The organism is Clostridium sp. CS001, assembly GCF_020443565.1.
In the GTDB taxonomy this organism is placed as follows: domain Bacteria; phylum Bacillota; class Clostridia; order Clostridiales; family Clostridiaceae; genus Clostridium_AD.
On sequence record NZ_JAIZZN010000034.1, the window covers coordinates 1 to 41294 of the forward strand.

The 41294-nt window shown below is 30.9% G+C and carries 36 protein-coding genes, 1 tRNA gene, 1 rRNA gene and 3 pseudogenes; 16 read left to right on the forward strand and 25 right to left on the reverse strand.

Annotated elements, in window-relative coordinates; all coding sequences use genetic code 11:
* Window positions 1-168 precede the first annotated feature (168 nt).
* Window positions 169-813: pseudogene (gene istB / locus LGK97_RS17100) on the forward strand (IS21-like element helper ATPase IstB); the annotation flags it as partial.
* Between the two features lie 284 nt (window positions 814-1097).
* On the opposite strand, the gene LGK97_RS17105 reads toward istB, so the two are convergent.
* A complete protein-coding gene (locus LGK97_RS17105; protein ID WP_226261001.1) occupies window positions 1098-3632 on the reverse strand; it encodes an HlyD family efflux transporter periplasmic adaptor subunit in 2535 nt (844 codons plus the stop codon).
* Complete coding sequence (locus tag LGK97_RS17110; RefSeq protein WP_226261003.1) at window positions 3613-5862, reverse strand: peptidase domain-containing ABC transporter; 2250 nt, start codon at window positions 5860-5862, stop codon at window positions 3613-3615. The genes LGK97_RS17105 and LGK97_RS17110 overlap by 20 nt, the downstream gene beginning before the upstream one ends.
* A gap of 257 nt (window positions 5863-6119) precedes the next feature.
* Between LGK97_RS17110 and LGK97_RS17115 the strand changes: the two genes are divergently transcribed.
* From LGK97_RS17115 to LGK97_RS17125, 3 genes are all read left to right on the forward strand, one after another.
* The gene (locus tag LGK97_RS17115; protein WP_226261005.1) at window positions 6120-6305 is read left to right on the forward strand and encodes a hypothetical protein; all 186 of its coding nucleotides are present in this window, start codon (window positions 6120-6122) and stop codon (window positions 6303-6305) included.
* A 99-nt stretch (window positions 6306-6404) separates the two neighbouring features.
* Window positions 6405-6566, forward strand: a complete 162-nt coding sequence (locus LGK97_RS17120; RefSeq protein WP_226261007.1) for a hypothetical protein — start codon at window positions 6405-6407, stop codon at window positions 6564-6566.
* A 721-nt stretch (window positions 6567-7287) separates the two neighbouring features.
* Entirely contained in the window at window positions 7288-7578 is a 291-nt protein-coding gene (locus LGK97_RS17125) for a hypothetical protein (protein WP_226261009.1), read from the forward strand.
* Between the two features lie 183 nt (window positions 7579-7761).
* Here the strand turns inward: LGK97_RS17125 and tnpA are convergent.
* Window positions 7762-8220: pseudogene (tnpA, locus tag LGK97_RS17130) on the reverse strand (IS200/IS605 family transposase).
* A gap of 179 nt (window positions 8221-8399) precedes the next feature.
* On the reverse strand, window positions 8400-9269 hold the full coding sequence (locus LGK97_RS17135; RefSeq protein ID WP_226261011.1) for a CPBP family intramembrane glutamic endopeptidase: 870 nt from the start codon (window positions 9267-9269) through the stop codon (window positions 8400-8402).
* Window positions 9270-9536: 267 nt separating this feature from the next.
* Between LGK97_RS17135 and LGK97_RS17140 the strand changes: the two genes are divergently transcribed.
* The 9 genes from LGK97_RS17140 (at window position 9537) to LGK97_RS17180 (ending at window position 16901) form a co-directional block, all read left to right on the forward strand.
* Entirely contained in the window at window positions 9537-10028 is a 492-nt protein-coding gene (locus tag LGK97_RS17140; protein WP_226261013.1) for a CPBP family intramembrane glutamic endopeptidase, read from the forward strand.
* 57 nt (window positions 10029-10085) lie between these two features.
* Window positions 10086-10586 (forward strand): CPBP family intramembrane glutamic endopeptidase, encoded by a 501-nt coding sequence (locus LGK97_RS17145; protein WP_226261015.1) that lies wholly within the window; start codon window positions 10086-10088, stop codon window positions 10584-10586.
* Window positions 10587-10601: 15 nt separating this feature from the next.
* On the forward strand, window positions 10602-10799 hold the full coding sequence (locus tag LGK97_RS20050; RefSeq protein WP_413228448.1) for a type II CAAX prenyl endopeptidase Rce1 family protein: 198 nt from the start codon (window positions 10602-10604) through the stop codon (window positions 10797-10799).
* A gap of 90 nt (window positions 10800-10889) precedes the next feature.
* Entirely contained in the window at window positions 10890-11084 is a 195-nt protein-coding gene (locus LGK97_RS17155) for a hypothetical protein (RefSeq protein WP_226261017.1), read from the forward strand.
* Between the two features lie 261 nt (window positions 11085-11345).
* The gene (locus LGK97_RS17160) at window positions 11346-12164 is read left to right on the forward strand and encodes a CPBP family intramembrane glutamic endopeptidase (RefSeq protein WP_226261019.1); all 819 of its coding nucleotides are present in this window, start codon (window positions 11346-11348) and stop codon (window positions 12162-12164) included.
* Between the two features lie 252 nt (window positions 12165-12416).
* On the forward strand, window positions 12417-13508 hold the full coding sequence (locus LGK97_RS17165; protein WP_226261021.1) for an HpcH/HpaI aldolase/citrate lyase family protein: 1092 nt from the start codon (window positions 12417-12419) through the stop codon (window positions 13506-13508).
* Window positions 13453-14829 carry a phosphoribosyltransferase family protein gene (locus tag LGK97_RS17170; protein ID WP_226261023.1) on the forward strand — a complete coding sequence of 459 codons (1377 nt, stop codon included), beginning with the start codon at window positions 13453-13455 and terminating at the stop codon, window positions 14827-14829. The genes LGK97_RS17165 and LGK97_RS17170 overlap by 56 nt, the downstream gene beginning before the upstream one ends.
* Before the next feature lie 66 nt (window positions 14830-14895).
* The gene (locus LGK97_RS17175; RefSeq protein ID WP_226261025.1) at window positions 14896-16035 is read left to right on the forward strand and encodes a cysteine protease StiP family protein; all 1140 of its coding nucleotides are present in this window, start codon (window positions 14896-14898) and stop codon (window positions 16033-16035) included.
* 17 nt (window positions 16036-16052) lie between these two features.
* Entirely contained in the window at window positions 16053-16901 is an 849-nt protein-coding gene (locus LGK97_RS17180) for an HAD family hydrolase (RefSeq protein WP_226261027.1), read from the forward strand.
* Window positions 16902-16998: 97 nt separating this feature from the next.
* On the opposite strand, the gene LGK97_RS17185 is transcribed toward LGK97_RS17180, so the two are convergent.
* The 4 genes from LGK97_RS17185 to LGK97_RS17200 form a co-directional block, all read right to left on the reverse strand.
* Window positions 16999-19776 (reverse strand): calcium-translocating P-type ATPase, PMCA-type, encoded by a 2778-nt coding sequence (locus tag LGK97_RS17185; RefSeq protein WP_226261029.1) that lies wholly within the window; start codon window positions 19774-19776, stop codon window positions 16999-17001.
* A 136-nt stretch (window positions 19777-19912) separates the two neighbouring features.
* Window positions 19913-20518, reverse strand: a complete 606-nt coding sequence (locus LGK97_RS17190) for a TerD family protein (RefSeq protein WP_226261032.1) — start codon at window positions 20516-20518, stop codon at window positions 19913-19915.
* A gap of 51 nt (window positions 20519-20569) precedes the next feature.
* Entirely contained in the window at window positions 20570-21148 is a 579-nt protein-coding gene (locus LGK97_RS17195; protein WP_226261034.1) for a TerD family protein, read from the reverse strand.
* Window positions 21149-21188: 40 nt separating this feature from the next.
* A complete protein-coding gene (locus LGK97_RS17200) occupies window positions 21189-21773 on the reverse strand; it encodes a TerD family protein (protein ID WP_413228449.1) in 585 nt (194 codons plus the stop codon).
* 526 nt (window positions 21774-22299) lie between these two features.
* Here LGK97_RS17200 and LGK97_RS17205 point away from each other — a divergent pair.
* Window positions 22300-23213, forward strand: a pseudogene (locus LGK97_RS17205) (Nramp family divalent metal transporter).
* A gap of 94 nt (window positions 23214-23307) precedes the next feature.
* Here the strand turns inward: LGK97_RS17205 and LGK97_RS17210 are convergent.
* The 5 genes from LGK97_RS17210 to LGK97_RS17230 all read right to left on the reverse strand — a co-directional run bounded on the left by LGK97_RS17210 (window position 23308) and on the right by LGK97_RS17230 (window position 28024).
* Entirely contained in the window at window positions 23308-24261 is a 954-nt protein-coding gene (locus LGK97_RS17210; RefSeq protein WP_226261038.1) for a M42 family metallopeptidase, read from the reverse strand.
* Window positions 24262-24287: 26 nt separating this feature from the next.
* Window positions 24288-25286, reverse strand: a complete 999-nt coding sequence (locus LGK97_RS17215; protein ID WP_226261040.1) for a M42 family metallopeptidase — start codon at window positions 25284-25286, stop codon at window positions 24288-24290.
* The gene (locus LGK97_RS17220) at window positions 25277-26326 is read right to left on the reverse strand and encodes a M42 family metallopeptidase (protein ID WP_226261042.1); all 1050 of its coding nucleotides are present in this window, start codon (window positions 26324-26326) and stop codon (window positions 25277-25279) included. Before LGK97_RS17220 ends, LGK97_RS17215 begins: the two co-directional genes overlap by 10 nt.
* 131 nt (window positions 26327-26457) lie before the next feature.
* Window positions 26458-27669: a mechanosensitive ion channel family protein gene (locus LGK97_RS17225; protein WP_226261044.1), complete on the reverse strand. Its 1212-nt coding sequence runs from the start codon at window positions 27667-27669 to the stop codon at window positions 26458-26460.
* Window positions 27670-27712: 43 nt separating this feature from the next.
* Window positions 27713-28024, reverse strand: coding sequence for a hypothetical protein (locus tag LGK97_RS17230; protein WP_226261046.1), 312 nt, complete (start codon window positions 28022-28024; stop codon window positions 27713-27715).
* Between the two features lie 382 nt (window positions 28025-28406).
* On the opposite strand from LGK97_RS17230, the gene LGK97_RS17235 reads away from it, so the two are divergent.
* Window positions 28407-29561 carry a universal stress protein gene (locus LGK97_RS17235; protein WP_226261048.1) on the forward strand — a complete coding sequence of 385 codons (1155 nt, stop codon included), beginning with the start codon at window positions 28407-28409 and terminating at the stop codon, window positions 29559-29561.
* A gap of 75 nt (window positions 29562-29636) precedes the next feature.
* Here LGK97_RS17235 and kdpC read toward each other — a convergent pair whose 3' ends face one another.
* The 10 genes from kdpC to LGK97_RS17285 form a co-directional block, all read right to left on the reverse strand.
* Window positions 29637-30227 carry a potassium-transporting ATPase subunit KdpC gene (gene kdpC, locus LGK97_RS17240; protein WP_226261059.1) on the reverse strand — a complete coding sequence of 197 codons (591 nt, stop codon included), beginning with the start codon at window positions 30225-30227 and terminating at the stop codon, window positions 29637-29639.
* A 36-nt stretch (window positions 30228-30263) separates the two neighbouring features.
* A complete protein-coding gene (gene kdpB / locus LGK97_RS17245) occupies window positions 30264-32327 on the reverse strand; it encodes a potassium-transporting ATPase subunit KdpB (RefSeq protein WP_226261061.1) in 2064 nt (687 codons plus the stop codon).
* Window positions 32328-32381: 54 nt separating this feature from the next.
* Window positions 32382-34061 (reverse strand): potassium-transporting ATPase subunit KdpA, encoded by a 1680-nt coding sequence (gene kdpA, locus LGK97_RS17250; protein WP_226261063.1) that lies wholly within the window; start codon window positions 34059-34061, stop codon window positions 32382-32384.
* A 48-nt stretch (window positions 34062-34109) separates the two neighbouring features.
* Window positions 34110-34199, reverse strand: a complete 90-nt coding sequence (gene kdpF / locus LGK97_RS20055) for a K(+)-transporting ATPase subunit F (RefSeq protein WP_413228447.1) — start codon at window positions 34197-34199, stop codon at window positions 34110-34112.
* A gap of 284 nt (window positions 34200-34483) precedes the next feature.
* The gene (locus tag LGK97_RS17260; protein ID WP_226261065.1) at window positions 34484-35185 is read right to left on the reverse strand and encodes a response regulator; all 702 of its coding nucleotides are present in this window, start codon (window positions 35183-35185) and stop codon (window positions 34484-34486) included.
* Entirely contained in the window at window positions 35154-36785 is a 1632-nt protein-coding gene (locus LGK97_RS17265) for an ATP-binding protein (RefSeq protein ID WP_226261067.1), read from the reverse strand. Before LGK97_RS17265 ends, LGK97_RS17260 begins: the two co-directional genes overlap by 32 nt.
* Before the next feature lie 61 nt (window positions 36786-36846).
* Window positions 36847-37347, reverse strand: coding sequence for a hypothetical protein (locus LGK97_RS17270; RefSeq protein ID WP_226261069.1), 501 nt, complete (start codon window positions 37345-37347; stop codon window positions 36847-36849).
* Window positions 37323-38858 (reverse strand): TrkH family potassium uptake protein, encoded by a 1536-nt coding sequence (locus LGK97_RS17275; protein ID WP_226261071.1) that lies wholly within the window; start codon window positions 38856-38858, stop codon window positions 37323-37325. The genes LGK97_RS17270 and LGK97_RS17275 overlap by 25 nt, the downstream gene beginning before the upstream one ends.
* A 163-nt stretch (window positions 38859-39021) precedes the next feature.
* Complete coding sequence (locus LGK97_RS17280; RefSeq protein ID WP_226261073.1) at window positions 39022-39429, reverse strand: potassium channel family protein; 408 nt, start codon at window positions 39427-39429, stop codon at window positions 39022-39024.
* Complete coding sequence (locus tag LGK97_RS17285; RefSeq protein ID WP_226261075.1) at window positions 39426-40079, reverse strand: potassium channel family protein; 654 nt, start codon at window positions 40077-40079, stop codon at window positions 39426-39428. The genes LGK97_RS17280 and LGK97_RS17285 overlap by 4 nt, the downstream gene beginning before the upstream one ends.
* Before the next feature lie 419 nt (window positions 40080-40498).
* On the opposite strand from LGK97_RS17285, the gene LGK97_RS17290 reads away from it, so the two are divergent.
* Window positions 40499-41074, forward strand: coding sequence for a response regulator (locus tag LGK97_RS17290; protein ID WP_226261077.1), 576 nt, complete (start codon window positions 40499-40501; stop codon window positions 41072-41074).
* Window positions 41075-41102: 28 nt separating this feature from the next.
* On the opposite strand, the gene LGK97_RS17295 is transcribed toward LGK97_RS17290, so the two are convergent.
* Both LGK97_RS17295 and rrf read right to left on the reverse strand, forming a co-directional pair.
* A tRNA-Lys gene (locus LGK97_RS17295) sits at window positions 41103-41178 on the reverse strand.
* Window positions 41179-41184: 6 nt separating this feature from the next.
* Window positions 41185-41294: ribosomal RNA gene (gene rrf / locus LGK97_RS17300) — 5S ribosomal RNA — on the reverse strand; the annotation flags it as partial.

A 41294-nucleotide genomic window follows, 5' to 3' on the forward strand; every position in this document is an offset into this window, starting at 1 on the left:
TACAGTAGCTTTTTAACAATTGAATATTTCTTCTGAAAATTTCTGCATCATGTAGGCTTGTTTGCTATGCCTATTTTTCTCCCCAACTGCTCTCCGAGCATAAAACCTAGGGCACTATAATTACTTTATAGAAACTCAAGTTTTTCATATTAGTTTCCGTGGCTACTCGAATTATCCTTCGAAGAAAGATTCGGCTTACTAGTTGATACTGAATGGGCTAGAAGAAAAAACAATAAATTATCGGGACTCATCAGAAAATCAGAAATTCACTTTACTGATGCTTGCATTGAAGATATAGAGTACCATGCCGACAGGCAGTTAGATAAAGCTGAAATAATTAGACTATCAACATGTAATTATATTCAGGAAAAACATAACATAATAATTCTTGGTGCTTCAGGTGCGGGAAAGACTTACATTAGTTCTGCCTTCGGCATAGCAGCTTGTAGAAACTTTTATACTGTTAAGTATGTACGTCTTCCTGATTTATTAAACGAACTTGCTGTCGCAAGAGGTGAAGGAATTTATAAAAAAATAATGAAGCAATATAGGAATGTTAGTTTATTAATTATTGATGAATGGTGCCTAGTACCACTTACAGACAGCGAAGCTAGGGACCTTCTAGAGATAGTTGAATCTCGACACAAGGTAGCATCAACAATATTTTGTTCTCAGTTTCCTACTGCTGCTTGGTATTCTAAAATTGGCGAAGGTACTTTAGCTGATGCCATATTAGATAGAATTATATACGATTCATATACAATAACTATCCAAGGTGAGGATTCCATGCGTAAACGCAAGGGTATCAAATAATAAAAATACCACCCTCATGTTAGCCAAGTGGCTCTACTTGCGTGAGGGTGGCTCATTTAGAGCGTCGGTATGGCTCAATGTACTGCGCACGAGTGGTTCAAAACGATTGAAATATTCAGTTTTTCCCCTTTTTTTCAGCTGTTTTGCATTTAAAGTGTATGCTCACATTCTTTCAGTTATATGTTCTTTAAATGACTAAAACTAAAAAAGTTATAGACATTAGTCCATACCTCTTTTAGTTGAATAAAATACTACGTTAATATTACAGTCTCAAAGATGATAATTTAATCCTTTAAATTTATTTTTTCAAGAAGATAATATAAAATTTTCTTTCGTTTTGTTATTATTTGTGCCTCACAGGACATTCCTAATTTTAATTCTGATTTTTTACCTTTATAACTATATAAAGGTATATTTTCCACATAAGATTCTACAGCATAATAGCTATTTCCAGATTGCTGGTCCACCTTTGCATCCGTACTTATTTTAACAAGTGTACCTGTAAGTTCACCATACTCTTTATATGGAAGTGCCTCGAAATGATATTTTACTTTATCTCCTACTCTTATATTTGCTATATCCTTATTAGATAAGTACAACTGAACTTTATACTTAGCGTTATTATCTGGAATAATTGTAGCTATTTCAGTTCCGCTTTGTAATAATTCTTGAACAGTTACATCTTTAATAATATTTACTACTCCATCCATGGGAGCCTTTACATTACAATCATCTATATTAATATTAATAGATTTTAGGTTTTTATCTAATTCTTCTATTTTGCTTTTATTAACTTTTATATTTTCGTCAATACTAACTAATGTATCTATTTCGTACTTTGACATCAGAGTCTTAGAATATTCTATATTAATCTCTTCTAAACTGGAATCTTCAAAATTTAGCTCTAACTCCACTCCCAATGTTGGTAGAATTTTTATGTTTTTATCAATTTCAATGCTAATATTTAATAAACTCTCATTATTAAACTTAGACATATTTAATTTTTCATCTTTAAGTGCAATTTCAGTTTGTTCTAATTCTTTTTTAATATTTATAATGGAATTTTTTTGTTTTACTCCAATGTCTTTTATTGTTTTCTCACACTGATCTACATTATTCTTAAGTTTACTTATATTGGAACTATAAGCTATGTATTTGCTATAATACTCCTTATTATTGCTTGGAAATGTATTTATACCTTTATTTATAGATTCTTCTAAAATACTAAGATTTTTAAGGGTTATTTCAATATTACTTAATTGATTTTTATTTTTTGATAAATTTAAGTTTAACTCTTGAATTGTAGTTTCATTTTCTTTAATACTATTATTAAGACTTAGTAAAAACTCATTTTTGTATTTTTCTAAACTTGTATAAGCATTATCCAATTCGCTATTTCTATAACTATTTATTATTTGTTCAATACTATTTTCAAGTTTTTTTACATCCACCTTGTAATTTAAAAATCTATTATAATACTCTAAATTAGCTAATGAAAATAAGTTTCTATCTTGATTAATGGATTGCTCCAAAGTCTGTAAATTAATAATCAGTTGTTCTATCAATATTTTTTTTGGTGAAGAAGCATCTAAATCTGCTATAACTGTTTTTTCATCTAAGATGCTTTTTCTTATGTTTAACATATATTCATTCTTATACCTTTCTAAATCTAATTTAGCATTTTCTAAAGTTTTTTGACCATATATATCTGCCGCTACTGATTTTGCATTGTTTAATTTTTGTAAATTATAGTTATAATCTTTATATTGTCTATAATATATATTATTCTCTTGCACTTTATTTTTAGCAAACAAATCAGTATTTTGTTTTATGGCGTTTATTATAAATTCACGGTAATATTGGGAGGAAGTTAAATCATCTATTTTATTATTTATTAATTTTATATTATATTGAGTGTCTTTCAAAGTATTATTATTACTGTCGATTGAATTTACAATAGTAATAATATAATCATTTTTATATTTTTCTAACTCTGTTTTTGCATTAAGAAATGCTATTCCTCCATCTTCTAACTCACTATCATAATTTACTGAGGTTTGTTTTTCCTTTTCCTTTATAACCTCTAAAGCTATTATTCTTTGAGCTACTGTATTTTCAAGCTTTTCAATGCTTGATTTGTAATCTACGAATTTGTTTTTAAATAAACTATCATCCTTTGCATATAAATCTTTACTTTTTGTTATAGACTCTTGAAGTTTTTTTAAATGCTTTATCTCTTGTTCTGTATTACTAATTTGCATATCCAATTTTTTTTGATTCAATGATTTGGTGTTTTTAGTTTGTTCCAAAGTAATTTTTGATTGCTTATTCTCTAATCTTAACTTTTCATTGTCTAAATGGTATTTTAAATATTTATAATAATAATCTTTTTCCTCTTCTTTACTATTATCAAAGCAATTTTTATTATCAACAATGCTTTTTCTTAACTTAGAAAGGCTATCATTTTCCTTTTTAACCTTTTTAAATTCATCAAAAAAAGTTTTTTGTTCTAATGTAAGATTGCCATATTCTATGGTATATAAAACGTCCCCTTTTTTTACCTTTTGACCGTCCTGTATATTTATACTTTCTACTTTTCCAGGTATTTTGTTAATAATCTTGCTTACTTTTTCGTTAGGTCGTACTACTCCATTTGACTTAATTACTATATCTATTTCTCCAAAATACGACCACGCTATTGAAATCACTAAAAATGCAATTAAAATATAAATTAGCATGGTAGTGAAGGGATGAGGTTTTGCTTCCAATAATTCTTTGCTATCTGTTATATCTTTTAGGTTATATATTACGTTTTTCATAAATATCCTCTCCCACATCTTCAGTTACTGCTACTTCGCTACAATCATTAACCCCATAACTATCTGGAAGTTGCTCCTTCCAAAGTTCATAATATCGCCCTCTTTTATCTATTAGTTCTTCATGTGATCCACTTTCCATAAGATTACCTTTATTCATAACACAAATGGTATCGCATCTCATAATTGTACTTAATCTATGGGCAATTATGAGTGTTGTTGTATTCTTACTAAATTCATACATTGTTTTTTCTATAGCTTTTTCTGTGATTGAATCTAGACTGCTTGTAGCCTCATCCATGATTAGTATATCTGGTTTTCTAAGTATTGCCCTAGCTATTGCAATTCTCTGCTTTTGTCCTCCTGAAAGATTAGATCCACTCTCCTCGACCATTGTATCATACCTTAATGGCTGTTCATTTATGTAATCATGTATTTTTGATTTTTTACAAGCTTCAACCATTTTTTCAAAATCAACTTCTTCATTTCCAAAATATAAATTTTCTTTAATTGTTCCTTTGAATAAGAATATATCCTGTGATATATATGCTATTTTATCTCTCAACGCCTCTATGTTTATATCCATTATGTTGTAACCATTTATTAAAAGCTCGCCTTTTTCACATTGATAAAAATTTAATAAAAGCTTTACTAATGTTGTCTTACCAGATCCACTTTCCCCTACAAGAGCTATTTTTTCTCCTGATTTTATATGTAAATTTAAGTCTTCAAGAATAAGCTGCCTTGTTCCATATCTAAATGAAACATTTTTAAATTCTATATCACCTTTTAAAGAAGCTGGATTTATCTTTTTATCCTCATCCTTGCTTTTTTCTAATTCAAGATCTAATATCTCCCCAAGTCTATCTGCAGCTACCGTAGCTGTTTTAAGTCCTGACTGAAGGTTTATTAGGTTTTCAATAGGGTCTAGAAAATAAGCGAGTAATGCATTGAATGACAAAAGTTGTCCTACTGTTAATTTCCCTTGCATAACTTCATATGTTCCTATCCATAATATAGCAATTCCAAATATAGCTCTTATTCCACCCTCTAGGGAACTTTGAAGATTACCAATACATTCGCTTTTGAAAACACTTTTTAAAAGCTTTATAAATCTTTTTTCCGTCTCACCATTAACTTGCTTTTCTGCATTGAATGCCTTTATAGTTTGGATACCATTTAATGATTCAACTAAAAAAGAAGTTAATTTTGAATTATCTTCCATAATTCTTCTGTTTACTTTTTCTAGAGGTTTATTAAACGAAAAAACAATAATTCCATATAAAACTAAGGGAACCAAAGTAAGAGTAAAAAGCGTACTGTTTTGAGTATAAAGAAGCACTCCTCCAAAGATAACCATAAATGTGTCTATCATAATGGTAAGGGTAGCTCCCGCAATAGCCTCTCTTATTTTTGATGCATCATTAAATCTAGATATAATCTCACCCACTTCTCTTGTACCAAAGAAATTCATAGGAAGTTCAATAACGTGGTTATAGTACCCAAGCATCAATGGTATATCTAACCTCTGACTTAAGTATAGAAGAAGCTGAGTTCTAAATGCCCCTAGTAAAATCTTAAATATAGTTAATACAATTATTCCAATGGAAAGTATGTGTAAAGTTTTATTTAATCCATAGGGAAGTATATCATCGATAATAAACTTAAAATAAAAAGAACCTATTATTCCTAATAAGGTTAAAACTATAGACGCAAAAAATATATTTATCATTAATTTTTTCTGAGGCTTCAGAAGATGAATAAATCTTGAAAATAAACCTTTAGTCTCATCCCCTTTTTTAAACTCAACATCCGGAACCATAAATATCAATATACCTGTCCATATTTTAAAAAACTCTTCTGGAACATATTTAACCATTCCCTTTGCTGGGTCAGCCACTAAAATCTCTTTTTTGCTTACCTTATGTATGACCACATAATGCAGTAGTGAACCATCTATTACTACATGAGCAATACAAGGCAATGGAAACTCACTAAAAATATCTTCAGGTTTTGTTACCCTAACTGCCTTAGATGAAAATCCAACCTTTTCAGCTGCTTTTATAAGCCCCAAAGCGCTAGTCCCCTGCTTATCTGTTCCTGCAGTTCCACGTATTTTAGAAATAGGAATTTTAAGCCCATGCTGTTTTGCTATAGTTGCTAAACAAGCAGCTCCACAATCTTTATAGTCATGCTGCTTAATACATACATATCTTTTAAAAATATTTTTCATTAGTAATCCTCCATTTATAATATGTAACTTTCAACATATAATTAATTATATGATTAGTTTTTATAGTGAATATTATATATAAAATACAATGCAAAAAGTTAAACTCACCCTAAACGTTGGATTTTTGACCCTGAATGAATGTGGTAATGATGTATTTTTATGTTATACTTTAAATTATCAAGTAGCTATTTGAGAATAATTAAAACCTTGTACGAGGATAAATAACATAATAAACATACAAAGGAGATTGATGAACAATGGTAGAATTAAGTCAAAATGAGTTGATAGATGTTAATGGTGGTGGTGGAGATGACTTCTCACATGACTTAGGTGTATTTGTGGGTCGCAAACTTCATGACCTTTATGATAAGGCAATGAGCAATTCTGAAGAAAGAAATAATAATAAAGAGTACTGGAGATATAAAAAGGGTGTCAATGGATAATGTGTTATTTACTTTTACTATTTAAACTGTAATATAAGTATTCGTTATTATATTATTCAAAACTTTGTAATATTAAATTAATTTGGAGGTTATACCATTATGGAAAATATAAACTGTATTGAATTGACAGAAAATGAATTATGTGATGTTCACGGCGGGAGTGTATTAGGAGGCATAGCTTTATTTGGTGGAGTTGTTTGTGCTATAAATGAAACTTATAAATTTGGAAAAGGCGTCGTTGAAGGTTGGAAAAATAACTAATTAATGTAAAAATAAAGCTAAGTTTTTTATTTAAACTTAGCTTTACTTTATTGTGTAAATATATTTCCGTTCTTATAGTTCTAATAATGTATAAACTCAAAAACATCAACTTACTTTTGTTGTAAAAACCCGATTTAAAACCTTATTAATAAATCGATTGTTCTTGAAATTATGCATAAAGTTGAAATTGCTTTGTATTTTCAAAAAAAACAAACTAATCAAACATTAGTGCTTAGAAAATACTCCACAGTACTAAATAATTTAATCGAGGTGAACACATGAAAATTTATTCTGAAACACTCGCATATATATTAATTATCCTTATGTTATTATCATACGGTATGATTAAATACACAAAAAACCCTATAATAATAATTATTATTATTATTATTATTATTATTATAATTATAATTATAATTACTATAATTATTAAAATGAACTTATTGCATAATAAGATTTTTATTTTTTTTATCATTTTATCTATATACATTTTATTAAGCTCTATTTACTTAGTTCTAAAACAATAACTATAACTTGCAAAATGTTTCCCTTCCCCATTTCGGCAGACATAATAGACTCGTTTTATACTAAAAGTGAAGAAAATGATATATATATCTAAACAATATAGTGCAGAATTTAAACTAGGATCTGTAAAAAGACATAATAATTCAGGTAAATCATTAACAACTGTAGCTCAGAGTTAGAAATAAAGTCAACAATTATGCCTGTTTTGGTGAATAAGTATAGAAAGTCACCTGAAGCACCTTTTCCTGGTAGTGGCAATCTATGTCCAGAGGCCGAGAAGTTATCTTCCCTAGGGTTAGTATTTTTCTCCTGTAGTCTAGTAAATTTATTAATGAGTAAATTTCCAAGCTATAGTGAAACAAGTAAAGTTATAGCCTCAAATACAAATTGTGCTTTAGGTGTTATTTCAATTATACCTGTATCTGAAGATGTTTTATTCACTATCCCTCATGTAACTATGCTCCAAGGAATTTATACGCTTATATAAATAATTTATTATTTCTACCTTAATTGCAGCTATACTGTTCTCAATTAAATTTTTAATTATTCGAAACATGGACAAATATCATTATGAAAATCATAGTAGAACTCAACAACCACCTACTGAAAGTAGGTGGTTGCTTTTAGGACTGAAAGTCCTTTTTCGGCTGAAGCCGACTAAAGTTTAATACTAAAAGTATTCTAAAGTTTGCGAGTTAACTCCCTCTGTAGCTTTAAATGTATCGTCTTCATCCTTGCCTTGATTTTCTATATATTGTTTTATCATTTTTTCAGTTACACTTTCAACTGTTGCACAAAAATATCCTCTTGCCCATAAGTGCTGTCCCCAATATCTCTTTTTTAATTCTGGAAATTCATCTTGTATTAACTTTGATGATCTACCTTTTAAGTATTGTACTACTTTTGATGGTGCTATACTTGTTGGACATGATACCAACATATGGACATGATCTGTTGTTATATTTCCTTGTACAACAGTTATACCCATTGCCTAACATCCCTGTTTTAATAGGTCTCTTAATCTGTATTCTATTGGCCCTTTTAATATTTGATATCTATATTTTGTTACCCATACTATGTTATATTTTATATCATATACAGTATGAGCATCTTTTCTGTAATCTACCATTTTTATCACCCAATATAATTTTACTGCTTTATCATATTTACTGCAACGTTAAAGCATCCTTAGTTTCCATGCTAAAAGCTAACCGACTGAAAGTCGGTGGTTTTAACCTTACACATAGAAAATAAAATCTCCATAAATATCGCTGAATTAATATGTATAATCATTCTATTTTATTTATATCAAATTTGAGTATTAATATTATTAGTTGAATCTAAGATATGTTTATTTTTTGAATAGTTTTTTAAAATTACTACTCCTAACAACAAAAAATTAAAACCTAGTATAATAAACCACAACGGTTGAAACTGAACAACATTGCCTATATCAGTATTGAATCCCTTGATTTTTATATTAAATATATAACTCAAAATTCTTGGTAATAAATTATAAACTGAGTGAGCAATTATACATTCTATAATTGAATCTCCTTGCAATCTAATCCATGAAAGAAATAAGCCCATAATAAATGCAGTAATTAAAATATAAATATTAAAGTGCATTGCTGCAAATATTAGTGAGGAAACGATTACTGAAACTTTTTTACTGTAATTCCTCAATAAACCTGTTAATATGACTCCTCTATATAAAATCTCTTCTAATATAGGTGCAAAAACTCCTACATAAAGAACTGATCCTAGAAGACTTATCTTTCCTCCAAAAATACAATTGTTGTAATTATAACTTTCATTACTTCTAGGAATAATGAACTCTAATATGTTACTAACTTCTGAAAAAATAATTCTAAATCCAATGATAACCAATAATATAGCAATAATAGATATTCTATTATTATTTTTAAAACTAAATAAATTTATAATTGTAAATTCCTTTTTTCTACAAACATAAATTATTATAACTATATCAGCCATACTGTTAATAAACCCTCTAATGTATGGATTTGTCATATTACTACTTCCCATAAATATTCTAATTATAATATCTATACTAAGATTAATAAATATTAATAATATACTTATCGTAAAACAATAAGTTATAGAAAAATCTTTTTTAGATTTCTCTTGATTGAGATTTTCACATCTTAAAGCCATATTAATTATTTCCTTTCTTAACTTATAACAATTTCACAACCTGGTTTAGCCTTACTATCCTTAACCATACTTCTATATCCTAATAACTACCTAAATCATACACTAACTATTTATTTAAAACTACAGAAACACCCTAAACGTATGCTCCGACAATATAATTCCATGCTACAATATGTATAAATACATATTTACTACATTAATATGTTCATTTACATATAATTTTAATAATTAGTTTTATATACCATATTTTTTTAAGGAGTGTTCTAAGTGAGTTATTTATCAAAAATTCATAATTTTTTCAAAAATCTTTCTACTCCTAAATTCATTATAATAATGACACTTTTAACTTTTGTGATTTTGATACCATTTTATCCGATTTTGCATTTTTTAAGTTCTATATCAAAAACACCTAATGCAAGACCACTTGCATATCCTTCACTTTTTATATATAAAGTTTTTGTAGGCTGTATTATAGCACCAATTTGCGAAACATTAACATCACAAACTCTTATAATATACCTAGTTTGTAAAATACATAAATTAAAAAATAATAATATAATTGCTATTTTTATATCTGCCTTACTATTTGGGTTAGGTCATTATTATAGTATTAGCTATATGTTTCAAACCTTTATTGTGGGGATACTTTTAGCATATTCTTATGTACTTTATGAAAATAAACCTGAATCACCTTTTTGGGTAGTATCTGCTATACATTCACTTAGAAATTTTATTTCTGTAGCAATGATGTATTTTTAGTTTTCATAAATATTAATATATAAAAATCTTAAATATATAGATAGGATGGTATAATGCATGAAGCGTTTAATAAAATTACATAATTATTTATATAAATTACCTAGAATTAAGTTTATTTTATTAATGCCAATTATTACATTCTTTTTTAATCGATTTTTAATGGTACCTATATTTTTAATAACACAAAAACTAGGTCATTATAATATTTCAGGCCCATCTCAAGATAATATCTTAATTGATATACTATTTATACTTATAATCTCTCCATTTATAGAAACTTTACTATTTCAGAAACTTATAATAGACGAATGTATTAAGACTTTTTCGCAAAATAAATATAAATATTATATTTCTATATTTATATCCTCAGTATGCTTTGGTTTTCTTCATGTTATGTATGGCATATTATATTCATTATCAGGATTTTTAACAGGATTATTTTTATCATATTCATATACTGTGTATAAAACTAAAAATAACAAACCAATTTTAACTACATCCTTGATTCATAGTGCTTTAAATATGATTGGACTTACATTTACCTTTATTTTAAAATGATTTACTATAATCATTATTCTTATATCTGTCTTATTTTTCGGATTAAGTCATTGTTATAATATTAAATATATTTTTCAAACCTTTATTATTGAAATACTTTTAGCATATTCATATGTATTTTATAAAAGTAAGGTTCAATCACCCTTTTGGGTAGTGGCCGGTATACATGCACTTAGAAATTTTACTTCTGTATGTCTCTTTTATATTTGGTGAGTATATGAATGCTTTTATAGCATATTCTCATTTGCAATGACATACTTTTAGTACGCTTCCATTATTAATCTTTTTTTGAAGGGAGAAATTATGACAAATTACATTGTTTTAGCTTTAGACGCAGGTATAACCACTGCTACAGTTAGTGTTGCTTTTCATTTTATGGACAAGTATTACTTTAGAAATCATAGCAAAGATAAAGTACATACTTTTTATGATTTATCTAAACTTATAATTTTTTTTGCAAGCTCTTTTTTGTATTACTTAATTATAAAATTCATTTAGGCTCTATAATCTATTTAAAAATTAATACTCCATTAATAAAGTTACATTTACTTTATTAGTGGAGCATTACTAAATGGATATCCTAATTTATATAACTTGATAACTATCTAAATTAAACGCTAAATACTTATTTAAAACTATAAAACACCCTAACCGTAGCTTATTTCATCCTAAACGCAAGTCTCAACAATATAATTTCATGTTATAATATGTAATAAACGCAATCTTATTGAAAAAGCTTGAATAACTAGGAGGGTTAATATGAAATATCTAAAAATGCTTGGTAGAGTAATTTTATACTTTATGATTTATATATTTACTACATTTATATGTTCAATTGCATATGGACTAATTTATAGTGTAATGAATGTTGGTAAAGTTAATCAATCTGAGCTTACTGCACTAATATTAAAAAATCAATTTTTAGTCGCTGCTGTTGCTGGCGTTATAACTTTGGGAATTTATGTGCTAATGTTTAGAAAAAAAGAGCTAAACTTATTTCAACTATGCAAGTTTAGAAAATTAAGTTTGAAGAATTCTTCAATAATAATATTGTCCTGTATAGGATTGGCATTTGTCTCTAGTAGTTTAGTAAGTTTATTAATTAACAAATTTCCAAGCTATAGTGAAACAAGCAATGCGATAGCATCAAATACAAACTCTGTTTTAGGTGTTATTTCAGTTGTTTTAATAATTCCTATATTTGAAGAGGTTTTGTTTAGAGGACTAATTTTTAATGAATTGAAAAACCACTTAAATATAATCATAGCTATAATTCTTCAAGGTGCTATATTTGCTCTAGCTCATGGAAATATGCTTCAAGGAATTTATACATTTATCATGGGGGTTGTTATAGCTATCGTATATAATAAAATCCAATCAATACTAGCACCTATGTTGTTTCACGTATTGTATAATCTATTTGGCTCTATTGTAGTACCAGTTATAATAACTGCCATTGGTGGTTATCATATAGCGTTTCTAGTTTTCGGAACAATTATGTTAATCATATCTTTAATTCTTTTATTCAAGAACAATGTTGATGTAGTTACAAGTCATAATCTAGCTGCTGAACTTTAGAGTAACTTCAAAACTAAATATTCACAAATTCATAATAATAAAAATAGTGAAGTCTACTGTATAATGTACCATATAGAGTAGACTTCACTCCTTTTCATTGATTTTATAAACATCTAAAGATGTTTTTCAATATTAAGTAATTACTGTGTGCAATATGTAACTTTACTTGGATATATGTTATAATTAAATATTACAATCAGTCCTAGTTGTTATATTTCAACTGCGGATTAATTTACTAAATGGAGAATGATTATGCGTTATTTTAATGATATTGATACTTCACAAGATATGTTTTATAAATCCCCTTCATCTTATGGACTATTTTCTTCTAAGGAAGAGTTATCCTATGCTTTAGGTGCGTGCTTATATATGCCGGCAACACGTCAGAATTTGCTTAAGGACATACTTTCTAGCAAAAACATGGGTGCCCATACCATTACTATTTGCATTGAAGACTCTGTATCTTCAAATCAAGTTGTACAAGCTGAAAGTAATATTATTAGTCTTTTTAAAAGTATAGCCATCCTTTTAGAAGACAATTGTTCTTTTGCTCACAGCCTTCCTCTAATATTTATTAGGGTTCGGAATATTAATCAATTTCAAATGCTGCTAAAGAAATCACCTCTCATGGGCCTTTGCGGTTTTATCTTTCCTAAATTTGATACTGAGCTTGGTGAGAAATATTTTTCTATACTAAAAGAATATAATATATCAAATAAAAGGACTCTATATGGAATGCCAATTTTAGAAAGCCCCAGTATAATACACAAAGAAACTCGAATAGATGAACTAATTAAGATAAAGCATATCCTAGATGGATACAAAGACTATGTTCTAAATATTCGAATTGGTGGAACAGATTTTTCTGGGTTATATAGTCTAAGGCGAAGCAAAGACTTTACCATATATAATATAGCAGTAGTAAGTGACTGTATTAGCGATATAATAAATGTTTTTAAGAGAGACGGCTATGTAATCTCTGGGGTAGTTTATGAATATTACAGTAAATTTTTAGACCTTGACAACAATATTCTTATTAAAGAAACTCTCTTAGATAGGGCTAATGGATTAACTGGTAAAACAGTTATACATCCAACCCAAGTGACTATAGTAAATTCTCTTATGATAGTTTCTAAGGAAGACTATATTGATGCATGTAATATTTTAAACTCACCTCTTAATGGAGTAATTAAGAGCGATTACTCAAATAAAATGAATGAGATAAAACCCCATGAAAAATGGGCTAGAGAAATACTGTTAAGAGCTAAAATAATGGGGGTATTTGAAGATGGAAAATCATTCACAGACTTATTGCAATGGGTTAGTTCATTACAATATAGATAATAGCTTAGAAATATTGCTTAATATAAAAGAAAATAAATGCAACATACCAGTGTCCAAACTCTTTACTATGTCAGCAAGAGAAAATAAAAATAGAGATTTTCTCTTTGTAAGCAAGGTTATAGGAAAACATATTCCAATGCTTCCAGATACCCTTAATGTAATTGGTGGTATTTTAGCACGTCTTTGGATTAATGAAAGAGAAGACTCCACTGACTATCCTACTAACGAATTAATAGATGCCCTTATTTCTTTAGATGCATCTCATGTAACTCAAGGACTCGGCTTAGAATGTGCTGGAAAAGATACTGACTCTTATAATGATCCAATCAACATGAAACGTATCCATAATATTTTAAATACACCAATAAAATTAAAGAATAAAACTCTTTTTATAGGTTTTGCAGAGACAGCCACAGGTCTTGCTCAAGCCGTATTTCGGAATTTTACTAATGCCTCTTACATTCATACCACACGAGAAAAAATAACTTCCATAGAACCTGCTTTGTTTTTTAACGAGGAACATTCTCATGCAGTGGAACATTTAATTTACCCCTACGAGAATGACTTCTTCAGTAAATTTGATGACATAGTTTTAATAGATGATGAGCTTACTACAGGCAAATCTGCCTTGAATTTAATAAGATGCCTTCCCGGGAAATATTTTGGAATAATATCCATCTTAGACTGGCGAAATGCGGATAACTATAAAATGTTTCAGGATGAAAAAAATATAGATGTTAGGGTATGTTCATTGATAAAAGGTGATATTAAATGTAATAAATCAAAAGATATTATTAGTGACACTATAATTTGCCCTTCTAGTTCTACAAAGTTAATTCCATCTAAAGATTATGTATTTGAAATAGCTGATAGCATTGAAAGCTACAACAAGGCCACCGGAAGATTTGGAATTAACTCAGAAGATAATGAGATGATTTTAGACGAAATCAAATCCATAGCAGAAGTTTTGAAAAAGGAAAGAACTACAGGCAACTGTCTTTGCATGGGAACTGGCGAGTTTATATACCTTCCTTGTAGTATAGGTGCACTTCTTGGAGATAATGTTTATTTTCATTCCACCACAAGAAGCCCTGTTCATGCTAGAAGTATAGCTTCTTATGGAAATAAAAATAAGGTTGCTTTCCAAAGCCCTGAGGATGACACTATAACTAACTATATTTATAATATCCCTGATAACTTCTATGAGCAGGTATTCTTCTTTTCTGAAAAACCTTTAACACAGGAGAAAAAAGAAGAACTCAATAGGATCTTTTCTTATTTTCATGTAAAATCTATTATATTTATAGGCTGGAAAGGTTGATATTTCAGTATCGCAGATGATTAACATCTTTGAAAAAGATGATTAATAAGAAAGAGGTGTATTTAAATGAATCCCTGTACTTTTTCAGGAAGCTATCCAGTGGAAGATGCTATATTCCTTCTTAAGGACATATCTGAACTGATAGTGGAAGAAGATAATGAATTTAGAGAAAATGCTATACAAAGTGGAATACATTATTCTGAAATGTTACCTATAGAATATATTCCCTCAAAAGAATATATGGATATTTTCTATAGTACCCTAGAGCAATCAAAAGTTAAACTTGCTTCACTGGTATGCGTACTAAGCGAAAAAATTATAGCTGAAAGAGGGATGAACATTGTTTTGGTTTCCCTTGCTAGGGCTGGCACTCCTATTGGTATATTGATTAAAAGATATATAAAGTTTAAATATAATATAACTGTCCCTCATTACAGCATTTCCATAATCCGTGATAAGGGAATAGACAAAAATGCACTTATGCATATATTAAAGAATCACCCCTCCTCAGAAATACAGTTCATCGATGGCTGGACAGGCAAAGGTGTTATTCAGCATACTTTAACAAAAGCTTGTAATGATCTATATGAAGAATTTAATATTACTTTAAATTCAAATTTGGCTGTATTATCTGACCCTGCCCATTGCTGCATTATGTACGGAACTAGGGAAGATTTTTTAATTCCAAGTGCCTGTCTTAATTCTACAGTCTCAGGTCTTGTAAGTAGAACTGTACTTAATGATAAATTCATTAGTAGTAATGATTTTCACGGCACAAAGTTTTATAGTGAATTGTTACCCGTAGATGTTTCTAACTTCTATATAGATGAAATATGTAATTGTTTCAATAGTATAGATGAAAAGTATATAGACATGCTGTCAGATACAGATAATGCTTCAGAGGTTGCTACTGATATTTCCTTTGATGATGAATTTCTACAGTGCAAGGGCCTTCTGGATATGGAAAGCATTAAAGACAAGTTTCAAATTAAAAGTATAAATTTTATAAAACCAGGAATTGGCGAAACCACACGGGTTCTCCTAAGAAGAATACCTTGGAAGATACTAGTTGATTCCTTTGAAAATCCAAATTTAAAACATATATTTAAGTTGGCCGAGGAAAAGAACATACCTGTAGAAATATATACAGATATGTGTTACTCCTGTTGTGGCATTATAAAGTCTAAAGAAAAAGAAGATATATAATCAAAGGATGTGCTTTTATGATATTTGCCTCGGACCTTGATAGTACTATCATATATTCTTCAAGGCATTGTAAACTAATTAATGAAGAAAAACTCTTTCCCGTGGATTTTTATAAAGATAAATTCAGTTGCATAACTAAATCCATGGACTATACACTACAACTTATAAATGAAAGTATGCTATTTATACCTGTTACCACTCGTTCGCAAAGTGAATATACAAGGATTAAATACTTTTACGAAGAAATAAAACCTAAGTATGCAGTAGTTGCCAATGGTGGTATCATCCTTAAGAATGGTCTAGTGCTTAAATCTTGGTCAGATATAATTTCTAGTAAGGTTAAGAAAACTGTGTCTGCTCAAGATATGATAAAGCTATGTAGTTTCTTTTTAGAAAGTACTCTGGTGAAATCATATAAAACCTGTGAGGACTTGTTTATTTACTCTATTATAGATGAGGACAAGCTAGACAATATGATTTATTTAGGTTATTTAAAAGAATTAGATTCTATTTGCTTAAAGCATAATTATAGCCTATCAAAACAAGGGCGAAAGGTATATATGGTACCTAATTGTATAAATAAATACGATCCTATAAACTACATAATGCAGTTAGAAGATATAAATATGCTAATAGCTGCTGGTGATTCTCTATTAGACTACCCCATGATTAAGCATTCAGATTATGGGATAATACCATCACATGGAGAATTGCTACATAACTTCCCTTTAGATAAGTTTACTGATAATGTATATATTACTAAAGAATCCGGTATATTTGCGGGAGAAGAAGTCTTAAGCATTGCACATCAAAAGTTCCTTGAATTTAATGGTATCTCCAGAGGTGAGGTATGCTCTTATATTTAACATAAAAGACCCATGCAGTTGATTTTACTCAACTACATGGGTCTTTTAGATTTACTTACTAATGGACATCTAGCCTACTTGTTTTCATAGGAAACTACTAAGCTGCTATCTTTCCATCTGATTCTAACTCAACCTGCTTTTCTTTTTTTGCAAATGGTCTCATAATTAATTTTACAACTTCATTAACCACTATTACAAGTGAAGATAAAGCAAGTATTTTTAACCACATAGTAGCTGTTAACGGTACTGCATTAAAGAAGTCTGCAAATACTTCAGTTACAAATATTTGTACTACTGCAGTGGCTGCAATTATCTTTAAGAATATAGTATTCTTTGTAATATTCTTAAAGATACTATCTGTTCCAAATTCCCTACAGTTAAAGGCATTGAATAATGCACTAAAAGCAAATAATGCGAATAGTACTGTCTGCATTTCATTTGAACCTACAGCTCCTTCTTTCGGGAATCCTGCTCCCAATATGTCAAATTTCATTTGTATCATAATAATAGAAGTTATATACAAAGCATTGAAAATCATACTTTGCATCATTCGTTTAGTTATGATGCTTGCATTTCTATTTGTAGGTTTTCTGTTTAGCACTGCATCTCTTACTGGTTCAAGTCCAAGAGATAGTGCTGGTGGTCCATCCATTATAATGTTAACCCATAGCAGTTGTATTGTAGTAAATGGCATTTGAAAGTCAAATATTACGGATAAAATTGCAGTTAAGAAAGCAATTATATTCACAGTTATCTGGAATTGAATAAACCTTTGGAAGTTTTCATAAATACCTCTTCCCCATTTAATTCCCTTTACAATAGTTCCGAAACTATCATCTGTTAAGATTATATCTGCTGCATTTTTGCTAACTTCAGTTCCGGCAATCCCCATAGCTATTCCTACATCTGCTTTTGTAAGAGCTGGAGCGTCATTTATTCCATCTCCTGTTACTGCTACTACTTCTCCATTACTTTGAAGAGCTTCAACTATTCTCATTTTTGTATCAGGTTTTGAACGTGCTACTATTGAAATAGTCTTTATTTCTTCTCTAAGTTCCTCTTCAGATAATGTATCTATATAAGTAGCTTCTACTGCCCTAAAGTTACCTCCTAGTAAGCCTAATTCTTCACCTATGGCAATAGCTGTATTAATGTTATCTCCCGTAAGCATTTTTGTTGCAACCCCTGCTTTTCTAGCGGTTTCTACAGCTTCTTTAACTTCAAGTCTTAACGGATCTTTTATGCCTACAAATCCTGTAAACACTAAATCTTCCTCTAATGTACCGTTCTCTGTTGCTATTGCTACCTCTTCGTTTATATTCCCATAGGCAAAACCAAGAACTCTCATAGATTTTCTCTGTAACTTTTCAATCTCATCTAATATTTCACTTCTTCTTGCTGAATCTAACTCTACTTCCATACAATTAACATGTTCATATTTACATAGTTCTAGAATGATTTCTGGCGCACCTTTTGTTAATACTGTGTTACCTTCATCGCCTTCTATAACGGTACTCATTCTCTTGTTCTTTGAACTAAATGGAATTTGATGAGCTATTTTTGCACTTTGTCTTTCTTGCACATAATCACAATGATCATTATATAAAAGAAGAGCACATTCTGTTGCACTACCTAAATATTTAACTTCTTTATCTTCCTTTTGAATATCTGCTGTTGAGTTTACAATACAGTTATCAAGAAAGTAGTTATTTTTATCGCTTAATTCATCTCGTTCTTTAAATTTTCCATTTAGATAAACCTTCTCTACAGTCATTCTGTTTTGAGTAAGTGTCCCTGTTTTATCTGAGCATATTACGCTTACAGATCCTATAGTTTCACAAGCTTCTTTCTTAGTAACTAATGCATTTATCTTAGCCATCTTTTGCATAGTTATTGCAAGTGTCATATTTATCATTGTTGGAAGTCCTTCAGGAACAGCTGCAACAATTAAAGCAACACATACAACAAAGGCAGTTTTAACTGGTCCAATAGAATCTAGAAATGCAAATACACCCGAGGTATCTACTGCTAAAGTATTTGCTAAAACCATCTTTATAATCATAACTATGAATAATACCGCAGCAATAGCGCTTGATATTTTTGAAATATTCGTCCCTAAATCTCCAAGTTTTGTTTGAAGTGGTGTTTGAAGATCACTTTCCTCAAGGTTCTTAGCTATCTCACCCATTTCAGAGTTATCACCAGTAGCTGTAACTACAAAGGTAGCTCTACCATAAGCAATTAATGTTCCTCCGAAAACCATATTCTTTTGTTTTGCTGGAATAGGATCTTGTACAATATTTTTGCCCTTAGATTCTATACTTTCCATGTCAATTATAATTTCTGCATTTTTGTTTACATCCTCAGACTCTCCGGTAAGTATATCTTCTCTAACCATTAAATCTATACTAGTTATAAGTCTTCCATCTGCAGGAACCATATCACCTGTCTCAATTGAAACTATATCACCAGGTACCAAATCACTTTTACTTACTTGAATAATCTTACCATTACGTAATGCTTTTACCTCTATATTCTCTGTCATCTTTGAAAGTGCGTCTGCAGCCTTTTGTGATTTCCCTTCAGTAAAAATTCCTATGCTAATTCCTACCGCTACAGCACCTACTATACCAATAGCATCATGAAATTCTCCTACTAATGCGCTAATTCCAGCTGCCACTAACAGAATTATCATCATAGGTTCAGTTAGTGCTTCCTTCACACTGTCCCATATAGATCCTTTTTCTTGCTTAGTAAACTCATTAGCACCATACTTCTCTAATCTTTCCTTAACCTCTAAGCTCGATAATCCTTTACTACTGTCTACCTTAAGCTCTTTTAATACTTCTGAGCTTTTTTCATTAAAGTATTTCATATTATCCACCTTTCTGTAATTCTTATAATTTTCTTTTACATTAAAATGTAGAAAATGATAAATACCTCACTTTCTACATTGCTAATTTATTGTTTCTCATAAATATATCAATACATTTATCTATGATTGTTTTAGACTATTGGTATTTTTTAATCATATCACCTAGTCCAGAAGAAGTATCCCCTTCTCCTAGGCCTACAAATTTCCATTCTCCATTATTGCGATAAATCTCAGCAACAAATAGTCCAGTCTTATCAGCATATTGATCTGTTAAGTTGAAGCGAAGTATTTCCACATTATCTGAAGTATTTACTAAACGTATAAACGCGTTTTGTATCATACCAAAATGCTGTTTACGCTCCTTTGCAGCATATATGTTAACTACAAAAACTAATTTAGCTATATCTCCTGGTATATTTGATAGATCAACTGCAACTTGCTCATCATCACCATCGCCATCACCAGTAAGATTGTCTCCCATATGCTGAACACTGCCGCATTTACTTTTAAGGTTTCCAAAGTATACCAAGGAATCTTTTGATCTTAGCTTATCATTGGCATCTAGCATAATCACAGAAGCATCACAATCTATAGCTGCTTGTTTTCCTCCAAATAATCCCCCAAGCATCCCTTTGGCTGCTTGTTGTACTGGATCCCATCCAAGACCAACCATTACCTTTTTCAAACCTGGATTATCTTTTGTTAGGCTTATTCTTTGGCCCTTTTGTAAATTTATACCCATTATCTCCATCTCCTTTAAATATCTATCGTACTTACTTTCTCACCTATTATTTTATGCATCAAGACCATAGTTTTTACAAAGGGCAGAAAGGCCTCCTTGAAAACCACTTCCTGTTGCACTAAATTTCCATTCTCCATTGTTACGATATATTTCGCAAAATACCAGAGCAGTTTCCACTGAGAAATCTTCTGATAAATCGTATCTTAATACTTCTTCATTAGTTTCTTCATTTACAACTCTTACAAATGCATTTGAAATCTGACCAAAGTTTTGCGCACGAGCTATTGCATCATGTATAGTTACAGTAATTGCAATTTTATCAATATCTGAAGGTACCTTTGCAAACTCAACAATTAATTGTTCATCATCTCCGTCACCTTCTCCAGTTCTATTATCACCAGTGTGTATGACAGCTCCTGTTGAATGCTCTAAATTATTGTAAAATATAAAATCTAAGTCATTATTAGTTTTACCATTTGAACCTACTAAAAAGGCTGAAGCATCTAAATCAAACTCTCCTCCACCTGAATATTTATTTGTATCCCAGCCAAGCCCTATAACTGCTTTCTTCAAACTTGGGTTGCTCTTAGTTAAATCGATTTTTTGACCTTTACTTAAATTAATTGTCATACTTACTCCTCCTTGAATGTTTCATTATTCAAATAGTAATTTAGTCTACACTAATTCCAAAATTATTACAAAGTGCAGTTAATCCGCCCTCAAATCCACTTCCTACTGCGCTGAACTTCCATTCTCCATTGTTACGATATAGTTCTGCCACTACTACTGCAGTTTCAATACTATAGTCTTCACTTAAATCATATCTTATTAATTCCTCATTGCTATTTTCATTAAAAATTCTTATAAATGCATTGGAAACTTGTCCAAAATTTTGACACCTTTGCGCTGCTTCATGAATAGTTACTGTAAAATTAATCTTTTCAATAGAAGAAGGCACTTTACTTAATTCAATCTTAATTTGTTCGTCATCACCATCACCATCACCAGTTTTATTGTCTCCTAAATGTGTTACAGATCCTGCAGCATCCTTTGGGTTATTGTAAAATATAAAGTCATTATCAGAAGTTACTTTCCCATTTGCACCAACCAAGAACGCAGCTGCATCTAAATCAAAGGAAGCTCCCCCATCATATTTATTAGTATCCCATCCAAGTCCAACAATAACATTACTAAGACCTGGGTTAGATTTAGTTAAATCTACCTTCTGACCTTTTTTTAAACTAATTGCCATAATAAATCCTCCTAAGTAGCCACTAAATTGGCTATATTAATCTGTTATAATATATTATATAGTATCCAAATAATTAATTTTACTTATTAAAAATAACAAGCATATATATAATTATTTCCAAAAATTCAGACAATAATCAATTTACCCTTGCATTTATGAAAAAGGCTTTATCTTAGTATGAATTACAAAAGATAACTCAACTCCAACAAAGCAAACTTCATTAGTATTATTATAACACTATTTTTTAATAAACACTATGTTATGCTGTTAATTATCTCTTACTTATCTGTATACTTTTAGTGAACAAATAAGAATTTTAGACATTGTTTATGCCATAATAGTATTTAATATCTTAAATATGTAATTGATATGAAAATTTAATATCTTTATTGTTGTGGACTTATATTGATAAAAATAACAACTACTATATAATATATACTATATAGTAATTGTTATTTAGAATGGATGTGTTATTGTGAAATTATCATTTATTAAAAATCTGTCAAAAAAAGACCATAAACCTAAATTTATGGCACTAGATTTTATAAAGTATATTGGACCTGGACTACTTGTTGCTGTTGGATTTATAGACCCTGGTAACTGGGCAGCAAATGTCTCTGCCGGTGCCAGTTATGGATATACTTTACTTTGGATGGTAACCCTTTCAACCATTATGCTTATTGTTCTTCAGCATAATGCTGCCCACCTTGGAATTGTTACAGGTAGTTGTATAGCAGAAGCATCTACTTCCACATTAAACCCAAAGCTAAACAAAGTAGTCCTTGGCTCTGCTGTGCTGGCCGCAATATCAACTGCCCTTGCAGAACTTCTCGGTGGCGCTATTGCCTTAAACATGCTATTTGGTATACCTATAAAACTAGGGACTCTTCTGGTTTTAAGCTTGATTTTATGGATACATTCTTATCAATGATAGTAGGTTGGGCTATAAATAGTGCTATGATACTTATTGCGGCAACTACTTTCTTTATGCAAAAAATTCAAGTTAATGAACTTAGTCAAGCTCAACAAATGCTTACACCCTTGCTTGGTAGTACTGCATCAATAGTTTTCGCTTTAGCACTACTCTTTGCCGGTATTGCCTCATCTGTTACCGCTGGTATGGCGGGCGGTAGCATTTTTGCAGGAATATTTGGTGAACCTTATGATATTAACGATGTACATACTAAGCTTGGAGTTGCGATTACTTTAGTGGGTGCTGCCATAGCTATCCTTTTCATAAGTTCACCATTTAAGGGGCTCATATACTCACAGATGCTTTTAAGTATCCAACTTCCTATAACAATATTCCTCCAAATATATTTGACTTCTTCTAAAAAAGTTATGGGCAAGTATGTAAACAGCAAATTTGATAAAATAACTCTTTGGATCATTGGACTTATAGTAACTGCACTTAACGTAATGTTGTTATTAAGCTTTTTATAATAGTCTTTATAATAAAATAGGGGAATTGGGAGCAATAGCTTTCCCAATTCCCTTATTAGCTTTATATGATTTTTACATGACTTTTTTATGGGTTTTATATGATTTCTCTTAGTAGTTTTATAGTATCTTCTACATCCTTCATACTTATCATTTCTGATATAGAATGATTATATCTACAAGGAATCGAAATTACCCCTGTTCGTATTCCCCCTCTTTCCTTGTGTATGTTTCCGCCATCTGTCCTATCTTTTGATACGCCATATTGAACTTTAATTTCTGATCTTTGTGCTGCCATTTCTATCATTTCTTTTATTTCATGATGCATAATTAGATTAGCATCTTTTATCTTAATTATTGGGCCTTTTCCAAGTTCTAAGTTTCCTTCGCCACCAATGTAATCTCCTGTCTCTTGTGTATCTATTACAATACAATAATCTGGCTCTATAGCATAAGCCGCTGCTCTTGCTCCTCGTCCTCCAAGTTCTCCTTGAGTAGAAAATACAAAATATAATTCTCTATTAGACTCTTTGATTTCCTTTATTATTTTAAGAAGAATGTAACAACCAACCCTGTTATCCAAAGAAGGACTCATTATCTTGTCTTCTATTTCCATTCCATCACATAAAAGGCATGCGGTTTCCCCTTCCTTAACTATCTTTAATGCCTCTTCCCTTGAAGTCACACCAAGATCTATGAATAAGTCTTCTACTTTAGGCTCTGATTTTGCAGAAGCGACCTTTCCCATAGCACCCTTTTGAAATACAACAAAATTGTGTACTATTTCTGAAGGCCGAATTTCTCCAACATTACTTACTCGTACAAATCCTTTTTCATCTATATATGTAGCTATAAGACCTATCTCATCCATATGAGCACAAAGCATTACCTTTTCGGTGCCTTTTCCTATTTTAACTATTAAATTTCCCATCTTGTCTTCTGTTATATCACAATTAACATCCTTTAACTCTTCCCTTATAGCTTCTCTAACTTCTTCTTCATGACCACTAACGCCAAATGCACTAACTAGTTTTTCTAATATTATATCCATAATTAATCCTCACTTTCCTAATAATCTTAAAGAGTTTTTAGCCACCCAATCATAAGTCCTACTGCATTTTTATAGTCTTCCATACTTGCTACTGAAACAGAAGAGTGTATATATCTACAAGGCACTGATACTGTAGCAACCTTTGCACCATCTTTTGACATAAGTATGGCACCTGCATCATTTCCGCCAGCAATAGCTCTCCGGAGCTGATATGGTATATCTTTTGCTTTTGCTACCTCTATTAATTCTTGTAAAATATCATCATTAAAAATACTAGTTCTATCCATAATAGATAAAGCTGGTCCTTTTCCTATTTCTGTAGCACTTAGATGCTTAGGGACATTTGGCATATCTGCACATATAGTTCCCTCTAAGGCTACTGATATATCTGGATTTACATTATATCCAGAAACAAAAGCTCCTCGCTCTCCTACTTCTTCTTGCACATTGAAACTAACATAAAGGTCGCAATCATAACTTTCTCTTAATATTTCTATAGCCACAGCGCAGCCCATTCTATCATCAAAAGCTTTTCCCTTAACCAGTCCATCTCCAAATTCACCGTACTTCACATCAAATACTGCAAATTCTCCGATTTTAATAACCCTTTTAGCTTCCTTTTTAGAACTTAATCCTACATCAATACAACATTGGCTAGCTCGCACATTCTTTTTTCTCTCGTCACCATTTTGTAGATGTATTGGTTTAAATCCTATTACTCCCGGTATTTTATTTTCACCTATTAATACGACTTTAGATAAAAGTACTTTACCATTAATTCCACCTAATGCTTCAAATCTTAAAGTTCCATCTTCATTATATCCAGTAATGATAAATCCTACTTCATCCATATGAGCATCTATAAGCACCTTTTTACCCTTACCTTTTTTATGAGCGATAATATTACCCATGACGTCTACTTTCATCTCATCCACATAATTCTTTATTTCATCTTTTATAATATCTCTTACTTCTCCCTCAAAGCCTGAAGGACCTGTAGCATTACACAGTTTTTCTAAAAGCATAGTAATTCACCCACTTCCTCGCTACTTACCTTTTCAATAAACTTAGCTATTAATCTTCCTGTATTTATAATATCCTTCATGTTTATAATTTCAACTGAAGTATGCATGTACTTAATTGGTATAGATATTAATAGCGTTGGAATACCGCCTCTAGTTACTTGGATATCCCAAGCATCTGTTCCTGTATTACCAGATTCAACCTCTACATTATAGGAAATAGAATACTCGTCTGCTATTTCCATAAGCCTTGCTCTAAACTTAGGATGAATATTTGGCCCAATACATATAACAGGCCCTCCTCCTAGTTTGTTTTCTCTGTCTGTGTCGCCCATAGGACCATTATCAAAAGTAACATCTATTGCTATAGCAAGAGTTGGATTTAAATCATAGCTGGCCATCTTAGCTCCTCTATGCCCAACTTCCTCTTGACAAGAGGCTACAAAATAAACGTCCATGTCATGGTTTATTTTTTCTAATTCTTTGCAACAAGAATACATAGCTACAATACCTGCTCTGTCATCAGTAGCTTTACAAGTTACGTTATCATTTAATAGTTCATAAAAATCTCTCTTTAATGTAACGTAGTCTCCTATATTTACACTGATCTGTATTTCTTCTTTGCTATACCCTGTATCAATTAATAGACCTTCAATAGTAACTGCCTTTTCTCTTTCCTCATCATTCATAAGATGTGGTGGCTTAATCCCTATAATACCATCTATTTGTTTTTTTCCATGCACAACAACTTCCTGTGAAACTAATGTCTTTGGGTCAATTCCATTACCTATGAACTTTAAGAAACCATTAGCCATAATCTCTGTTATCATAAGAAAAACTTCATCAGAATGTGCCATAAGCATTATGCTTTTTCGTGCTACATCTTTGTTACCTTTTTTTATAGCATATAAATTATTTACATTCCCTTCCTTAACTTCACAGTAAGGCTCAAAAGCTTCCTTAATTAATGGGTGAATCCAGTGTTCTCTTCCACTTGGCGCATGTGCCATGCATAATGTTTTTAATAATTGCAGCTCGTCCATAACTTCCTCCTACTTAAACCTTTAGTTTATATTTATATTTATTCTATATGAAACCACTTTTTCCTCCAATATCCTAGGTAATCTTTGAAAAAACTGTGATGCTATACAATTTCAAAAGAGACCTTAGGTTTTTACGCCAAAGTCTCTTTACTATCTTCATGTTTATCTTCGTCATTATATAGTTTTTCTACCTTCTCATCTATGTTTATTAAGTCAATTTCTTGTTCCTTATTTTTGGTATATGATCCTTCTAAATATATACTTCTGCTTGGAAAAGCCATTAAAACTCCTTCTTGCTGAAGAATCTCTGCTATATTAAAGTTAACCTCTTCTTTTATTTTAAGATACTCATCATACTTTGCTGTTTCAGTAAAAAAGCATACACGTACATCTAAACTAGCGGCACTTAGTTTGTCAAATCTAACTATGATATCTTTCTTACTTACCTGTGGATGATTCTCTACCATATGTCGTATACTATCCACGCAAATTTGTAGTTTCTCTTTAGAAGTTTTGTAGTTTATTTCTAAATCGAAATTAACTCTTCGTTTACCTCTTCTACTGAAATTCGTTACAGGTTCATTGGCAAGCTTTGAATTGGGCACTGTTATTAATGCATTATCCACAGTTCTTATTTTGGTAGTTCTAAAAGAAATATCCTCTATAGTTCCTTCTAGCCCATCGCAATTAACCCAGTCCCCTATAGAAAAGGGTTTATCTAATATTATAAAGATACCTGCAATAACATTAGCTGCTGCATCTTTAGCTGCTAGTGCAAAAGCAAGTCCACCGAGTCCAAGTCCCGTAACAAACCCTTGAATGTTATATCCCCATTTTTCAGCTATTATAGTAATAGCTAATGCAATTATTACCAAGGTCAGTGTCTTTGATATAAATGGAAATAATATTTTATCTACCTTTATATCATATGCCTTATGCATCCTCTCAAATAACAAAGAAGATTCTCCAGAAAGGTTACATAAACCCCAACAAATTAATATTATTACCACAGAACTGAACATCTTATCTATAAATATAATACTAATTGGTATATCTGCCATAACCAAAACTCTAAAACCAAAGTAAAACCCTAATACTTCAAAAAAATTAGTTACAGGTTTTTGAAATGCTTCTACTATTTTTGTATCTGCATTAAATCTTGTTTTATCAACAAATCTTAATATTATCTTGAATACGTACTTTGCAAATATTTTTTTTAGTAATACAAAGAATATAAAAACTCCAATAGCAATACCCACATACTTTAATTTATGGTATGCTGTATCATTAAAAAAATTCGTTACTTGATCTTTTGTAAAAAACACAACCATGAATTGAAACAAACCATCACACCCTTCTTATCTTATGTTTATATATATCATTATTTTAAGCTAATAATGTTATTTTCTCAATAGTATCTCCGAAGTCTATATTTTTTTCATTAAATTTATAAAAATACGAAGTTAATTTTTCTAAATTTTTATCTGCTGGCTTGTAAGTTGGATCAAACACGTATGCAGCTCTATAATATATACAAGCCATAGATTCATCTCTTTTATATTCTGAAATAACTCCTAATAAATTATACACCACTGCTGAATGATCATTTTCAAGCATCTCTGAATATAAGTATTTAAGTGCTAGATCATATTTATTTGATTTTATTGCACTAATAGCCTCTTGTATGTTGTTTTGCATAAAGTTTTCCCTATTCATATTTGTTAACATTTCCTCACCTTAAACTACCCTTTCTCTCTTTATTTGATAATTATATTTTATCAAAATCGCTATATTTTTGCTATTAAGAAGGTATAAAGATACAGTGTAGCGTATAAACGTTGTGTTAAGATTTTATTATTTAAGGTTGTTTTTTTGATGAAACCCTTACATATCAATGCTTTCCATGCATTCTATACTTTTACTTGCTAATTTTAAAAAAATATAAATTAATTGTATAATGAATATATGTTTTAAATTCAAAACTTTTTACTTGAATCATCACATGCGTAGCTATTCATCTTATTTGAAGCTGAAATGCCATTAAATAACCAAAATTTTATAAATAAAGGATTGATATAAAATGAGTAATAATTCTTTTAAACGGATTACTCCTGAAGAGGCATTAGTATTTCTAGAAAAAGAAAAGATAAAAGGACATTTAAAAATATTTTTAGGCTACGCTCCTGGTGTTGGAAAAACTTACTCCATGCTCAATGAAGCTAATCGAATGCTTGCTAGAGGACAAGATATTGTTATCGGTTATCTTGAAAGCCATGGAAGAGCCGAAACTAATTCTCAAGTGGCTTCTCTTGAGGTATTACCAAGAAAAAAAATAAACTACAATAACATGATTTTAGAAGAAATTGATTTAGATGAAGTATTAAAACGCAACCCCAAAATAGTTCTTATAGATGAACTAGCACATACTAATGCACCTGGTTCAAAAAACAAAAAAAGATATGAAGATGTTTTAGAAATACTAGGACATGGAATAGATGTACTTACTACTTTGAATATTCAACATCTAGAAAGTCTTAATGATATTGTAAATCAAATAACAGGTATAACAGTAAGAGAAACCATTCCTGATATTATAGTTGAAAATGCTGATGAAGTAGTTGTTATAGATATTACTCCAGCCTCACTACAAACTAGATTAAAAAGAGGTGATATTTATAAACAAGAAAATACTGCAAGAGCATTAAAAAACTTTTTTAGAGGTGGAAATTTAAATGCCTTAAGAGAAATAACCTTAAGGCATATTGCCGAGGAAATTGATGATAATTTATCTGAGTATATGAAAAAACATGATATTAGAGAAAACTGGCATACTGCTGAAAGAGTAATGGTTTGTGTAAGTGCTAATCCTTTTGGAAGAAAATTAATAAGAAGAGGTGCTCGCATATCAAAACGTTATAAATGTCAATGGATTGTAGCCTCAGTAAACTGTACTCATGCTTTATCTCCTACTCTATCAAAAAAAGAATTAGATAGTTTAGAAAGCCATTTTCAGTTAGCTAAGCAACTCGGTGCTGATACTGTAACGTTAACCGGTAAAAGTGTTTCTAAAGAACTAGTGAAATTTGCTTCACAAAAACATATCACACAACTTATAATTGGTCACACCAACCGATCTATTTGGCAGATAGCATTTAGGGGCTCCTCAGTGACAAAAATTTTGCGTCATGCAAAAGATATAGAAATACACGTAATTCCTGATAATAGAACCTTTTAATTAAGATCACAATTAAAAATTAAGAGCTGACAGTTAATTTTTCTTAACTCTCAGCTCTTAATTATAAGTTCTCAACTAGCGAATCTTATTATTGACTTCTATATTGAGTTTCAACACATTAACTCTTCTATTTCCAAACACACCAAGTTGTCTTTCCTCTGTATTATTCTTAACCATTTGTTCTAAATCACTTTTATCAATACCTGTAGCCTTTGAAATGCCTGGTATTTGAATCTTTGCAGCTTCTATGCTTATATGAGGGTCAAGACCAGATCCTGAACTTGTTAAGAAATCTGCTGGAATATCTTCTTTCGTAACTTCTGGATTAGCCTTCAAAAATGCATCTAGATCCTTTTGTATTCTCTCTTTTAGTGCAATATTAGAGGATGCAAGATTTGCAGATCCAGAAGACAATGTAGCCTCCTCCCCTTCTTTGTAAGTATTATAGTTTACAGCTGAAATTCTTCCTTTAAAGTAACGAGCATCAGTGAATTCTTGCCCTATAAGCAAAGAACCCACTTCACGCCCATTCACCACTTGCATACTTCCATTTGCCTTATTATTAAAAAACAACTGACCTACACCAGTCATTACTGTTGGAAATACAAAACCACACACAAACATAAGCGTCAAGCTGACTAATATTGATTTTTTTAATACTTTCATTATTTTTATCCTCCTAAATTATTTTACATCAAGAATTTATGCTACATTAAGAGCTTTTAACAGTGGGAATATTATCATATCTATTATCTTAATCCCAAAGAATGGAACCATAATTCCACCTACACCATAAATTAATATATTTCTTAAGAGAAGAGCTTCCGCCTTTGCGGGTTTATATTTTACCCCTCTCATAGCTATTGGAATTAATAGAGGTATTATTATTGCATTAAACACTAATGCTGACAATATTGCACTTGCAGGTGTGGCAAGCTTCATTACATTTAATACACTCATTGTTGGAATAGCAACAGTAAATATTGCTGGTATTATAGCAAAATACTTTGCAACATCATTTGCTATACTAAATGTAGTTAATGCTCCTCTGGTTATAAGTAACTGTTTACCTATTTCTACTACTTCAATTATCTTAGTAGGGTCTGAATCTAAATCTACCATGTTAGCAGCTTCTTTTGCAGCAATTGTTCCACTATTCATTGCAAGTCCAACATCTGCTTGAGCAAGAGCTGGAGCATCATTAGTACCATCCCCAGTCATAGCTACAAGTTTACCTTCTCTTTGTGCTTTTTTTATAACATCAATTTTATCCTCTGGGGTACACTCTGCAATAAATTCATCTACTCCTGCTTCTCTTGCTATGGTAGCCGCTGTGAGTGGATTGTCTCCTGTGCACATAATAGTTTTTATTCCCATACTTCTTAATCTTTCAAACCTTTGCGTAAGTCCTGGTTTTACAGTATCCTTTAAATAAATAACCCCAAGTATTTCGCTATTTACACAAACTATTAATGGTGTTCCACCAGCCATAGAAATCTTTGTTGTAACTACTTCTAAATCCTTTGAAACCTTCCCGCCAAGTTCTTGCACCATTTTTATGATGCTGCTAATAGCACCTTTTCGTATAATTTCTCCATCTGTTAAATTTAACCCACTCATTTTAGTTTGAGCAGTAAATTCTATAAATTTAGCATCTTCATAATTATTTGCATCTACTGTTACTCCAAGTTTACTCGCAAGCTCAACTATGGATCTACCTTCAGGAGTTTCATCCTTTAGGGAACATATTAATGCATATTTTATTAGTTTATTTTCATCACATCCAGATACAGGTATAAATTCTGCCGCAAGCCTATTACCATAAGTTATCGTACCTGTCTTATCTAAAATCATAACATCTACATCTCCACAGGCTTCAACTGCTTTACCTGACATAGCAATTACATTAAATCTTGTAACCCTATCCATACCTGCAATTCCTATAGCTGATAATAAAGCACCTATTGTAGTTGGTATTAAACATATAAGTAATGCTATCAGTGTAGATGTTGGAATTTTAACACCTGAGTATGCAGCTAATGGCTCAAGGGTAACAATAACCATTAGGAAAATCATTGTGAGTACTATTAACAATGTATTTAATGCCATTTCATTGGGGGTTTTTTGCCTTGAAGCGCCCTCAACTAGACTTATCATCTTATCAAGGAAAGATTCTCCAGGGCTTGCTGTGATTTGGACCTTAAGCCAATCACTTACCACTTTAGTTCCTCCAGTAACAGAACTAAAATCTCCACCAGCTTCCTTCATAACAGGAGCTGATTCTCCTGTTATAGCAGACTCATCTACCGCTGCAAGACCCGAAATAATTTCACCATCATTTGGTATTATGTCCCCATTTTCTACAAGAACAATATCTCCTTTTCTTATCTCCGATGCATTGGTCACTGTTACGTTCCCATTTTTGTCTAAAAGCTTGGCCATTGTGTCTCTTTTGGTTTTCTTCAAACTCTCAGCTTGAGCTTTACCTCTTCCTTCCGCCACTGCCTCTGCAAAGTTAGCAAATAAAACTGTAGTGAAAAGAATAAAAGCAACTAATCCATTATATACCCTTAAATTTGTACCTGTATCACCAAATGCGTTAGGAACAAAAGTAAGAAATAAAGTTATAAAAAATCCAATTTCAACGATAAACATAATAGGATTTTTTATCATAAACTTAGGGTTTAACTTCTTAAAAGAATCCTTAACTGCATCATTAAAAATCTTCTTGCTTATAAACTTTTTTTTATCATCTATATTATTCATTTATTTACTCCTTATATTTTATTGTGCTAAATCATTAAATGCGGTGCTGAAACATTAACGAAATGTGGTTAAATGTTCCGCTATTGGTCCTAATACTATGGCGGGCAAGAATGTTAACGCGCCTATTATTAAAACTATAAATACTAATATTATAGTAAATGTAGTGTTATCTGTTTTAAATGTAGAATCCGATTCTGGTACGAGTCTTTTTGATGCTAAAGAACCAGCTACAGCTAAAAGAATAACCATGGCAAAAAATCTTCCTGCATACATTACAAGACCTGTACTTACATTCCAAAACATAGTATTATCTGCTAGTCCTTCAAAACCTGAACCATTATTAGCTGCTGCAGAAGTAAATTCATAAAGAACTTGAGTTAATCCATGAAACCCTGGATTACTTATTCCTGCAAGGCCTTGACTAGTAAGTACAGCTATACTTGACGGCACAAGAATTATAAAAGGATGTATTAGTATGGCTAAAGATATTAACATAATTTCCTTTGCCTCAATTTTTTTACCTAAAAATTCTGGTGTCCGTCCAACCATTAGTCCGCACAAAAATACTGTTAATATTGCGTACATCATCATATTCATAAAACCTACACCTTCACCGCCAAACACTACATTAAGCATCATCTGCCATAATGGAACTAGTCCACCAACGGGTGTTAATGAATCATGCATATTATTTACAGAACCGGTAGTGAATGCTGTTGTAACTGTTGTAAATAACGTTGAGCCCGCAAGTCCAAACCTTATTTCTTTACCCTCCATGTTGCCCATGGCTTGACTTAAATTGAGATTTGCAATTGCAGGGTTCCCAAGCTTTTCAGAATGGAAGCAAACTGCTAAAGATATTACAAACAATATAGACATTGCTGCGAATATTGCCCAGCCTTGCTTTTTATTTTTTACCATTAACCCAAAACAATAAACTATAGCTCCAGGTATAAGCATCATAGCTAACATTTCTATTAAATTAGTAAGAGGGGTTGGATTTTCAAATGGGTGTGATGAATTAGCTCCAAAGAAACCACCTCCATTAGTCCCTAAATGTTTAATAGCTTCAAAAGACGCTATAGGTCCAAGTCCAATAACTTGTTTAGTTCCTTCTATGGTCGTAATAACCTTATTTGGTGAAAATGTCTGTGGAACTCCTTGCACCATTAAAAATATAGTTACTATTATTGAAATTGGAATTAACACCCTTGTAGTAACTCTTACTAAATCAACGAAAAAGTTACCTAGCATTTTAGTTTTCCCAGTAATTCCTCTCATAAATGCTGCTGCAACAGCAAATCCTGATGCCGCTGAGGTAAACATAAAGAAATTTATAACTGTCATTTGACTTAAGTACGATAATCCCCATTCTCCACTGTAGTGTTGAAGGTTTGTATTTGTAATAAAACTAAAGATAGTATTAAAAATAAGTGATGCATCCATAGCTTTATTGCCATTGGGATTTAAAAAATGAACTCCCTGAACCCTGAGCACTAAGTATGCTATCAAAGTCATAACCATATTTGATACAATGAAAGCAATAGCGTATTGCTTCCAAGTCATCTCTTCTTTAGTTATCCCTGTAACCTTATAAATTAAGTTGTCTACCTTGTCCATAAAAGGATCTGTAAAACACTTCTTATTATTTATAACTTTATATATATATTTCCCAGTTGGAATAACAAGCAATACAAAAATTATAAGCGTTAATATAATTTGAAAAATGTCCATATATAACTATCCTCCATATATTCTTTTTAAACATAAAAAACTATAATATTAAAATTTCTCAGGATTAAGTAATGCATATCCTAGATACAAAAACAATAAAATTGCCATTATAATTAAAATTTTCATAGCATCCTCCATTTAATTATTACTTTAAGTGATATGTTGATTTTTATTTATTTCTGATTCACACCAAGTAATAAAGGGCAGTATTAGCAAAAAACAAAGTGCTGTTACTATTATAAATATTGCATCAATCATGAATTTACTTCGCCTCCTTCTGATCACCTTATGTATTCATTCTAACAACAACAGTATAAAGATGTTGTGAAGATGATCCTTAGCGTATAAATTTCGTATTAAGAAATTACATTTCAATTTTTTCATAAAAAAAAGACAAAGCCAAAAGCTTCATCTTCTAATTATTATTCATCAACTAAACGATACCCTACTCCTACCTCCGTTATTATATACTGAGGTTCCCCAGGATTTTTCTCTATTTTTCTTCTTATATTAGCCATAAATACCCTAAGAGACTGTGTCTCATTTTCAAAATAACTTCCCCAAACCTCATCAATTATATACTTATGAGTTAGTACACGACCTGCATGTCTTGACAATAACTCAATTAACTTGAATTCCATCGGTGTTAAATGTATTTCTTCATTTAAAATTGTAGCTCGGTGTTTTTCAAAGTCTATTTTAAAATCCTTAACTACAAACACTGATTGAACACTGTTTTGCAAATTGGAATCCTCATTAAAATGCCTAAGGGCAACTCTGACTCTTGCTAAAAGCTCAGCTACACTAAAAGGCTTGGTCAAGTAATCATCTGCACCACAATCTAAAGCTTCAACCTTCTCACTTTCATGTCCGCGGGCTGAAACCACTATAATCCTAGCTTTCGTAGACGCTCTTACCTTCTTAATAACATCAAGTCCATCAATATCAGGTAATCCTAAGTCTAAAACTATTATATCTGGATTGTTAGAAAAAATAAGCGCTATAGCTGTAATTCCAGATTCGGTTTCAATGCACTTGTATCCCTGTGCCTCTATGGAGAGTTTCATAAATTTTTTAATTGGTTTATCATCTTCAACTATTAAAATCAAAGGCTTTATATCCATTTTCATCGCTCCTTGTTTCAGGTAAAGTAAATCTAAAAGTCGCTCCTCCAGAAGAATTATTTAAAGCTTCCATTCGTCCATCATGAGCCTCTATAATCGACTTACAAATAGCTAATCCTAATCCTATGCCTCGCTTTTCTAGGCAATCCCCTTTTGTCTTTGTATAAAATCTATCAAATATTGACGGTATGTCTTCTTCTGGTATTCCTTTCCCATTGTCAGATATATCAAAAATCACAGTTTCATGCTCCACCTTAACTTTAACTTTTATAATGGAATCCTTTTGTGTGTACTTAATGGCATTGTCAATTAAATTAATAAGTACTTGTTCTATTAACAATCCATCTACGAATAATAGGACCATGTTTTTAGGTAAATCAATAACAATGTTATGCTCCCCTGAAAATCTTTTAACTCTCGATATGGATTCAGCAACGATTTCTTCAACAACTTCTATATCTTTTTTAATTTCAAGTTTACCTTCATCTATCCGTGTCATGCTTAATATATTCTCAACTGAATGTATAAGCCAGCTTGTATCTTCATAAATAATCTCAAGAAGCTCTTTCTTTGTGTCATTATCAAGTATGTCATAATTATCACTAATGGTAGAAACAGATCCTAATATCCCTGTTAGAGGGGTTCTTAAATCATGTGAAATTGACCTTAAAAGATTACCTCTAAGCCTTTCTCTTTCAGCCTCTAAACTTATATGTTTTTTCTTTTCATATAAATCTTCTCGTTCAATAGCTAACGCAATTTGTGTAGAAACAGACTCTAAAAGAATTTTTTCACTTTTTGATAAAGTATCTTCTTCTAGGCACGCTATACCAATAACTCCAAGAATTTTATTTTGTCCTTTTATTGGATGATAATACCCAACAGTATCTGATATAACTTCAGCTTTAATACCTACTGATTGACCTGTTATAAAACATTTCTCAATTGCATCGCCCTCTACATCTAACTTGAAAATATCCCTACCAGCTTCTCCACTAACCATATAATCACAATGCTTTTGCAAATTGTTTTTATCATCTAATATAGCTATCATATTAGCTCTGTTAAACATATCCACTAAATTGTCACCACAAAGATGAACCACTTGTTTTTTATTTCTTGCTGTAAGCAATGATTTGTTAATTTTATATAAGATTTGCATTCTGTTTTCCCGCATAAAAGATATTTTAGCTTGAGTTTTAACACTTGAGGTCAAAGTACTTGTAATAATTGCAGCTATAAGCATTATGGCAAAGGTAACGGGATAATCAGCTCTGTAAGCTAAAAAACTATAGTATGGTACAGTAAAGAAAAAATTAAATGATAACACTCCAATTATTGCTGATAAAATACCATAAGCATATCCATCTGTACTTGTTGACACAAGTAATACTCCTAAAATAAAGACTATAATTACATTTGACTCATGAAATCCAATTTCTCTAAATATCAGAGATACTATAGTGGCTAAACTTATAATCATTATAGTTTTAAACAGATTCTTAATTATCATTTCTTTAGGTTTAATTTCTTTATAGTCACTGTATTTATACTTACCAAAAATTTTCATATGCACATCATTAAATTTTATTTTTTTCACTCTACTCATTCCTTTCTTATAGATTTAAATAGCCTTTGTATCAGTTTCTAAAAAAAGCATTTCAATATGAAATGCTTTTAGTAAATTTCTTATATAAAAAAATTGAAGATAGTGCTCCGATTGCTAGCATTATAGCCAAAATACCTTTGCTCCTACTTATAGGAATTATTACTTTCCCTCCATGTTCTTCAATTTTAACTGAGATTGGATGGACATCCATATCACCACCATGCTCTGCACATGCCCTATTAAAAGTACCGTATGCACTTAATGTATCTCCCTTATGTCCATACCTTCCAAAGTTTTTTATAAATTCAACTTGATCACTTTTAATCCATATGCCTATAGCATTGCTACCATCGCTAATATTTACCCATGAATATTCACCTCTTTTCATGGATTCTCCAATAGCCTCACCTTTTAATGTAATTTTAGTGTTATCAAACGTCTTACCATTTTCAATTAGTTCAGTATAATTTGTATACTCCTTTGCCATGCATATTGTAGAAAAGGAAACTACTAAAATGCAAGTAAATATTATTGTTTTAAAAGTCTTAACCATAATCTTTTAATGCCTCCAAATGTAACTCCTATTAATGCAAATACAGATATAAATTCTAGCCTTCCTAAATACATTGCAATTATATAATATACTTTAAGTAAAGTTGGCATTGTAGGTGAAGTAATTCCAATGGATAAACCTACATTACCTGTAATTGATGCAGCTTCAAAAGCTGAGCTTAGAACTGGATATCCATAGTAGGTTCCAAGTGTTGTACCTACGACAAATAGCATTATATAACATAATATTATAAGGTAAGCAGACTTCACCATTGCATCCTCTAAAATGATTTCCTTTATATGATGAAATTTAGCTATTCTTATTTTTCTATCGGAATTTATCAACTTATTTACTTCTGCACCTATGCTTCTAAATAGCAATCCTACCCTAAGTCCTTTAAACCCACCTGCTGTAGAACAAGCTGATCCACCTATAAGCATTGCTATTATAAGCATAACAATAGGAAAGTCTCCCCATTCCGTAGCAAACTGCCTGGCATAAAGATTACCGAACCCTGTAGTTGTATGTGCTGATAATACATTATAAACAACTTTTCTGAAAATTGATATCCCATTACTGTATATACCTAGGTTTGTTAGTTTTAATGCAGTTAAAAAAGATATAATTAAAGCTGTAATAAAAAAACTCTGTGTTTCAATATTTTTTAATATCTCATTTTTCTTACCTTGCCATACTGCATAGTGCAATGCAAAATTTAAAGAGCCAATGACAAAGAAAATCATTGTTAATAGTTCATATGAAAGACTATGATAATAAAGTATATTTTGAGACATTGGTGCAAAACCACCAGTGCTCCATGCAGACATAAAAATAAATAATCCATGAAAAAAAGCACTTACAGGTTGTAGTCCTATAGCCATTCCATTAATCCAAAGCATAAGAGTTCCTACAACTAAATATGTTATACTTACTTTCCAGATTATCCTTGCTGTATTCTTTACATTAGGTACAAGCTCTGCATCCTTACCTTCACCAACATACATTTTATAAGCCCCTAATGTATGGTTTACCATAAAGCTTAAGGCTAGCACCACCATCCCTTGTCCCCCTACAAAGGTAATAATGTGTCTCCACATATTTAATCCAAGTGACAGATGATCAATATCTTGAGTAAGCAAAACCCCCGTTGTTGTAAATCCACTCATAACATCAAATACTGCATCTAAAAATGATGCAGTATTTCCACTAAGCGCATATGGCACAGCACATAAAAACGTTAATATAAGCCACGAACTAGATGCAATTATTAATCCATGTTTCCATTGCACCTGTGCCTTATCAATTACACTTCTACCTGTAGCCATAAGTAATATACCCAAACTTACAGCTATACTCATACTAATAGTGAAATCTAAAAGTGCGCTCCATTCCTTAAATATCAATGATGTAATCATTGGTATTAACATTAAACTTGAAGTCCTTACTATTACATATCCTACATAAAAATTTATTAGTTTAAAATCATCAAAGTCTTTTATTATTTTTTTCATATGATCACCTTGCCAAAATCATAATAATTCCATATAGGATAAATAAGAACACTAATGTGTATCCTATTTCTGTAATTACCCCACCTATAACTTTTTTGTTTGTCATAATATATTTTTCCTCCAATTATAGTTCTCTTTAACATTTTCTTTCTTTATATTTCTTTTAATGATTTACATTAAATTCTTCTTCTATTAAATTGCAAATTACTTGTGTACTACAAACTGTCTTATTTACTCCCAGTGCCTTGAAGATTGCTGTGTTTTTAGGATTATTAATTCTAGCTATTGTTTCCTTAATATTAAAATTAACCTTAACCATCTGGCATATCACAAGATTTTCTTCATCTTTCCCTGTTACTGCAGCCACTACATCAACTTCTTCTATACTAGCATCCTTTAGTACTTCAATATCCGAAGCATCTCCACATATTACATATACTTGTAGTTCTTCAGCAATCTTTTCACAAATTTCTATGTCTTTTTCTATTAATACCACTGAGTGCTTCTTTTCTTTTAGTGCTTTAATAAGATAGTACCCTACCTTTCCACCACCAACTACTATTACTCTCATATAAATTTCTCCCTCATTATTGCCCTTACCAACCTTTTCTTATTGTCCTTACTTATGCTGCAAATTATTTTATCACCTTTTTCAAGTGATTGGTTTTTGCTTGGTATTATAAATTCACCGTTTTTCCAAACTGCACATACTCTACAATCAAATTTATCCTCTATTTCTAAAACTGTATTAAACTTAAGTTTATTTATTGTAATCTCTTCTATAGATATATCATTGTCTATTATTAGCATAGTATCTGAATTTTCATCTATTATTTTGTTTTTAATTATATTTATACCAAGTTCAGTTGGACTTATAGTTTGTAATCCTAGTTCTCTATAAATAGATTCCCTGGATGGATCATAGATTCTTGCTATTACTTTAGGTACCTTAAATATATCCTTTGCAATTTGACTAGCCATAATATTTATATTGTCTGTAGGGGTCATAGCCAAAAATATATCCGCTTTATCTATTCCAGCTTCCATCAATGTATCATTATCTATTTCTACACCTTTAATCCGAATTCCATTAAATCCACCTCTAAGGCGCTCTAGATTTTTTGCGTACTTATCAATTATAACAACATCATGTCCTTCATCAGATAATTCCATGGCAAGTCCACTGCCTAATCTACCACACCCTATTATTACTATATACATAATTTGTTCTCCTTACTTGAGTTTATTAAATAAACATATTAATATTAAATATATTAATATCATATGCATATTTTAATCAAATATAGGGAATAGTGCAACGTGGCCTAGGTGATTTTAAAATCATTATCCTATTTGTTATATTCTATTTAAGAACTATAGCATTATCATTCTTTGTTTATATTGGTTTATCTTCATTTTACTCATAGAACTAAATCTATAATTTTAAAGTATATATAATGCTTTATGCTCAATAATTTAATCATATCTTTTATGTGTATAACTTATAGTTATTCGTTTATAATCTTATAGTTGATTTTAATTGATTATAGCCTTATAGTAATATGTAGACTTAAAAATATTGATGAAAATTACATTTAAAATTATTACAAGGTATAGATATCTAAGAAAGGAGGGCAGCTATGAAAAAAGCTTTGGTTGTAGATGATACAAAAAATATTCGTACATTACTCAGGATCTATCTTGAATTAAATGATTTTGAAGTTTTGCTAGCTACTAATGGTTATGAAGCATTAGAAATAATTGATAATGAAGCAGTAGATTTAATATTTTTGGATATTAAGATGCCAGAGATAAGCGGAACAGAGGTTCTAAAAAGAATTCGTTCTAAAGGAATAGTTGTTCCTGTAGTAATTATGACGGCTTTTGCCACGGTTAAAAATGCAGTGGATTGTACTAAACTTGGTGCTATTACTTATTTACAAAAACCTTTTACTACAGATAAGATTAAAGTTATTCTTGAAGAAATGATGACAGAAGAAAATCTATCTGCCCAAAGTACTGAATACCAAATAAGTATCATTAAACAATTAATAAATGAGAATAAATTAAAAAAAGCATTAGATGCTTTAAAATTACTTTTATCCATAAATCCAAATACTCCTGAAATTTATGAATTAATATCTATAGTATATAATCTGCAAGGAGAATTAAATAACGCTGAAATATTTCATAATATGGCTGATCAATGGAAATAAAAAAAGCACTTCATAAAGAAGTGCTTTTTGGTGGCTTACCGGGGAATCGAACCCCGGACACCATGATTAAAAGTCATGTGCTCTACCAACTGAGCTAGTAAACCATGTGTACCTGGCGACAACCTACTCTCCCACAAGGCTACCCCTGCAGTACCATCGGCGCATTGAAGCTTAACCTACCTGTTCGGTATGGGAAGGGGTGTTACCTTCATGCCATAAT

What these genes read in the sequence shown, in the direction of transcription:
- LGK97_RS17290 (WP_226261077.1), top strand. Translation starts at nt 40,499, where the DNA reads ATGAAAAAAGCTTTGGTTGTAGATGATACAAAAAATATTCGTACATTA.
- LGK97_RS17180 (WP_226261027.1), top strand. Translation starts at nt 16,053, where the DNA reads ATGATATTTGCCTCGGACCTTGATAGTACTATCATATATTCTTCAAGG.
- kdpA (WP_226261063.1), bottom strand. Translation starts at nt 34,061, where the DNA reads ATGGACATTTTTCAAATTATATTAACGCTTATAATTTTTGTATTGCTT.
- kdpC (WP_226261059.1), bottom strand. Translation starts at nt 30,227, where the DNA reads ATGAAAGTATTAAAAAAATCAATATTAGTCAGCTTGACGCTTATGTTT.
- LGK97_RS17280 (WP_226261073.1), bottom strand. Translation starts at nt 39,429, where the DNA reads ATGAGAGTAATAGTAGTTGGTGGTGGAAAGGTAGGGTACTATCTTATT.
- LGK97_RS17165 (WP_226261021.1), top strand. Translation starts at nt 12,417, where the DNA reads ATGCGTTATTTTAATGATATTGATACTTCACAAGATATGTTTTATAAA.
- LGK97_RS17230 (WP_226261046.1), bottom strand. Translation starts at nt 28,024, where the DNA reads ATGCAAAACAACATACAAGAGGCTATTAGTGCAATAAAATCAAATAAA.
- kdpF (WP_413228447.1), bottom strand. Translation starts at nt 34,199, where the DNA reads ATGGAGGATGCTATGAAAATTTTAATTATAATGGCAATTTTATTGTTT.
- LGK97_RS17145 (WP_226261015.1), top strand. Translation starts at nt 10,086, where the DNA reads ATGAAGCGTTTAATAAAATTACATAATTATTTATATAAATTACCTAGA.
- LGK97_RS17160 (WP_226261019.1), top strand. Translation starts at nt 11,346, where the DNA reads ATGAAATATCTAAAAATGCTTGGTAGAGTAATTTTATACTTTATGATT.
- LGK97_RS17110 (WP_226261003.1), bottom strand. Translation starts at nt 5,862, where the DNA reads ATGAAAAATATTTTTAAAAGATATGTATGTATTAAGCAGCATGACTAT.
- LGK97_RS17220 (WP_226261042.1), bottom strand. Translation starts at nt 26,326, where the DNA reads ATGGACGAGCTGCAATTATTAAAAACATTATGCATGGCACATGCGCCA.
- LGK97_RS17170 (WP_226261023.1), top strand. Translation starts at nt 13,453, where the DNA reads ATGGAAAATCATTCACAGACTTATTGCAATGGGTTAGTTCATTACAAT.
- LGK97_RS17270 (WP_226261069.1), bottom strand. Translation starts at nt 37,347, where the DNA reads ATGGTTAAGACTTTTAAAACAATAATATTTACTTGCATTTTAGTAGTT.
- LGK97_RS17135 (WP_226261011.1), bottom strand. Translation starts at nt 9,269, where the DNA reads ATGGCTTTAAGATGTGAAAATCTCAATCAAGAGAAATCTAAAAAAGAT.
- LGK97_RS17155 (WP_226261017.1), top strand. Translation starts at nt 10,890, where the DNA reads ATGACAAATTACATTGTTTTAGCTTTAGACGCAGGTATAACCACTGCT.
- LGK97_RS17235 (WP_226261048.1), top strand. Translation starts at nt 28,407, where the DNA reads ATGAGTAATAATTCTTTTAAACGGATTACTCCTGAAGAGGCATTAGTA.
- LGK97_RS17260 (WP_226261065.1), bottom strand. Translation starts at nt 35,185, where the DNA reads ATGGATATAAAGCCTTTGATTTTAATAGTTGAAGATGATAAACCAATT.
- LGK97_RS17115 (WP_226261005.1), top strand. Translation starts at nt 6,120, where the DNA reads ATGGTAGAATTAAGTCAAAATGAGTTGATAGATGTTAATGGTGGTGGT.
- LGK97_RS17195 (WP_226261034.1), bottom strand. Translation starts at nt 21,148, where the DNA reads ATGACAATTAATTTAAGTAAAGGTCAAAAAATCGATTTAACTAAGAGC.
- LGK97_RS17185 (WP_226261029.1), bottom strand. Translation starts at nt 19,776, where the DNA reads ATGAAATACTTTAATGAAAAAAGCTCAGAAGTATTAAAAGAGCTTAAG.
- LGK97_RS17125 (WP_226261009.1), top strand. Translation starts at nt 7,288, where the DNA reads ATGCCTGTTTTGGTGAATAAGTATAGAAAGTCACCTGAAGCACCTTTT.
- LGK97_RS17210 (WP_226261038.1), bottom strand. Translation starts at nt 24,261, where the DNA reads ATGGATATAATATTAGAAAAACTAGTTAGTGCATTTGGCGTTAGTGGT.
- LGK97_RS17215 (WP_226261040.1), bottom strand. Translation starts at nt 25,286, where the DNA reads ATGCTTTTAGAAAAACTGTGTAATGCTACAGGTCCTTCAGGCTTTGAG.
- LGK97_RS17120 (WP_226261007.1), top strand. Translation starts at nt 6,405, where the DNA reads ATGGAAAATATAAACTGTATTGAATTGACAGAAAATGAATTATGTGAT.
- LGK97_RS17285 (WP_226261075.1), bottom strand. Translation starts at nt 40,079, where the DNA reads ATGTATATAGTAATAATAGGGTGTGGTAGATTAGGCAGTGGACTTGCC.
- kdpB (WP_226261061.1), bottom strand. Translation starts at nt 32,327, where the DNA reads ATGAATAATATAGATGATAAAAAAAAGTTTATAAGCAAGAAGATTTTT.
- LGK97_RS17105 (WP_226261001.1), bottom strand. Translation starts at nt 3,632, where the DNA reads ATGAAAAACGTAATATATAACCTAAAAGATATAACAGATAGCAAAGAA.
- LGK97_RS17175 (WP_226261025.1), top strand. Translation starts at nt 14,896, where the DNA reads ATGAATCCCTGTACTTTTTCAGGAAGCTATCCAGTGGAAGATGCTATA.
- LGK97_RS17275 (WP_226261071.1), bottom strand. Translation starts at nt 38,858, where the DNA reads ATGAAAAAAATAATAAAAGACTTTGATGATTTTAAACTAATAAATTTT.
- LGK97_RS17190 (WP_226261032.1), bottom strand. Translation starts at nt 20,518, where the DNA reads ATGGGTATAAATTTACAAAAGGGCCAAAGAATAAGCCTAACAAAAGAT.